General features: G+C 46.3%; 54 protein-coding genes (2 of these 54 running past the window's edge). All 54 read right to left on the bottom strand.

Annotated features, from left to right (window positions below):
* On the bottom strand, nucleotides 1–1559 hold the 5' portion of the coding sequence (gene rny, locus ACKTRM_RS08525) for a ribonuclease Y (RefSeq protein ID WP_003154140.1). Its footprint begins 1 nt before the window's first position; only the first 1559 of its 1560 coding nucleotides appear in the window; its start codon is at nucleotides 1557–1559; only part of the stop codon is in view: it crosses the left edge, with 2 bases visible at nucleotides 1–2.
* A gap of 292 nt (nucleotides 1560–1851) precedes the next feature.
* A complete protein-coding gene (locus ACKTRM_RS08520) occupies nucleotides 1852–3033 on the bottom strand; it encodes a serine hydrolase domain-containing protein (protein WP_012117582.1) in 1182 nt (393 codons plus the stop codon).
* A 167-nt stretch (nucleotides 3034–3200) separates the two neighbouring features.
* Complete coding sequence (gene recA / locus ACKTRM_RS08515; protein WP_003154145.1) at nucleotides 3201–4244, bottom strand: recombinase RecA; 1044 nt, start codon at nucleotides 4242–4244, stop codon at nucleotides 3201–3203.
* Between the two features lie 170 nt (nucleotides 4245–4414).
* Nucleotides 4415–5665 (bottom strand): competence/damage-inducible protein A, encoded by a 1251-nt coding sequence (locus ACKTRM_RS08510; protein WP_007409822.1) that lies wholly within the window; start codon nucleotides 5663–5665, stop codon nucleotides 4415–4417.
* 17 nt (nucleotides 5666–5682) lie between these two features.
* A complete protein-coding gene (gene pgsA, locus ACKTRM_RS08505) occupies nucleotides 5683–6264 on the bottom strand; it encodes a CDP-diacylglycerol--glycerol-3-phosphate 3-phosphatidyltransferase (RefSeq protein ID WP_007409821.1) in 582 nt (193 codons plus the stop codon).
* A 72-nt stretch (nucleotides 6265–6336) separates the two neighbouring features.
* On the bottom strand, nucleotides 6337–7233 hold the full coding sequence (locus tag ACKTRM_RS08500) for a helix-turn-helix domain-containing protein (RefSeq protein ID WP_023356899.1): 897 nt from the start codon (nucleotides 7231–7233) through the stop codon (nucleotides 6337–6339).
* Between the two features lie 18 nt (nucleotides 7234–7251).
* A complete protein-coding gene (locus ACKTRM_RS08495) occupies nucleotides 7252–8043 on the bottom strand; it encodes a DUF3388 domain-containing protein (RefSeq protein WP_007409819.1) in 792 nt (263 codons plus the stop codon).
* Nucleotides 8044–8173: 130 nt separating this feature from the next.
* Nucleotides 8174–8431, bottom strand: coding sequence for a DUF3243 domain-containing protein (locus ACKTRM_RS08490; protein WP_003154150.1), 258 nt, complete (start codon nucleotides 8429–8431; stop codon nucleotides 8174–8176).
* A gap of 75 nt (nucleotides 8432–8506) precedes the next feature.
* Complete coding sequence (gene ymfI / locus ACKTRM_RS08485) at nucleotides 8507–9235, bottom strand: elongation factor P 5-aminopentanone reductase (RefSeq protein WP_012117580.1); 729 nt, start codon at nucleotides 9233–9235, stop codon at nucleotides 8507–8509.
* Nucleotides 9236–9294: 59 nt separating this feature from the next.
* Nucleotides 9295–10581 (bottom strand): EF-P 5-aminopentanol modification-associated protein YfmH, encoded by a 1287-nt coding sequence (yfmH, locus tag ACKTRM_RS08480; protein WP_012117579.1) that lies wholly within the window; start codon nucleotides 10579–10581, stop codon nucleotides 9295–9297.
* The gene (gene yfmF / locus ACKTRM_RS08475) at nucleotides 10578–11858 is read right to left on the bottom strand and encodes an EF-P 5-aminopentanol modification-associated protein YfmF (protein ID WP_012117578.1); all 1281 of its coding nucleotides are present in this window, start codon (nucleotides 11856–11858) and stop codon (nucleotides 10578–10580) included. The genes yfmH and yfmF overlap by 4 nt, the downstream gene beginning before the upstream one ends.
* A 151-nt stretch (nucleotides 11859–12009) precedes the next feature.
* A complete protein-coding gene (locus ACKTRM_RS08470) occupies nucleotides 12010–15129 on the bottom strand; it encodes an MMPL family transporter (RefSeq protein ID WP_012117577.1) in 3120 nt (1039 codons plus the stop codon).
* Nucleotides 15129–15584, bottom strand: coding sequence for a MarR family winged helix-turn-helix transcriptional regulator (locus tag ACKTRM_RS08465; protein WP_012117576.1), 456 nt, complete (start codon nucleotides 15582–15584; stop codon nucleotides 15129–15131). The genes ACKTRM_RS08470 and ACKTRM_RS08465 overlap by 1 nt, the downstream gene beginning before the upstream one ends.
* A gap of 105 nt (nucleotides 15585–15689) precedes the next feature.
* Entirely contained in the window at nucleotides 15690–17018 is a 1329-nt protein-coding gene (locus tag ACKTRM_RS08460) for an MFS transporter (protein WP_012117575.1), read from the bottom strand.
* A gap of 12 nt (nucleotides 17019–17030) precedes the next feature.
* Entirely contained in the window at nucleotides 17031–17756 is a 726-nt protein-coding gene (locus tag ACKTRM_RS08455; protein ID WP_007409813.1) for a GntR family transcriptional regulator, read from the bottom strand.
* A gap of 124 nt (nucleotides 17757–17880) precedes the next feature.
* The gene (locus tag ACKTRM_RS08450; RefSeq protein WP_012117574.1) at nucleotides 17881–20241 is read right to left on the bottom strand and encodes an FtsK/SpoIIIE family DNA translocase; all 2361 of its coding nucleotides are present in this window, start codon (nucleotides 20239–20241) and stop codon (nucleotides 17881–17883) included.
* Between the two features lie 134 nt (nucleotides 20242–20375).
* Nucleotides 20376–20585 carry a YlzJ-like family protein gene (locus tag ACKTRM_RS08445; RefSeq protein ID WP_003154161.1) on the bottom strand — a complete coding sequence of 70 codons (210 nt, stop codon included), beginning with the start codon at nucleotides 20583–20585 and terminating at the stop codon, nucleotides 20376–20378.
* Nucleotides 20582–21319 carry a ClpP family protease gene (locus ACKTRM_RS08440; protein ID WP_003154162.1) on the bottom strand — a complete coding sequence of 246 codons (738 nt, stop codon included), beginning with the start codon at nucleotides 21317–21319 and terminating at the stop codon, nucleotides 20582–20584. Before ACKTRM_RS08440 ends, ACKTRM_RS08445 begins: the two co-directional genes overlap by 4 nt.
* Before the next feature lie 115 nt (nucleotides 21320–21434).
* Nucleotides 21435–23102: a ribonuclease J2 gene (gene rnjB, locus ACKTRM_RS08435; protein ID WP_012117573.1), complete on the bottom strand. Its 1668-nt coding sequence runs from the start codon at nucleotides 23100–23102 to the stop codon at nucleotides 21435–21437.
* A 178-nt stretch (nucleotides 23103–23280) separates the two neighbouring features.
* Nucleotides 23281–24150: a 4-hydroxy-tetrahydrodipicolinate synthase gene (gene dapA, locus ACKTRM_RS08430; protein ID WP_003154166.1), complete on the bottom strand. Its 870-nt coding sequence runs from the start codon at nucleotides 24148–24150 to the stop codon at nucleotides 23281–23283.
* 30 nt (nucleotides 24151–24180) lie between these two features.
* Nucleotides 24181–25395 carry an aspartate kinase gene (gene dapG, locus ACKTRM_RS08425; RefSeq protein WP_003154168.1) on the bottom strand — a complete coding sequence of 405 codons (1215 nt, stop codon included), beginning with the start codon at nucleotides 25393–25395 and terminating at the stop codon, nucleotides 24181–24183.
* Between the two features lie 87 nt (nucleotides 25396–25482).
* A complete protein-coding gene (gene asd, locus ACKTRM_RS08420; RefSeq protein WP_012117572.1) occupies nucleotides 25483–26523 on the bottom strand; it encodes an aspartate-semialdehyde dehydrogenase in 1041 nt (346 codons plus the stop codon).
* 134 nt (nucleotides 26524–26657) lie between these two features.
* A complete protein-coding gene (gene dpaB / locus ACKTRM_RS08415) occupies nucleotides 26658–27248 on the bottom strand; it encodes a dipicolinate synthase subunit B (protein ID WP_007409809.1) in 591 nt (196 codons plus the stop codon).
* A gap of 2 nt (nucleotides 27249–27250) precedes the next feature.
* Nucleotides 27251–28141 (bottom strand): dipicolinic acid synthetase subunit A, encoded by an 891-nt coding sequence (gene dpaA / locus ACKTRM_RS08410; protein WP_012117571.1) that lies wholly within the window; start codon nucleotides 28139–28141, stop codon nucleotides 27251–27253.
* Between the two features lie 157 nt (nucleotides 28142–28298).
* Nucleotides 28299–28556, bottom strand: coding sequence for a YlmC/YmxH family sporulation protein (locus ACKTRM_RS08405; RefSeq protein ID WP_003154176.1), 258 nt, complete (start codon nucleotides 28554–28556; stop codon nucleotides 28299–28301).
* A gap of 78 nt (nucleotides 28557–28634) precedes the next feature.
* Entirely contained in the window at nucleotides 28635–29870 is a 1236-nt protein-coding gene (locus ACKTRM_RS08400) for a M16 family metallopeptidase (RefSeq protein WP_012117570.1), read from the bottom strand.
* Between the two features lie 40 nt (nucleotides 29871–29910).
* Nucleotides 29911–30870 carry a polysaccharide deacetylase family protein gene (locus ACKTRM_RS08395; RefSeq protein WP_012117569.1) on the bottom strand — a complete coding sequence of 320 codons (960 nt, stop codon included), beginning with the start codon at nucleotides 30868–30870 and terminating at the stop codon, nucleotides 29911–29913.
* Nucleotides 30871–30982: 112 nt separating this feature from the next.
* Nucleotides 30983–33106 carry a polyribonucleotide nucleotidyltransferase gene (gene pnp / locus ACKTRM_RS08390; protein ID WP_007611468.1) on the bottom strand — a complete coding sequence of 708 codons (2124 nt, stop codon included), beginning with the start codon at nucleotides 33104–33106 and terminating at the stop codon, nucleotides 30983–30985.
* 174 nt (nucleotides 33107–33280) lie between these two features.
* The gene (gene rpsO / locus ACKTRM_RS08385) at nucleotides 33281–33550 is read right to left on the bottom strand and encodes a 30S ribosomal protein S15 (RefSeq protein WP_003154182.1); all 270 of its coding nucleotides are present in this window, start codon (nucleotides 33548–33550) and stop codon (nucleotides 33281–33283) included.
* Between the two features lie 165 nt (nucleotides 33551–33715).
* On the bottom strand, nucleotides 33716–34657 hold the full coding sequence (ribF, locus tag ACKTRM_RS08380; RefSeq protein WP_012117568.1) for a bifunctional riboflavin kinase/FAD synthetase: 942 nt from the start codon (nucleotides 34655–34657) through the stop codon (nucleotides 33716–33718).
* A 19-nt stretch (nucleotides 34658–34676) separates the two neighbouring features.
* A complete protein-coding gene (gene truB / locus ACKTRM_RS08375) occupies nucleotides 34677–35606 on the bottom strand; it encodes a tRNA pseudouridine(55) synthase TruB (RefSeq protein ID WP_012117567.1) in 930 nt (309 codons plus the stop codon).
* 84 nt (nucleotides 35607–35690) lie between these two features.
* Nucleotides 35691–36044, bottom strand: coding sequence for a 30S ribosome-binding factor RbfA (rbfA, locus tag ACKTRM_RS08370; protein WP_003154185.1), 354 nt, complete (start codon nucleotides 36042–36044; stop codon nucleotides 35691–35693).
* A 16-nt stretch (nucleotides 36045–36060) separates the two neighbouring features.
* Nucleotides 36061–36339, bottom strand: coding sequence for a DUF503 domain-containing protein (locus ACKTRM_RS08365; RefSeq protein ID WP_003154188.1), 279 nt, complete (start codon nucleotides 36337–36339; stop codon nucleotides 36061–36063).
* On the bottom strand, nucleotides 36336–38486 hold the full coding sequence (gene infB, locus ACKTRM_RS08360) for a translation initiation factor IF-2 (RefSeq protein ID WP_007611462.1): 2151 nt from the start codon (nucleotides 38484–38486) through the stop codon (nucleotides 36336–36338). Before infB ends, ACKTRM_RS08365 begins: the two co-directional genes overlap by 4 nt.
* A gap of 19 nt (nucleotides 38487–38505) precedes the next feature.
* Nucleotides 38506–38808 carry a YlxQ family RNA-binding protein gene (locus tag ACKTRM_RS08355; protein WP_003154192.1) on the bottom strand — a complete coding sequence of 101 codons (303 nt, stop codon included), beginning with the start codon at nucleotides 38806–38808 and terminating at the stop codon, nucleotides 38506–38508.
* Nucleotide 38809: 1 nt separating this feature from the next.
* Entirely contained in the window at nucleotides 38810–39085 is a 276-nt protein-coding gene (gene rulR, locus ACKTRM_RS08350; RefSeq protein ID WP_003154193.1) for a glucose-induced regulator RulR, read from the bottom strand.
* 13 nt (nucleotides 39086–39098) lie between these two features.
* Nucleotides 39099–40220, bottom strand: a complete 1122-nt coding sequence (gene nusA / locus ACKTRM_RS08345) for a transcription termination factor NusA (protein WP_003154195.1) — start codon at nucleotides 40218–40220, stop codon at nucleotides 39099–39101.
* Nucleotides 40221–40259: 39 nt separating this feature from the next.
* Entirely contained in the window at nucleotides 40260–40730 is a 471-nt protein-coding gene (gene rimP, locus ACKTRM_RS08340; RefSeq protein ID WP_007409801.1) for a ribosome maturation factor RimP, read from the bottom strand.
* Nucleotides 40731–40969: 239 nt separating this feature from the next.
* Nucleotides 40970–45283, bottom strand: a complete 4314-nt coding sequence (locus ACKTRM_RS08335) for a PolC-type DNA polymerase III (RefSeq protein WP_012117566.1) — start codon at nucleotides 45281–45283, stop codon at nucleotides 40970–40972.
* Between the two features lie 111 nt (nucleotides 45284–45394).
* Nucleotides 45395–47089 carry a proline--tRNA ligase gene (proS, locus tag ACKTRM_RS08330; protein WP_007611460.1) on the bottom strand — a complete coding sequence of 565 codons (1695 nt, stop codon included), beginning with the start codon at nucleotides 47087–47089 and terminating at the stop codon, nucleotides 45395–45397.
* Between the two features lie 31 nt (nucleotides 47090–47120).
* Nucleotides 47121–48389, bottom strand: a complete 1269-nt coding sequence (rseP, locus tag ACKTRM_RS08325) for an RIP metalloprotease RseP (protein ID WP_015417482.1) — start codon at nucleotides 48387–48389, stop codon at nucleotides 47121–47123.
* A 6-nt stretch (nucleotides 48390–48395) separates the two neighbouring features.
* Nucleotides 48396–49547: a 1-deoxy-D-xylulose-5-phosphate reductoisomerase gene (gene dxr / locus ACKTRM_RS08320; protein WP_012117564.1), complete on the bottom strand. Its 1152-nt coding sequence runs from the start codon at nucleotides 49545–49547 to the stop codon at nucleotides 48396–48398.
* Between the two features lie 55 nt (nucleotides 49548–49602).
* Entirely contained in the window at nucleotides 49603–50400 is a 798-nt protein-coding gene (locus tag ACKTRM_RS08315) for a phosphatidate cytidylyltransferase (protein ID WP_007409796.1), read from the bottom strand.
* A gap of 3 nt (nucleotides 50401–50403) precedes the next feature.
* Complete coding sequence (locus ACKTRM_RS08310; protein WP_007409795.1) at nucleotides 50404–51186, bottom strand: isoprenyl transferase; 783 nt, start codon at nucleotides 51184–51186, stop codon at nucleotides 50404–50406.
* A 125-nt stretch (nucleotides 51187–51311) separates the two neighbouring features.
* Entirely contained in the window at nucleotides 51312–51869 is a 558-nt protein-coding gene (gene frr, locus ACKTRM_RS08305; protein WP_003154212.1) for a ribosome recycling factor, read from the bottom strand.
* Between the two features lie 2 nt (nucleotides 51870–51871).
* Entirely contained in the window at nucleotides 51872–52594 is a 723-nt protein-coding gene (pyrH, locus tag ACKTRM_RS08300) for a UMP kinase (protein ID WP_003154213.1), read from the bottom strand.
* Between the two features lie 145 nt (nucleotides 52595–52739).
* A complete protein-coding gene (tsf, locus tag ACKTRM_RS08295; RefSeq protein WP_007611455.1) occupies nucleotides 52740–53621 on the bottom strand; it encodes a translation elongation factor Ts in 882 nt (293 codons plus the stop codon).
* A 99-nt stretch (nucleotides 53622–53720) separates the two neighbouring features.
* Nucleotides 53721–54461 (bottom strand): 30S ribosomal protein S2, encoded by a 741-nt coding sequence (gene rpsB / locus ACKTRM_RS08290; RefSeq protein ID WP_003154215.1) that lies wholly within the window; start codon nucleotides 54459–54461, stop codon nucleotides 53721–53723.
* A gap of 143 nt (nucleotides 54462–54604) precedes the next feature.
* Nucleotides 54605–55072, bottom strand: coding sequence for a DUF6115 domain-containing protein (locus ACKTRM_RS08285; RefSeq protein ID WP_012117563.1), 468 nt, complete (start codon nucleotides 55070–55072; stop codon nucleotides 54605–54607).
* 27 nt (nucleotides 55073–55099) lie between these two features.
* On the bottom strand, nucleotides 55100–55864 hold the full coding sequence (gene sigD, locus ACKTRM_RS08280; protein ID WP_003154217.1) for an RNA polymerase sigma-28 factor SigD: 765 nt from the start codon (nucleotides 55862–55864) through the stop codon (nucleotides 55100–55102).
* Nucleotides 55865–55890: 26 nt separating this feature from the next.
* The gene (cheD, locus tag ACKTRM_RS08275) at nucleotides 55891–56391 is read right to left on the bottom strand and encodes a chemoreceptor glutamine deamidase CheD (protein WP_003154219.1); all 501 of its coding nucleotides are present in this window, start codon (nucleotides 56389–56391) and stop codon (nucleotides 55891–55893) included.
* Nucleotides 56388–57017, bottom strand: a complete 630-nt coding sequence (cheC, locus tag ACKTRM_RS08270) for a CheY-P phosphatase CheC (RefSeq protein WP_012117562.1) — start codon at nucleotides 57015–57017, stop codon at nucleotides 56388–56390. The genes cheD and cheC overlap by 4 nt, the downstream gene beginning before the upstream one ends.
* Before the next feature lie 15 nt (nucleotides 57018–57032).
* Entirely contained in the window at nucleotides 57033–57506 is a 474-nt protein-coding gene (cheW, locus tag ACKTRM_RS08265) for a chemotaxis protein CheW (RefSeq protein WP_003154225.1), read from the bottom strand.
* A gap of 22 nt (nucleotides 57507–57528) precedes the next feature.
* Nucleotides 57529–57671: the end of a chemotaxis protein CheA gene (cheA, locus tag ACKTRM_RS08260; protein ID WP_023356898.1), read on the bottom strand. It continues 1876 nt past the right edge of the window; 143 of the gene's 2019 nt are visible here — the last part of the coding sequence; its start codon lies off the right edge, out of view; the stop codon is at nucleotides 57529–57531.

Below are 57671 nucleotides of genomic sequence, written 5' to 3'. Positions count from 1 at the left end.
TATTTTGCATACTCTACGGCTCGAGTTTCTCTGATCACGGTCACTTTAATGTGTCCCGGATAATCAAGCTCGTCCTCAATTCGTTTACGGATATCACGTGCCAAACGATGGGCTTCTAAATCATTAATGGAGTCCGGCTTCACCATGATGCGAACTTCACGGCCGGCCTGAATCGCAAATGATTTTTCAACACCTTCGTAAGACTCGGAGATTTCTTCAAGCTTTTCAAGTCTGCGGATATAGTTTTCGAGCGTTTCACTTCTCGCGCCCGGTCTTGCGGCTGACAGTGCATCAGCGGCAGCGACCAGAACGGCGATAATGGAAGTCGGCTCTTCGTCTCCGTGGTGTGACGCAATACTGTTAATGACGACTGGATGCTCTTTATATTTGGTCGCAAGCTCCACTCCGATTTCCACGTGGCTTCCTTCCACTTCATGGTCAATTGCTTTTCCGATGTCATGCAGAAGACCGGCCCGCTTGGCAAGCTTTGCATCTTCTCCAAGCTCTGAAGCCATTAAACCGGCTAAAAACGCAACTTCCATAGAATGTTTCAGTACGTTCTGCCCGTAGCTTGTACGGAATTTCAACCGGCCGAGGATCTTGATCAGATCCGGGTGGAGGCCGTGAACGCCGACTTCAAACGTCGTCTGCTCACCCATTTCCCGGATATAGTCATCTACCTCACGGCGGGATTTTTCAACCATTTCTTCAATGCGCGCCGGGTGAATACGGCCATCCTGAACGAGTTTATCAAGAGCGATTCTTGCCGTCTCCCGTCTGATCGGATCAAATCCGGAAAGAATGACTGCTTCAGGTGTGTCATCAATAATCAGGTCAATACCTGTAAGCGTTTCAAGCGTACGAATGTTACGCCCTTCACGGCCGATGATACGTCCTTTCATCTCATCATTCGGAAGATTGACGACCGATACCGTCGTTTCGGCAACATGATCTGCTGCACAGCGCTGCAAAGCAAGCGACAGAATGTTTTTCGCCTTTTTATCTGCCTCTTCTTTCGCACGGTTTTCGGTTTCTTTTGTCATGATGGCGATGTCATGTGAAAGCTCATTTTCAACCCGGTCAAGAATGATTTGTTTCGCTTCATCCCGTGTCAGGCTCGAAATGCGTTCGAGTTCTGACTGCTGCATACGAATCATCTCATCCACTTTGCTTTCCATCTCTTCAATATGTTGTTGTCGTTCATTCAGAGAATGATCTTTCTTCTCCAACATCGCTTCCCGTTTATCAATTCCTTCATGTTTACGGTCAAGATTTTCTTCTTTTTGAAGTAAACGGTTTTCTTGTTTTTGAAGCTCATTTCGTCTTTCACGAACTTCCTGTTCAGCATCTATTCGAAGTGTATGGATTTCGTCCTTTGCTTCAAGCAGAGCTTCTTTTTTCAGTGCTTCAGCATCACGCTTTGCATCTTCAAGGATTTGCTCGGCAGCACCGCGTGCGCCCGCAATCTTTGCTTCGGCAATGGTTTTACGAACATAGTAGCCAACAACTAAACCGAGCAGAGTCAGCAAAATGGAGATGAGAACCGTCATTGGGGTCATACTTTCACCTCCTCTTGCTATGAACTTGGTTTTTGCTTAAATAAGTGCCGGCATGTACATTGTCTGATTTTCTCAACATACAGAACCTTCACAGGGAATGAGTCTCTCATGCCCTTGTCAAGTTTAAATGGTTTAACAATCATGTTAAAAAAACAAATGTTACAACTTCATTGTAATTGTGTCGGAAATACTTGTCAAGCTTGCCAGCTTAACGATTCGCCTTCAGCTCGGAATCTTCGCCATGTATATATCATACCATACCTTCATCCGCTTTTCGTGAATGACGGCTCTGTTAGTCCGCCTGGTTAAGCAATTGGTAAATTCTATTGTTTACCTGTCCTAATTTGGCGTTATTCTGAATATTTGACAGTAAAATGACATATTTGCTTGCCGAATGGCTGAAGCTGTTCAAAATGTTGTAACCGGGCATAACACCGTGATTGGAATAGCTTCCCGGATCAATGTAAAACCCCATGCCGTAAGCGGCACTGCTTCCTGCTGTAAACATTTTTGTGAAGCTTTCTTTTGAAAGGAGCGTGCCGTTTACGATCGCTTTATCAAATTTATAGAGATCTTCAGCGCTCATATACATGTCGCCCGCCCCATACAGCTGTGATAAGTCCAGAAGGTGCGGCGTTACAAGACTGCCGCTCTCATCGACTTTGTAGCCGACGGCAGGATATTTGGCTTTGGCAAATGTTTTGTAAAATCCGGCATGCTTCATTCCGGCCGGTTTGAACACATGTTCTTTTATATATTGTTCATAAGACTCCCCGCTGACTTGAGATACGATATAAGCAAGCACTGAATAGTTGGAATCCCTGTAATCCCAAACCCCGGGCTGCCGTTTAATTCCGCGGTATTCTATATCCTTGATTAAATCAATTGGAGAAATCGGTCCCTGTCCCTCAATATGCCCGTTTATGCCGGACGTATGATTGAGCAGGTTTTTCAATGTAATGCGCGTGCCGTTAGGAAAATTCGGCAAGTATGTACTGACGGGGTCACTCGTCTGCAGCAGCCCTTTTTCTTCAAGCTGCAGGACAGCCGTCGCGATTAACGCTTTTTGTGAAGAACCGATATAATATGATGTCTCCGGATTGTTTTTAATTTTTTGTTTTCGGTCCGCATAGCCAAAGCCTTTTTTCAGCACAACTTTTCCATCTTTTACGATCATTGCTGTGCCGCTGAACCCGATCTGTTGCAAGTAATTGCTGATCTGTTTATTGTGATCGATTGATTTAGGTGTTTTCTCTTTTTGCGTCTTTTCTTTTTTCTGTTGAGTCTGGTCTTTTGAAGTATCAGATTGAGCGGCGGGAGCGTTTTTAACGGATTCCTTCTCCCGATGATGCGCTGTGACGGTCCAGATCATAATAAAAACAGTAACAAGCAGCAGAAAAAGAAACAGCCCTCCCGTTTTCATCAGCTTCTTCTTTCTTTTTTTATTTATTCTTGTGCGGCGGGGGCTCGTCATCTTTTTTCCTCCTCAGATATAATTTCAACTTTCGCCATGATGTTAGACGAGTGAAGGGTGAAAAAAGTTGTAACATTCCAGATAAAATTTTCCGAAACAGCCAGTGTTTTTTGAAACACACAAAAAAAAGAGCGAAAATTGCTTATTCCGCTCTTTTGATCGTGTTTTTATTCTTCTAATTCCATCTCTTCCTGAACTTCTTCCGCTTTGTCCGTTACACCGTTATTGTCTAAACCGTAATATTCACGGATTTGTTCCTGAATCATCAGCATGATATCTTTATTTTCTTTTAAGAACTGCTTGGCGTTTTCACGGCCCTGACCGAGGCGTTCTTCTTCATAAGAATACCACGAACCGCTTTTTTGCACGATATCCAGTTCAGTTCCAAGGTCGATGATTTCCCCTTCTTTGGAGATTCCTTCACCGTACATAATGTCCACTTCAGCCGTACGGAACGGAGGAGCGACTTTGTTTTTTACGACTTTAATTCTCGTTTTATTCCCCATGACGTCGTTGCCCTGCTTTAATTGCTCGGCACGGCGCACTTCAAGGCGCACGGAAGAATAGAATTTCAGCGCGCGGCCGCCCGGTGTCGTCTCCGGATTTCCGAACATAACGCCGACTTTTTCACGAATCTGGTTAATAAAGATTGCGATTGTTTTAGATTTATTGATGGCGCCGGAAAGCTTACGGAGCGCCTGAGACATGAGACGCGCCTGTAAACCGACGTGTGAATCACCCATGTCACCTTCAATTTCAGCTTTTGGAACAAGCGCCGCAACAGAGTCAACGACTACGATATCAACAGCTCCGCTTCGCACCAGCGCTTCAGCAATCTCTAGCGCCTGCTCTCCCGTATCCGGCTGAGAAAGCAGAAGCTCTTCGATATTGACACCGAGCTTTTGCGCGTAAACAGGATCAAGAGCATGCTCAGCATCAATAAATGCTGCCTGTCCGCCTTTTTCCTGAACCTCAGCGATTGCGTGAAGCGCTACAGTCGTTTTACCTGAGCTTTCAGGTCCGTATACTTCAATAATCCGTCCGCGCGGGTATCCGCCTATTCCGAGAGCGGTATCAAGTGCAAGGGAACCGCTTGGCACCGTTGAAATTCTTGTATCCGTTTTTTCTCCGAGCTTCATGATGGAACCTTTGCCGAATTGTTTTTCTATTTGCTTAAGAGCCATATCTAAGGCTGCCTGACGATCACTCATTTATTTTTTCCTCCTTTATCTTACCACTACATATACTATACCTTGTTTACTGGCATTTGCCAAGAAAAAAGCGAACGCATATTCGGATTTTTTCCGCGTTCGCTTTTCTGCAAAAGAGCATAATTTCCCTTGTAAAACTTAAAAATCAGAGAAAACGCCTCTTTAAAACTTTATTTTTGATCCAGCATTTTCAAAATGAGATGGCAGCCGTATTTAGCGGCACGCTTTCTGATTCCGGTTCTTGAGCCGGCAAAGTTAAATTCGTGCACCTCTTCTTTTCCTTCCGCCGAAATGCCGATAAAGACGCGGCCCGGCGCATGCCCTTCCTGCGGGTCGGGACCCGCCACCCCGGTAAAGCTGATGCCGATATCGCTTCCGGTCAGCTTTCTCACACCGGCTGCAAGCTCTTTCGCACACTCTTTGCTGACCGCTCCGCTTTCTGCGAGCGTCTCAGCTTTCACGCCGAGCACATGCTGTTTCACGCTGTCGGAATAACAGACAACGCCCCCTGCAAATAGTTGAGACGCACCGCTTAAATCAGTCACCCACTCTGAAAACAGGCCGCCTGTAAAGCTTTCGGCAGAGGAAATCGTAATTCCGTTTTGTCTGCATGCTTTTGAAAGCTCCTTCACCAGAGACGTATCATCATATCCGTAGAAAAATTCACCGACACGTTCTAAAATGGCGGCTTCCGTTTCTTTTAAAAGCCGTTCTGTTTCTTTTTCGTCGGCATGTTTCGCCGTTAAACGCAGCGTGACCTCTCCGTCAGCGGCAAGCGGCGCAATCGTCGGGTTCGTCTGCGCATCAATGATATCTTCTAAATCAGCTTCAAGCTGGGATTCACCGATTCCGAAAAACCGCAGCACGGTTGAAACGATTTTCTCATTAGAACCGAGCTTTTTAAGAAGCAGCGGCTTCGCTTCATTTTCAAACATCGGACGCAGCTCGCTCGGCGGCCCGGGAAGCAGCATATAAAGCCTTGAGCCGTGCTCTGCAAGCATTCCCGGCGCCATGCCGAAATGATTCGCCAAAACGTCTGAGCCCTCAATGACGAGCGCCTGTTTGCGGTTATTCGGCGACATGGTCCGTTTTGTTTTCGCGAAATATTCTTCGATCGACCGGAATGCTTCGTCATTCAGAACGAGCGGGCGCCCCAGTGTGTTTGCAATGGTTTCTTTCGTCAAATCGTCCTTGGTCGGTCCGAGGCCGCCTGAAAAAATAATTAGGTCTGAGCGCTCTTCGGCAATGCGGATGACTTGCTTAAGCCGCTCCGGATTGTCACCGACAGCGGTATGATAAAACACGTTTACACCAATTTCCGCCAGCTCTTTACTGATAAACTGCGCGTTCGTATTGGCGATCTGGCCTAGCAGAAGCTCCGAGCCGACTGCAATGATTTCTGCTTTTTTTGCTATTTCCATCTTTAAGTCCTTCTTTCTTAGTTAGATGTTTTTAACGCATCCCAGTTCTTCGCAAAATAATCCCAGCCGGAAATGACTGTGAACAGCACGGCCACCCATAAAGCGATATCGCCGAACGGGAAAGAAACGAGCTCAAACGGAAGATTATGCAGCAAAAGCGCGGCAACAGCGATGATCTGAGCCCATGTTTTAATTTTCCCCAGCATATTGGCGGCTACAACTTCCCCCGTTCCCGCCAGCACAAGTCTTAATCCCGTTACGGCAAATTCGCGGCTGATGATGATGATGACCATCCACGCCGGCGCAAGGTCAAACTGCACAAGCGTAATTAATGCCGCGGACACCAGCAGTTTGTCAGCCAGCGGATCTAAAAATTTCCCGAAGTTTGTCACTAGGTTCAGTTTTCTGGCGTAGTAGCCATCCACCCAGTCAGTCGTTGATGCGATAATGAACAAAACAGCTCCCGTAAGATGCGCGACCGGAATCGATTCATCCCCTATATGAACGCTGCCCCACTGAAAAGGAACAAGCATGATAATCATAAATACAGGAATTAAAGCGATTCTTGCCAGTGTGATTTTATTCGGTAAGTTAAACATAAAGCCCCTCCAATATATGTACTCGGACGTGAAGAAAAAGTCATCTTAATCGTTCAGATGACTTTTCCCCTTTTATTTTTTCATCTTGATTGTGATGGTCTGCGCCATCACATCATGCGGATTGAGTTCATAGGACAGAACCTCTCCGTTGATTTTAATTTTAAGGTTAGGGGCATAGCCCGTGCGGATTTCAATCTGCTTTTGATCCGTGACGTCTTTTTTAAAGGTTTCGCCTTTTTGCAGCGTTCCTTCTTTTAAAGAACCGCCGCTGTCATCACGGACGCGAATCCATGCGCTGTCAGAAGCAATCAGTTCAAGCTTATACTTATCTGCCCCGGAGACGTTGTATGAAGAAGCCGAGCCTTCCGTTCCGGCCGCTTTGATCTCTGTCTTTTCACTGCTTTTTTCTTTCTTCTGCTCTGACACTTTTGTGTCCTTTTTGTCTTTCTTGCTGTCAGATTGCGCTTCGTCATTTGTATTGCCGTCGTTTTTCAGCGCAGAATCCTTAGGAATCTCATACTTGCTCTCACTTTGGGTGACGGCCTTATCTCCGTCTGTCTGCCCGGATTTGCTCATTCCGAGCTGAATAATCGCATAAATGATCGCGATGACGATAATGACACCGATGACGACAAGGACGGTCGGAAGCCATTCCGCCGCCTTTGAAGCGGACTTAGGAAGCTCCCTTTGCACGGCGAGACCGGAGATTTTTTCCGACACATCGTCATGGTACGTGTTAGGGATGTCTTTTTTATATTCTTCAAATAACTGATCTGAATCAAGCCCGACAGCTTCAGCGTATTGCTTGATAAACGCCCGTACATAAAAATTGCCGGGAATGACGTCATAATTGCCTTCTTCCAGAGCGGTTAAGTATCTTTTCTGAATTTTCGTCGCCGCCTGGAGTTCATCCAATGACATCCCTTTTTCCTCTCTGGCTTCTTTAAGCCGGATTGCTAATTCTGTCACAACAAACACCTTCCAATATTAAAAATCAAAGCTTGAAAAACCGGTCTGATCAAATATTTGCGGTTCTTCTGCATGTTCATATGTAATAACTTCGTCAGGATCATTTCTGAGTTCGATAATATAATCGAAATCATCGAGCGTATACTCCGAATTTTGAACAAAAATATCGGGGTGCTCCACGACCTTTGTCGCCGGAAGCCGCATAATTTCACTGACGAGCTGAAGATGGCGCTCAGATCCCCGTCTTGTCGAAACGATGCCGTCGAGGATAAACACGTTTTCCGTGCTGTATTCATCGGCAACCAGCTGGCTCCGGATCGTTTGTTTTAGCAGCGTTGATGATACGAAAAGCCATCTTTTGCTGGCACAAACGCTTGACGCAACGATGGACTCCGTTTTTCCGACCCTCGGCATTCCCCGGATTCCGATCAGTTTGTGCCCTTCTTTTTTAAACAGCTCGGCCATAAAGTCAACCAGAAGACCGAGCTCGTCCCTTTCAAAACGGAAGGTTTTTTTGTCATCGGCATCACGCTGAATGTATCTTCCGTGGCGGACTGCGAGACGGTCGCGAAGCCTCGGTTCTCTCAGCTTCGTTACTTTAATGGTCTCCATTGTTTTTAAAATTGATTCCAATCGTTTAATTTGATCTATATGCCGGCATCTGAGCAGCATTCCCCTTCTGGAAAGGTCGACACCGTTAATTGTGACAATATTAATTGACAGCATCCCGAGAAGAGATGAAATATCCCCGAGCAGGCCGGGGCGGTTCACTTGAATTTCATATTCAAAATACCATTCGAGCTTTGCCAAATGATATACCCCCTCCATTGTGGCAAATTTTTACCTTCCTTTATCATAAAACATTTTTCTCTAATTAGAAAGAAGAATGTTGCTCTATAGAGGAAAACATAAAAAAAGAGAGGAGAAATCCCCCCCCCTCTTAATGAGTGCTGTTATTTTCAACAAGCTTCACCATCATATTTGCGATGGCGCGCTGTTCATCTTCAGAAGCAACGCTCCAAAGATCAGCAAGCACTTTTTCCTGATGGTTTTTCGAGTCGACTTCGTTCGCAAGGTAACCGCCGATTTCTGTAGCGAGGTCAGTGATCGTTTCATCACTCATCCCTTTTTCCTGCGCATAGTTCAATCTGTCGCCAAGGAAATTCTTCCAATTATCCCAGTTTTCTAATACTGACATGTTGGGTTCCTCCATTTCATCTGTTGTTACAAAATTATTTTGTCCGTACAGATGCAAACTATACACACATTTTTTTCAGCAGTGCCAGCCGCCGTTTACGGATAATATATGCCCCGTAATATAGGAAGCCTTGTCCGATAATAAAAAGGCCGCCGCTTCGGCGATTTCCTCCGGCTTTGCCAGCCGGCCCGCGGGAATTTCCTCTGCCAACGCTTCTTTTTCATCAGACGTGAACTGATCAAGCATATTTGTATCAACGGCACCCGGCGAGACTGCATTCACGCGGACGCCGCTCGGAGCAAGCTCTTTGGCAAGCGCTTTGACGAACGAATGCTGCGCTCCCTTGACCATGCTGTATAATACCTCGCACGATGCGCCTGTTTCTCCCCAGACGGAACCGATCGCGACGATGCCCCCGCTTTTTTTCCGGATCATGCCGGGCATCAGATTACGCGCCAAAAGAAACGGACTCGTTACATGCAGCTGCACCATCTCCCGCGCCGTGTCATCCGTAACGTCCGTAACCAGGCCGAAATGACTTTTGCCGCTGTTTAATATCAGAGCATCCACAGGCTGCTTAACGGAACGGCTGAGTGTCTCCGCGCCATCCGGTGAGGACAGATCCGCCTGAATAACGGAGGCTTTTACGCCGAATGATGCGCTCAGCCTTTCCGCAAGCCTGTGTGCGGCTTCCTTATTAGAATGATAATGCAAGAGGACGTCATATCCGTTTTTTGCGAGGGCTTCACTTATACTTTGTCCGATTCCGCCGCTTGCTCCGGTTACGAGCGCTGTCTGTTTCATCAATCAATACTCCTTCTTTCCCCAGAAAAACATCCCTCAGCGCGTGAGGGATGTTTTTGTTATGATTTTGGCACGACTTTGCAGACTGTCAGCCTGTCTTCTGATATTTCTTCTTTAATGACCCGCTTTACGTCATCCAGCGTAATCTGCTCCAGTACGGTTACGACATCAAACAGACTCATATCTAAAAAGGCGTAGCGTGTGAATTGGTTGGCGATATATTCAGGCGAATTGAGCGCTTTTAAGAATGACCCGATCTTCTTTTTTCTCGCAAGATCAAGTTTTTCCGCAGTCACGGCTGATTCTGCATCAAGCAGCATGTGTTTTAATTCGTCAGCGAGCTTATCCGGCTCCGGTGTATCTCCTCCGACAGAGGCAAAACCGAATCCGTATTCAGCCGTGTAATCAAAGCTGAAAGTTTCATCAATGTAGCCTTTGTCGTACAAGTCACCGTAATGCGGTGAGCTTTTTCCGAAGAGACATTCAAGCATGAGGTTCATGGTGAGCTCGTGCTTCAACAGCTCCTGCCCCGTTTTATAAGGGTCTTTCGCCTTTAAGCCGACAAGACATTTTGAGCCTTGCACGTTCATTTTTAATTCCTGCTCCCGGCGGAAAACCGCTTCCTGCTCCTGAACTTCTTCACGTTTGATTTCGGGCTGGTCTGTAAACGGCTTTTTCTCCTGGTTTTTCCGCACCTGGCTGATGACCGCTTCAGGATCTACGGGACCGACGATAAAGAGCAGCATATTGCTCGGGTGATAAAACGTTTCATAGCACTCATACAGCAGATCTTTCGTAATATGAGAGATGCTCTCCACCGTTCCGGCAATGTCAATTTTCACGGGGTGGTCTTTATACATATTTTCGATAAGGCCGAAAAACAGCCGCCAATCCGGATTATCATCATACATATTGATTTCCTGGCCGATGATGCCTTTTTCTTTTTCAACTGATTTTTCCGTGAAATACGGGTCCTGAACAAAATCTACGAGTGTTTCCAGGTTTTTCTCCACATTAGAAGTGCTGGAGAACAGATAAGCGGTTCGTGTAAATGATGTAAAGGCATTTGCCGACGCCCCCTGCTTACTGAAGTCCTGAAACACGTCGCCGTCCGCTTTTTCAAACAGTTTATGCTCCAGAAAATGCGCGATTCCGTCAGGGACGTGTACCATTTCTTCCTTATTTAAAGGAACGAATTGATTGTCAATGGAACCGTACTTTGTCGTAAACACGGCGTATGTTTTATTAAAGCCCTGTTTCGGCAGCACATAGACATCAAGGCCGTTTGCCATTTTTTCATGATACAGCGTTTCCTGAAGCTGTTCGAAGTTTATCGGTTTAGTCAAGATGCTCCCCCCGTCCCTTTTAAGAAATAAGTCGTATCCAGCTTAATGTTCTTTCCGACATTGATAATGTCCTCTTTTGTCACTTTCTCGATATTGTCAAGGAATCTTTCGATCGGTATCTCTACTTGGGCTGAGGCCTGCTGATACAGAAATTCCGCTAAACCGTATGCCGTATCAATGGTTTCTAATACTTGATTTTTAATAACGGCTTTCGTTTGGGCGATATCATCTTCTGAAAAGTCACCGTTTTGCATAGCCTGAAACTGTTCTTCAATGATGGTGACGGCCTGCTTATAATTTTTCACCTCAATGCCCGACATGACCATCAAAAGCCCTTTGAAGCTTTCCACCCTTGAGGCTGCATAATAGGCGAGGCTCGCTTTTTCACGGACATTTATAAACAGCTTTGAATGAGAGAAACCTCCGAACAGCCCGTTAAACACCTGCAATGCAGGATAATCCGGATCTGTATATGTCGTATTGGTCCGGAATCCAATATTCAGCTTGCCCTGCTTGACGTCCTCTTCATCAATGACTTCCTTCGGATCGGGCTGTTCATTCGCCGCGCTTCTTTCAAAAGGCTGCAGCTCCCGTTCTTCCGTTTTAAAATACGTATCAACGGCCGTTTTCACCTGATCTGTATCAACATCGCCGATGACGTACAGGTCCAGCTGATCTTCGCGTATGGCTTTTTGATAGGCTTCATACAAATCTTGCGGTGTAATGTGTTCAACATCATCGAACTCGCCGTTGACGTGAAGGGCATACGGTTCGCTTTTGCACATTTCCTGAACGAGACGCAGATTAGAATATCTCATCTTATCATCATATACGGCTTGAATCCGCTGTTTCAGCGTCCGTTTTTCCTGCGTGACATAAAGGGGCAGGAAGGCGCCGTTTTCCAAAGCGGGCGAAAAGACAAGCTCTGATAAAAGCTGAAGGCCTTTTTCCAATAACGGTGTTCGGTCCTTCAGATACTTTTCATTAGGAATCTCAAGCCTGAACGTAATGACATGACGTTCTCCCTTTTTTGTCAGATCAGCTGAAACGGATGTGCCGTACAGTTCATCAAAATAAGACCGCAGATCAGCGGTTTTCGGGCGGCTTTCTGTTCCGCGCAGAAGCACATGCGGAAACAGCGCCCTTTTTGTTACGAGCTCTTTCGTTAAAGGAGCCAGCATTTTAAACGTCAGCGAAACGGTTTTAAATTTCTCGGTCTTTACGATGTGGGCGGTGATCCCGCCGTGCTTTGACTTCATTTCATTTACGTAAGTCATGTGAAACCTCCTTCGTTCATTCTTTCATAGTATGTATTATGACCAAATTTCAGCATTCGCAAAAAAGAGTGCGCAGATGTAATTATATCAACTGGAGGATTTATAAGGAAACAAAAAACCTCTGCCCGAAAACAGGCAGAGGCATTGAACGTTATTTTTTCAAATTGAAAGGCCACCAGTTGGCTCTTCCGAATATTTTCACCATGACCGGTACAAAAAACGGAAGGACGACAATTGCGTACATGAGAAGGCCTGTTAATACCACGGTTGCAATCTGTAATAAGGAAAGAACGCCTGACGGCAGCATGGCCGCAAAGGTTCCCGCTAAAATAATCGCCGCAGAAATGATGACGGAACCCATATTTTTCATACTGCTGATCATTGCGGGTTCCGTTCCTTCTTTTTTCAGCTCATTAAAGCGGTCCATTAAAAAGATGGAATAATCTACGCCAAGAGCCATCAAAATGACAAAGCCGAAGAACGGCACGGCCCAGTTTACGCCCGGATACCCGAAGAAGTGTGTAAAGATGTATTCCGTCACGCCGATGGATGCGAAATACGTCAGTACGAGTGACGCCACTAAATAAACAGGCATAATGAGGGAGCGCAGCATCACGATGAGAATCAGAAAAATTCCCGCCAGCATAAACATTGCCGTCCGTTTGAAGTCTGAATCCGATACTTCCTTCAGATCGGCATTCATGCTGGAGACTCCCGAAACGCCGAAGGAAGCATTCTTCAGATCCGTGTTCGGAATGGCCCTTTTTACGCTCGCTTTGATCGCTTGAATATCTTGAATGGCCGTATTTGAGTAAGGATTGTTATCAAGAACGACGGTCAATTCTGTCGTTTTTCTGTCATCTGACATGTACGTATTAAACACGCTTGTGAAATCACTGTTTGTCAACGCGTCTTTCGGCACAAACCAGCCTGTCATTTCTTTGTCTGACGCCTTGTGAAGCTCACCCAGGTAATCATTCGCTCCCATCATGCCGCTTGATACTTTCTTAAGCCCTTTTACACTGTCGTTAAGGCCGGAAGAAAGATCGCTGAGCCGGGAAGAAAAATCACCGAGACCGCTCTTCATTTTTTTCTGGCCCTCCGCGAGCTGTCCTGCCGCCGATTCAAGGCGCGGCATTTGTCCCGCGAGAGCCCCCTGTCCGTCTGACACTTGCTGCAGACCGTTTTCAATACTGGTCAGACCATTGATCATTGCGTTAATTTGAGTGTCAATCTTCTTCTGAGCGGCTGCCAGTCGGGCAAATTGTTTTTCCGCTTGCTGCAGATGAGCCTTTTGACTGTCGACCTGTTTAGAAAACGCTTTTGCATCCGCGTTTGCCTTGGAAACGGCTGACTGTACACCCGTAAAGGCTGATTTGATTTCTTGGTAAGAGGGATCGGTTTTGACTGACGGTATTGACGCTTCCAATTTTGCAAACGGCAGCCGGGCAAGCTGCTTGTTCAAATCGGCAAGCTGTCTGCTGGCTTCATCTTTCATCGGCAGGACGGTTTTTACCAATTTTAAAGCGTTTTGCGTTTCTGAAGCGAGACCGCTGTTTTGTTTGAGCTGTGAAGTCAGCATTTGTTTTTGCTCTTCAATCTGCTTTCTCATCTGGGCGACGCCGGCTTTATTCTCGTTCACGCCAGCCTGCAGTTTATTCAGGTTTTCTCCTATATCAGAAAGCCCGGATTTCAGAGACAATGTTCCATCAATAAGCTGATTGACGCTTTTCCCCGACTCTTCGATCTGCGGCTGTGAATCAGCTAACGACTTTGCGGCATGCCCTAATCCGTCCGTGATTTTTTCAAGTCCTGTATTGCCTTTATCAAGCCCTTCTTGAAGCTGCTTTGCCTGATTTGTGACAAATAATTGATTCAATCCGTTTCCAGCAGGGCGCGTGGCGCTTCTGACCGTTTTTACACCCTCTGTTTTTTCAAGTTCTCTGCTGATTTTTTCGATATCAATCAGGTGTTTTTCGGTATTTAAAGTCTCATCATTTTTGACGACGACTGTGGCCGGAAGAAGTTCTCCCGGGCCGAAGGCGTCTGAAATCGTATGAAACGCGCGGACGGATTCATATTTATCCCCGATTTCGTCAAGACTGTTGTAAGATAGCGCCCCTTTGTAAAGAAGGATAGGCGGGACAGTGAATACCGCAACGATTGCAAGACTGATGAGCGGCCTTTTAAATGAAAACCGCCCTGACGTTTCCCATGCTTTGCTTTGAGGATGCGAAATATCGCCCTTAACAGGCCAAAACAGGCTTTTTCCTAAAACAGCCATAAAAAACGGCACGATCGTCATGAGCGCAAGCAGCAGCACCGCGACACCGACCGCAACGGCCGCTGCCGACTGATACAGCTTAAATGTCGCAAATCCGATGCAGGCAAATCCGATCAGCACCGCACCGCCGCTGTACAAAACCGTCTTTCCGGCCGTTTTGTAGGTGACGACGATCGCTTCTCTTATATCAGCGCCATGCGACAGTTCTTCTTTAAATCTGCTGAGAAGCAGAATGCAGTAGTCTGTGCCGATCCCGAACATAATCGCAACCATAAAAATCTGAGTAAAAGTTGAGAGCGGAAAATTCAGCTGATCGACTAAAAATGCGACAATCGACTGGCTGACTAAATAAGATATCAATACTGATAAAAGCGGCACGAACGGAGCGACCACTGACCGAAATACAAGGATCAGCACGATCAGGATAAAAGCGACCGTTATATATTCAGTCTTTTTCAAGCCGTCCTGTGAGCTTTTTAACACATCTTCGTCGATCAGCGATTGGCCTGTAATGCCGTATGATACGCCGTACGGTTTCAGCTCTTTATCAATTTTATTTTTTATTTCGATGATATCGTTTTTGGATGTATCAAGCTGCAGCTGAACGAGCATCGTTTGTCTGTCTTTTGACAGCAGCTGTTTTTTAATGTCGTCATTTTTCTCCCCGAAGTATGAAGTCACCGTTTTAATCTGAAGCGCTTTTTTATATTCAGACAAAGTGCTGACGGCTTCTTCCAAACGATCTTTTTTGTCTGTCATTAAGCCTTTTTCGTGAAATACGATGACGGCAGAAGAAGACGGTGCATCGGAATCAGACATTTCATCAAGCAATTCATGGGCGTAAGAAGAGGAATATCCGTCCGGTACGGAAATCTGCCCTTTCTCCCGTGTCAATTCAGCCATATCAGGCGCTGTAAGCATAAATATCACCGTTGCGGCGACCCACACCGCGGCGATGATCCAGCGGGCTCGGATAATGTTTTTCATTATGTCTGCTGATCCTCCTCAGTCATCATCAATCGATATAATTTTTCATATGTATTCACGAACATCTCCGCCTCGTCTTCATCAAAATACATAATATATGATCGGACGAGTTCCTCAATCCGCCGCTCCACACGGTGAAATACTTCCGTCCCCTTTTCCGTGACATTTAAAAGTATGCTCCGGCGGTCGCTTTGGCTGCGTGCTCTATTGATGTAGCCTTTTTCATACAGGCGGTTCGTCATAGATGTAATGGCGCTTTTATTGACGTGGCACACCGCGGCCAGTTCAATTGATTTGCAATCCGGATTGAGCATAATATAGCGGAGGATGTAATATTGATCCAATGTCAGCTCTTTGTTCACTTTTTCAGCGATAATGCTGTCAATTTTTTTTAAGACGTGCAGGTATACATCGGAATAACGCTGAATCAGCTGCTTTACTTTTTCTTCATGCACCTTTCCCCCTCCTTCCAATAGTTAATATGTTTAACTATTAAAAAGGATAACGACTTGACGGTATCATGTCAATCTTCAAAATAAAATAAAAAAAGACAGTGCAGATTACACCGTCTTTAATGATTCCTTTTTTTCTTTTGCTTGTGATGAGATATTTAACAGCGCTAAAAATACAGACACAATGCCGCAAAAAGCGGATAAAATAAAAATCAGCCAGCCTGCATTTGACATCAGGGCAGCAAAGATCGGCGGTCCCGCCGCTACTCCGATAAACCGCATGCTGTTATAAAATGAGGTGATGGTTCCCGATTCCTCGTTGTCTACGCCTTCTGTGATGACAGCGTCTAAAGCCGGCAATGCCATTCCGATACCGATACCGCTGACACACAAAAAGATAAATAATAAATAAAAACTGTGATTCCACCATAGGCCGATAAACGACAGTGTCACGGCACTCATTCCGAAAACGATGCAAAACTTCATTTTGCCTTGGTCTTTTCCGATTTTCCTGCCTGATATATATGAACTGACGGATAGAAATAAAAGCGGGATTGCCAAAAGCGCTCCTTTAGCCACACCGTCAATGCCGTATTTCTTCTCCAGTGAGTCTGATAAATAAAAAAGAACCCCGAACAGTAAAAACATAATCACGCAGCCGATGATAAAAACCGTAAAGAGCCAGCGTCCGTCACGCTTAAATATGCGGCCGACATTTTTCACAAATTCGGAAATAGAAGGCGCTTCTTTTTGTTCCTCCGGCTTTGCCACCAAAAACAATACGAGAAAAAAACTGATGAGCGAAAAAAACGGAATGAACCAAAATGGCATAAACCAAAACCATGCGGCCAAGAGCGAACCGAGAATCGGGCTTATTACTTTCCCGGCAGTGTTAGACGTCTCAATATCGCCGAGCCCCGCGGTAATCCGCTCATCATCCCCTTTGAATAAATCACCGATAAACGGCATCACTACAGGAGCCGCCCCTGCCGAACCGATTCCCTGCAGCACCCGCCCCGCCAAGATAATGGGATAAGGATGCTTGAACGCGGTGGAAGCTATCGCGGCAAGCGCTCCGCCCGCACCGGCTATGAGAAGACAAGGCAGAAGAACCTTTTTTCTTCCGAATTTATCGGACAGATATCCGGCAATCGGAATACAAATAATCGCCACAATCGAATAGACCGTTATAATTAACGATACTTGAAAAGACGATATGGACAGCTTCTTTTCAATCATCGGAAGCACAGGAATCAGCATGGAATTCCCGAGTGTCATCACGAGCGGTACAGAAGCCAGAGCAATGATATTTTTCGTTCCATTTTTCTTCTTACTCAACTTATTCACCCATTCACTATACTTGGTTGTTTCCTGTTTTATTGTGCCTTGCAGAAAATAAAGTATGTACTGAAACGGCAAATAAAAAAACAGACACATGACGCGTCTGTCTTAAAAACGTTTTCTTACAACATGAAAACTGAACTTATCAGCCCGGAAATAATTTAATGAATACAGCACAGGTTCATCATTCTGATTATAGTGGGTTTGCTTCAGCAATAAAAGCGCCGTCTCCGGCTCGCATTCCAAAACCGGTGAAATCGTATCGTGATATCCGATCGGTTCGATATCAGCAACGGCATAGCTGATCACAGACCCGGAGTTTTTTTCCAAAAGATCAAAAATAGATTCCTGTTCATGACAGAAAGAATTCGGCAGAATGTGCATCGGAATCGTATCTAAACAGTAAACGACCGGAGTGCCGCTTGCCGTTCTCACGCGTTCCAAATAAAAAAGCTCCTGCTCAGGCTCAAGCCGGAATCTAGCGATATCTTCATCAGACGGCGTGATGACCTGAGACGACAAAAAAATCGTACCCGGCACCATGTTCGCCTGCTGAATCGTTTTCGTCACGCTGTTGAGCTGTTCAATACCTGAAAGAAACAGCGGTTTTGTATGGACGAAAGTGCCCACACCGTGCCTTCTGATAATCACATGCTCCTCTTCAAGGATACGCAAAGCTTCACGCAGAGTTGCCCGGCTGACACCCATTGATTTTGAAAGCTCAAATTCAGAAGGAAGCTTTTCCTTTTCGGTGTAAATTCCGTTTTGTATATCCTCTTTGATTCGCTCAATCACTTTTAGATACAAGTGACGATTGTCAGCTTTTGTAGACATGTTTCCCCTCCGTAAACCACTTTCATAAATTATTGAACAATTGGGACAACTATATCATGTTTTGATAAAAAAATAAATAGGAATGATTTTGGTGATATCATTTTCAGTGAAAACTCTCTCCTTTTTAAGAAGAGAGCTCATCATATTGTTCCTTAGATAATAGTACTTCCCTCGGTTTGCTTCCTTCATACGGCCCGACGACGCCCCGTTCCTCCATTGCGTCAATCAGACGGGCAGCTCTCGTATATCCGATTCTGAACCGCCTTTGGAGCATGGAGACTGATGCCGTCTGCATGCCGATAATCAAATCGACCGCTTCGTCATAGAGATCATCCGTTACTTCACTGTGTGTTTCCGAAACTTCTTCCGGAATCATCTCTTCTTGGTACTGCGCTTTTTGCTGCGTAATGACATGATCGACGACATGCTCAACCTCTTCATCGGATAAGAATGCCCCTTGCACACGCACCGGCTTATTTGCGCCTACAGGCAGAAACAGCATGTCTCCGCGCCCCAGAAGCTTTTCAGCGCCGCCCATGTCTAAAATCGTCCGTGAATCGGTCTGAGATGAGACACTGAAGGCGATTCTTGACGGGATATTGGCTTTAATAACACCGGTAATAACATCAACTGAAGGCCGCTGTGTCGCGATAATCAAATGAATTCCCGCCGCCCGCGCCATCTGTGAAAGTCTCGTAATTGAATCTTCCACGTCGGAAGAAGCGACCATCATCAGATCGGCAAGCTCATCAACGATGACGACGATGTACGGCAGCTCAGGCTGCTTGACTTCTTCTTCGGCATTTGACCGCTTAATATGGTCGTTATAGCCTTCTATATTTCTCGTACCCGTATGGGAGAACAGCTCATAGCGGCGCTCCATCTCATTGACGACCTTTTTCAAAGCCTGCGAGGCCTTTTTCGGATCTGTCACGACCGGCGCAAGCAGATGAGGAATGCCGTTATACACATTCAGTTCAACCATTTTCGGGTCAATCATCATCATCTTCACTTCATGCGGTTTGGCCCTCATCAGAATGCTCGTAATAATACCGTTGACACAGACGCTTTTTCCGCTTCCCGTTGCCCCCGCTACGAGCAGGTGGGGCATTTTGTTCAGTTCGGCAAGCACGGCTTCCCCGGAAATATTTCGTCCCAAGCCGATCAGAAGCTTCGCGTCCGGCTTGTCATTGAGCTTGGATTCAAGCACTTCTTTTAACGAAACCATCGCAACTTCAGCATTGGGCACCTCGATGCCGATTGCCGATTTACCCGGAATCGGCGCTTCTATCCGGATATCCTTCGCGGCAAGCGCGAGCGCGAGGTCATCGCTCAGATTCACGATTTTACTGACTTTGACCCCGACGTCCGGATACACCTCATATTTTGTGACCGCCGGACCGAGATGAACCTGCGTCACTTTCGCCTTTACGCCGAAGCTTTGAAAAGTCCGTTCGAGTTTTCTTGCATTCTCGTAAATGTTTTTCTTATCGGTCTGCTGGCCGGTATGTTTCGGGTCAGCCAGTATGTCCAATGAAGGCATTTGATAATCTTTATTTTCAAGCTCTGTAAACGTCATCGGCGGAGCCGCAGCCGTTTCGCCACTGTCTTGAGCGCCGCCGGAAGGCTCATCTTTTGGCGCTTGTGCCGTCTCCTGCGTTTTTTCCGGAATCAGCGGTTCGGCGGGCTCTTCCTGACGGTCTGAAAAGCTTGAAATAATCGGCTCTGAATGGATGATCGGCGAAATAATTTCCTCATCCTCTTCCTCCGGTTCAGGCTCTTCTTTTTTCTTTTGAACCCGTTTTTGTTTTTTGCCCGATTTTGTTTTTGTTTTCGGCGAAGACATATTCGTTCTGACCGTCTTCATATCCTCAAGAAATGCCTGCCACTGGCCGCGGATAAACCGGCCGACGGGGCTCGTCCACTTTTTGAGCGTTTCCTGCAGTGAACGCCCTGTTACAAGAATCAGCCCCATTAAGATCAGCACGATCGCCATGATCTGTGAACCCGTTGATGCAAATAAAAAGTGGGAAGCTGCAAACAGTACCGCGCCGATCATGCCGCCGCCCAAATCAGGGGAAGCAGCCTGCTGTTTCATGTCAATCATAAACAGCTCCCACGTGTTGCCGATGACACTTGCCGACCGAATCGACCCGTGATGAGACAGATTTTTAAAGAGCTGCACGTGAGACAGCAGCAATATACTGGCGATAATACAGTACAGCCCTGCCTTTCTTCTCGTTAAAAGGCTTGGACTCTTCTTTTTCCAAAACAGCGAAATTCCGAGAAGGAAGAGCGCAATTAAGCATAAAATAAACCACTCTCCGGCAAAAAAACGGAACAAGTACACAAATGTCTGTCCCACAACGCCGAGCTGCAAAACAGCAATAATCGAGATTGCAACACAGAGCAGTCCGCTTAGTTCGTATTTTAGATTGAGCTTACTCTCTTGTTTCTTTTTAGATTTCCGTTTTTTCTTTGCCACACTCATCACCTTACTGCGTTAAAAAATGTAAAATCATACATCATGAAGAAAAGCAGCCTTTTGCCGGCTGCATTTTTCTGTAGGATTCCCCTATTATAGCATATTTTGCCCCCGAGAAACGGACTGAATGCCGGTTAGATTTTCAGCTTGATTTTTTGTCCCGGAGCGATGTCCGGATTCAAGAAATCCATCGGGTTCGTACTTAAAATCTGTACGACTTCAGCTTCATTTCCCTTCATCTCAACTAGCAGCGGCACGCCGGCGTAATCTACCTGTTCATGCACGCTTTGCTCTATATCCTGACCGTAAACGACTTCTTGGGGCATGACGGTATAAAGGATCATTGAATCATCCTTCCTTCCTCGCCCTTTCGTTCCTCAATCAGCTGATTCAGCTTTTTTATCGCCTGTCCGACGCCGCCCACGGCATCAATTAATCCGTAATCAGCCGCATCTTTCCCGACTACGTTCGTCCCGATGTCCCTGGTTAAGTTTCCTTTTGAAAACATCAGCTCTTTGAATTTTTCTTCGGAAATATTTGAATGATGGGTCACAAAGTTGACGACCCGCTCCTGCATTTTGTCCAAGTATTCAAATGTTTGCGGAACCCCGATAACCAGACCTGTAAGCCGAACGGGGTGAATGGTCATAGTCGCTGTTTCCGCGATAAAACTATGATCACATGACACGGCGATCGGCACACCTATCGAGTGTCCCCCGCCGAGTACGATTGAGACGGTCGGTTTTGATAAGGATGCGAGCATTTCCGCAATCGCAAGCCCCGCTTCCACATCGCCTCCGACGGTGTTTAAGATGATCAGAAGTCCTTCGATTTTCGGATTTTGCTCAATGGCGACGATTTGCGGAATGACGTGTTCATATTTGGTTGTTTTATTTTGCGGCGGGAGCTGGACGTGCCCCTCAATTTGGCCGATGATCGTCAGGCAGTGAATATTGGTATCTTGGGACATTTGCGGCAGAGATGTCTCTCCCAGCTGCTGAATTTTGCTCATAATGCTGTCTTTCGCATCTGATTTTTCGGGCTGCTGTTCTTCGGTGTTTTCCATACGATGATCCATTTTATCTTTCACCCTTTCCGAATGTCTCTTTGTATTATGAACAAAGATGATGATTTCCATCCGGGACATGAACAAAAACAAAGCCGGAGCATCATGCGCTCCGGCTTTGTATACATTATACTTCCATAATGATCGGAATGATCATCGGCTTGCGTTTTGTTTTTTCATAAAGGAATTGATTCAGCGCATCACGCATGGCTTGTTTCAGCGTGGACCATTCTACGGCAGATGTTTCCGTCGCTTCAGTTACGATAGAGCGGACGAGCTCAGTAGCTTGTACAATTAAACCTTCTGATTCTCTGACATATACGAAACCGCGCGTAATGATCTCAGGACCTGATACGAGGTTCTTTTTCTGCTTATCGAGTGAAATTACGACGATGAGAATGCCGTCTTGTGACAATAAGCGGCGGTCTCTCAGCACGATGTTGCCGATGTCGCCGACTCCGAGGCCGTCAATCAACACGTTTCCGTACGTGACTTTATCCCCGATTTTCACATTCTGGCCGCGGAATTCAACGACGTCACCTTTTTCAATCAAGAAAATGTCGCTGCGTTTCATGCCGATCTCTTCTGCGATTTTGGAATGCGCTTTTTGCATTCTGAATTCACCGTTAACCGGAATTAAATATTTCGGTTTCAGCAAATTAAGCATGAGTTTCAATTCTTCCTGCGAACCGTGCCCGGACACATGCACGCGTTTTTGGGCGAAAATGACTTGAGCGCCGGCGCGGGCAAGCAGGTTGACGGTTTTGGAATATATCAATTCATGCCCCGGAATCGGTGTTGATGCAATGACAACGGTGTCTCCTTCTTCAATGTTAAGCTGCTTGTGCGCCTGCTTGGCCATCCGCGTAAGAGCGGCCAGCGGCTCACCATGGCTTCCGGCTGTAACAATTGCCACTTCCCGCTTCGGATATTTTTTCACATCCTGCACAGGAATAAACATTTCATCTTCGGCTTCAATATAGCCGAGCTTGCGCCCCAGCTGAAGCACGTTTTGCAGATTTTTTCCGGCGATTGCAAGTTTGCGGCCGTTCTGGACGGCAGCCTGTATCACTTGCTGGATCCGGTTGATATTAGACGCGAATACAGCAATGATGACACGGTTTTCTGAATTGTTCATCGCATCGGCAATTTCACCGCTTACATATGCTTCTGACGGAGTATACCCCGGGCGCTCCGCATTGGCGCTGTCAGAAAGCAGGGCGAGCACGCCGCTGTTTCCGATTTTGGCAATTTCGCCAATATCACATGATTGGTGATAAGCAGGCGTCTGGTCAAATTTGAAGTCTCCCGTGCATACAATAGAGCCAAGTGATGTTTTGAAGCTGACTCCCACTGAATCCGGAATACTGTGAATCGTTTTAAAGAACGATACTTTCGTTGATTCAAATGTAATGACTGATTTAGAGTGAACTTCACGCAAATCAGCTTTTCGATTATGCCCGTACTGCTTGAGTTTTTCTCTCAGTAATGCAAGCGTAAGCTTCGTTCCGTATACCGGCACCGACAGCTTATTCAATAAATAAAAGACGCCCCCGATGTTTTCATCGTGCCCGTGTGTCAGAAAGATGGCCTTCACGCGGTCAGCCCGTTCTACTAAGTAGGAAATATCCGGAATGACGACATCAATACCGAGCATTTCATTTTCAGGGTGCATCAGCCCTGCATCCACTACAAATATGTCTGAGTCAATTTCAATGACATATAGGTTCTTCCCAATTTCTCCGACGCCGCCAAGGGCGATAATTCTGACGTTTTCTGTATTTTTCTTTTTCAAAATCTGTATCCTCCTAGTCTCATACCCGTCCATCATCACTTGTTCCTATTATAACTGATATCAATTTTAGAAAACAAGAAGAAGCGGAAGGTTTAGGGAAAACCAATATGTATACAAAACGGTCAAACTCACGATAAAAATGAGAATGACCGCGTATTTTAACTGTATAAATTTTTTCTTACAGTTCGCTGATGACGCTGCTCAGGCTCAGACGTTCATCTTCATTCAGCGGGATAAGAGGAAGACGCACAGATCCGACATCAAGGCCTTTCAGCTGTAGCGCCGTTTTGACCGGAGCCGGATTAGGCGCTTTAAAGAGCTCCTTCATGATCGGCAGAAGCTTCTGATGAATCAGTGCCGCGGTTGCCGTCTGCCCGTTCGTATAGTTTTTAATCATCTGCTGCATGTCAGAACCTACGATATGGCTGGCCACTGACACGACTCCTCTTCCGCCGACTGCGAGAATAGGAAGCGTTAACCCGTCATCACCTGAATAGACGTAAAAATCTTCCGGTGTTTCGGCAATGATTTTCGTAATGGCATCAAGATCGCCGCTCGCTTCTTTAATCGCAGAGATATTCGGTATCTCCGCAAGTCTGATGGCCGTTTCCGGCGCAAGCGAAGCGACCGTTCTGCCCGGCACGTTGTAAAGCATCACAGGAAGAGACGTTTCTTCCGCAATGGCTTTAAAATGACGGTACATCCCCTCTTGGGAAGGCTTATTATAATACGGCGTGACAAGCATAACGCAATCGACGCCGGCTTCTTCAGCTTTTTTTGTCAGTTTAATGGAGTCTTTCGTATTGTTGCTTCCCGTACCCGCAATAACAGGCACGCGTCCGTTCACTTCTTTGACTGTAAATTCAAAGAGTGCAATTTTTTCTTCCGTTGAAAGTGTCGGAGATTCGCCGGTCGTGCCTGCGACGACTAAAGAATCCGTGCCGTTTTTCAACAAATAGTCGATTAATGTAGACAGTTTTTGAAAGTCTACATTCCCTTTACTGTCAAAGGGGGTAATCATCGCTGTAGATATATTTCCGACATTCATTTTTTTCACCTCATCATGATTCAATCACATTTACTTTGAAAGTTCAAACACTTCATGCAGCGCATTTACGGCCGTTACCATATCTTTTTCATGAACGAGCACCCAGATCGTCGTATGGCTGTCGGCAGATTGCAGAATCGGAATGCCTTTATCAGAAAGTGCGGAGACGATTTTTGACGTGACACCCGGAACACCCATTATTCCGGCGCCGACCGCTGACACTTTCGCACAGCTTTCCGTCACTGTCGGCTCATATCCTAATTCAGCCAAAATGCTGCGCGCGGCTTCCGTTTTACTGCCGGCTACGGTATATACGATTTCACTCGGCGTAATGTTAAAGAAATCTACGCTGATTCCGGCATTTGCCATTGCTTTAAAGACTTCAGTCTGAACGTTGTATTGCCCCATTTTGGCGGGAACCTTAAATTGCGTCACATCTTTCACATGGGCGATCCCCGTGATCAGCCGTTCGAATACATCGCTGCCGATGTTAGACGAATGATGGGACGTCACCAAAGTGCCTTTGTCTTTTGAATAAGTGGAGCGCACGCGGATCGGCACCTTTGCCTGCATGGCGATTTCCACCGCGCGCGGATGAATGACTTTCGCGCCTTGATAGGCAAGGTTGCAGATTTCCGTATATGTGACATTCGGAAGCGGCTTAGCATTTTCCACGATTCTCGGATCGGCTGTCATAACGCCTTCCACGTCCGTAAAAATGTCGATAAACTCAGCATCTACCGCCGCGCCGAGCGCCGCTGCTGAAGTATCGCTTCCTCCTCTGCCGATCGTCGTCGTGTCGCCTTTTTCAGTCGCTCCCTGAAATCCCGCGACAACGACAGCGTCATGGCTGGCAAGTGCAGCGAAAAGCCGCTCTGTTTTCATTTCTATAATTTTGGCGTCAGTATGCTGGGCATTGGTTAAAAAGCCGGCCTGGGCTCCTGTTAAAGCTGCGGCTTTTATGCCGTTTTCCTTCAGCATGCTGGAAAAAACAACGGACGAAATCGTTTCTCCGCAAGACAGAAGCATATCCTGCTCTCTCGGAGAAATGTCGGACTGGCTGCCGTAAAGGAGCCCGATTAAAGAATCTGTCGCGTACGGGTCTCCTTTTCTTCCCATCGCCGATACGACAACAACAACTTTATAACCTTCACTGATGGCATCTTTAATGTGTGCTAGCGCAAGCTTGCGGCCTTTGTCATCTTTTACGGATGTTCCGCCGAATTTTTGAACAATGATCTTCACTATTTTCACTCCAAATTAGTCTGACGTAACAGAAGAGAGCAGGCAGAGCCTTACTCTCTTCTGTTCGCCTATAGAAAATACGTTTGTTTATACGAGGTTCAGTTTTTGCAGGCTTTCCGCGATTTGGACTGAGTTCCAAGCGGCGCCTTTTAACAGGTTATCAGAAACAACCCACAAATGAAAACCGTTTGCTCTGTCCAAATCTTTCCGGATTCTTCCTACAAATACATCGCGTTTGCCGACGCAATCAGCAGGCATCGGGTAAAGCTGCTCCGCCGGATCATCCTGAAGCGTAACACCCGGAGCTTCTTTTAAAAGCTGTTTCATATCTTCAACGGTTGCGTCATCACGGTCAAGCTCAATGTAAACAGATTCTGAGTGCCCTGTTTCAATCGGCAGTCTGACACATGTCGCAGCCACTTCCAGATTCGGCATATGCATGATTTTTTTCGTTTCATTAATCATTTTCATTTCCTCAAACGTATAGCCGTTATCTTGGAATTTATCAATTTGCGGAATGGCGTTAAATGCGATTTGATAATGCTTTTTGTCGCCTTTAACCGGCATAATGGACGGTTCTGCGGGTTCATTGTTTAAAATCGCCTTTGTCTGGCTGTACAATTCCTTCGCCGCTTCATTGCCGGCCCCGGACACAGCTTGGTAAGTAGATACAATGACTTTTTTCAATCCGTACGCTTTGCGGATCGGTTCAAGCGCAGCCACCATCTGAATCGTTGAACAGTTAGGGTTGGCGATAATGCCGTTATGTTTGTGCAGATCACCTTCGTTCACCTCAGGCACCACGAGCGGTGTATTTTCGTCCATACGGAATGCGCTGGTATTGTCAATCACGATGGCTCCCCGTTTTACAGCCTCAGGCGCCAAGCTTTGTGATACGCTTCCGCCGGCGCTGAATAACGCGATATGAACGCCTTCGAAGCTTTCAGGAACAGCTTCCTGCACTGTATATTCTTCGCCTTTAAACGTTACTTTCGTACCAGCAGAACGCTTTGAGGATAGTAGTGTGAGTGTTTCGATTTCAAAGTTTCTGTCTTCCAGTGTTTTCAGCATTTGCTGTCCTACGGCTCCCGTCGCTCCGACAACTGCTACGTGTAATCCTCTTCCCATCTGTAAAACTCCTTCCGCCAATTAAGCATCATTTGTTGAATTGACTTTGCATTTTACGTTTTATTTTACCATAGAATAGTCACGGATTGATCGAATTTTTTTATTCCGGAATGATTTTCTGTCATCATGATTTTTTATTCATGGTGGTGTACGAGCACCGGCTGAACCTGCTGGTGCAAAAGAGCTTTTTCTACCGTAATCGGAAGGAGATCCATTCTGGCGACGAGCGATGTCGGTTTTTTCACGTGGTCGTCCTGGCCGAACGGGATGAAATATATGTTTTTTGCGGACATCAGCCTCATTAAGTTCGTTCCGTTTAAACCGAGTCCGTCGTTTGTCGAAATTCCGAGCACGACCGGGCGGCCGTTGCGGATCGTGGCTTTCGCAGCCATAAGGACGGGGCTGTCAGTCATCGCATTTGCGAGTTTGCTCATTGAATTTCCGGTTAAAGGGGCGATGACCATGCAGTCGAGCGGAAGTTTTGGCCCGAGAGGCTCCGCTTTTACGATGGAATCAATCGCCTCAAAGCCTGTTGCTTCTTCAATTTTTCTGACCCAATCTCCCCCCTCCCCAAAGCGGGTATCGGTCGATTGAACGGTTGATGTCACGACCGGCCGGACTTCAGCTCCTTGACTGATAAGCGCCTCTATTTGCGGAAAAACTTCCTCATATGTGCAATGCGAGCCGGTTAATCCGAATCCGATTCTTTTCCCTTTCAGAGACATGGTTATTTCCCCTCTTTCTTTAAGTCTGCCAAAAGCTTGCTCAATACGTTCGCAATAATCTGTCCGGCTGTTTTCGGGGCCACAATTCCCGGAAGACCCGGAGCAAGCAGCGCTTTAATGCCTTGTTTTTCAGCATATTTGAAATCCGTTCCGCCCGGACGGGATGCTAAATCCAAAATCAAGGTCTTCGGCGTCATGCGCGATAAAACGCTTTGATTCAGAATCAAGCTCGGTACGGTGTTAATGCAGATATCAATATCATTTACATGTTCAGTAAGCTCTTCAAGTTGAAAAGGAAAAAGCCCCATTTCCGTTATACGGGCCAAATGAGCCGAACTCCGCGCGCCCACTTTTACCTTCGCTCCTAACGCCGCAAACGTCCGGGCGATCGTCATACCGGTGCGCCCCATGCCGAGAACGGCGACATTTGATCCGTGAATGGTATAATCCGTATGCTGAATCGCCATCATGATTGTTCCTTCAACAGTGGGAATCGAGTTGAATATCGCGATATCGTCCCGTTCAAATAATTTCACAAGTTTGCGGCCGGCTTCGCTGGCGATCCCCTCAAGATACGCGTTGGAGATGCCTGAATAAATGACGCAATGCTCCGGTGTCCGCTCAAGATAGCTCTGCTTTAATACCACTTCTTCATTTGAAAAAACCGTGGAAACAACGCCTTCTCCGGTCGTTGCCGATACGGGCAGGATGATACTGTCTATTTTTTGAAAGGGAATCTCATCAATTTTGCATTTGACGGTTCCTGTAAAACCGTCATCCAATTGGTCAAACCCTGCAAGATAAATATCGGCATGCTGTTCTGTCAGCTTTCTTATAATCTCAAGCTGTCTTGCGTCACCGCCAATGATCGCAATTGTCAATCCGGTTAACATCTGAAACGTTCACCTTCTTTACAGTTACTGGATCTTTTAAGTGTCATCCTCCTCTTCATCGTATGTGCAAAGAGAAAGGGCGGTGAATGTACAGCGTTCTTTTTCATGAAAAAAGCACCGGCTGTATGAGCCGGTGCTTGCAAAAAATGAATAAGATCTACTCTTCGGGAGGCGTGATCTCCCCCGGAACGTCTAAAATGATCATGTCTGACCCGATTTTTTGGATATGGTTCCAGGGGACGCGGATGTCGTGGCCTTGTTTTCGCAATCCGAACCATTTTACCGTCGGTATCAACAGCGCTGTAATTTGTCCGTCCTGTTCATTAATTTCCAAATCGGTCTGGCCGAGCACGCCGAGCCGCTCTGCCCGTTTAATGTCCACAATTTCTTTACCTGAAAGTTCACTGAGCCTCATGATAGCCACCCCCTTGTACTATATGACCCGGAGCAAAAAAAAATGCCTGCCCCGTATAGAGGCAGACTGCTTTTCCGATTAAGACGAGGCCGGCATATTGCCGGTCGGGCTGATGAGCGATAGTGCGTAATCATCCGTAAATAAGCGGCGGCTGAGGCCGTTGACGCTTTCCAGGCTGACCGCATTTAATTCAGTGATAATTTCATCCATGGTCTTATGCTTTCCGAGCAGGAGTTCGTTTTTCCCGTTCCGGCTCATTTTGCTGTTTGTGCTCTCTAAGCTGAGCATTAAGCTCCCCTTCATTTGCTCTTTGCTGTTTTCCAGCTCTTTCGGGGTGATACCGTCACGTTTTAGAACCGATAACGTTTCCTGAATGGTTTCAGACAGAAGTCCGAGCTGATTCGCGCCGGTGCCTCCGTAAATCGTCAGCATACCGCTGTCTTCATAGGAACTGTGATAGCTGTATACAGAATAGGCCAGTCCTTTATCTTCGCGCACATCCTGGAAAAGACGGCTGCTCATGCTTCCGCCCAGCACGTTGTTTAAGACGATCAAATCGTAAATGTCCGGATCTCCGACTTTCAGGCCTTTGAAACCGAGACAGAGATGCGCCTGTTCGGTGTCTTTTTTTCTGGTCAGCTTTTCATAATGAAACTCAGGCTCGCTGATGCCGCTTGCTTTGCCCTTCGCTTCGTATGTACCGAACCATTTCTCCACGTCTTTAATGAATTGTTCCGTTACATTTCCGGCGACAGAAATGACGACGCGGTCCGGCGTGTAAAAGTCATCCATATGCTGTCTGAGAGAATCGCCGTTAAATGACGAAAGCGTTTCCTCCGTCCCGAGAATCGGGTAGCCGAGCGAATGATTGCCGTATGTCGCTTTGCTCAGCAGATCGTGGACAATGTCATCCGGCGCGTCTTCATACATTTTGATTTCTTCATATACGACGTTCTTTTCTTTTTTGAGCTCATCTTCGTCAAAAGCAGAATGAAAGAACATATCAGCCAGCACATCAAGTGCGTAGTTTGCATGCTCATCCAGCACTTTGGCGTAATAGCACGTATATTCTTTTGAAGTGAAGGCATTCACTTGGCCGCCTATCCGATCGAAGGACTCTGCGATTTCACGTGCGGACCTGGTATTTGTTCCTTTAAAAAACATATGCTCAAGAAAGTGCGAAATACCGTTTGTATCCGGCGTTTCATGACGTGATCCCGTCCCGATCCAGACGCCGATTGCCACAGACCGCACCGTTGGATTATTTTCAAGCACAACTCTTACACCGTTTTGGCATGTATAGCGTTTTATCAAGTCTGTTCCTCCTATTCAAAAGACAGGCAACTGCCGCCTGCTACTTCATCAGCCTGTTTTCATCCATTAAGTCAGACACTGAGCCGAGCGCGTAGCCTTTTTCTTTGATTTTTGCAATCAGTGTATCCAGGCTTTTCGCAGTCGGATCAGTCGGATGCATTAAAATCATGGCTCCGTTATGTATTTTGCTCAACACCCTTGTTTGTAAAACAGCCGGAGACGGTTTTTGCCAGTCAATGGTGTCAACGGTCCACATGATGGTGCCCATTCCTTTTTCCGCCGCTAGATCGACCACGGCTTTTCTGAAGCTGCCGCTTGGCGGCGCAAACCATTTCGGCTTTATGCCGAGCGTCTCGCTGATTTGTGCATTGGTTTTGTCAAGCTGTTCGGAAATGCTTCCTGAAGTCAGTTTGCTCATATCAGGGTGATTGTATGAATGATTTCCGATTTCATGTCCGTCTGCCGCTATTTTTTTCCCCAGTTCCTGATTGTTTTTCAGCCATTTCCCTTCAAGAAAGAAAGTTGCTTTGACCTGGTGCTGCTTCAGAATAGGCAGCATTTGCTCCACGTATTCATTTCCCCAGGCGACATTTATCAGGAAAGCGACCATCGGTTTGTCGGGATTTCCTTTATAAATGGGTTCGGGCGCGAGAGAATCAAGATGGACTTTCGGTTTTACCTGCTCATAGACAAGGCCGTCTTCGTGAAATTCTCCGTCCTTTTTCATTTGTTTATAGGATTTTTCCACATTGACTTTTAAACCGTTATATCCCGGTATACTCTTCCATATTTTATCAATCCGCGCGTCTTGCGGCTTCACTTCATACTCTGACGCTTTTTGCAGTAATTCTTCATAGAGCGGATCTTTTGATGCTGACACAGTTACAGCGTCTTTTTTCATTGCGTCTATGTAATCAACTGTATACGGATTTTTTAACATTTCAAACGAAACAAAAAAAAGAAATAAAAAAACGGCAAACGGCACGAATTTTTTCAACATGTCCTTCCCCCCTCACCACACATTATGTATGAGGAGGACAAGGTAGAACCCGTCTGTTGTCTTTCTCAAAATAAAGAAGCCGGGTCTCCCAGGCTCCTTGTTAGGTTTTCATTTAAGATTGTTGTTGTTCCTGTTCTTTTTCTTTCTCTTCGCGCAGCACTGCTTTACGCGACAGATTCACTCGTCCCTGTTTGTCAATTTCAGTTACCTTCACAAGGATTTCGTCACCGATTTTCACAACATCCTCAACCTTGCCGACCCGTTCGAGCGCTAGTTCAGAGATGTGAACGAGACCGTCTTTTCCGCTGAAGATTTCAACGAAAGCGCCGAATTTCTCAATCCGTTTGACTTTACCGAGGTAAAGCTGTCCGACTTCGACTTCTCTGACAAGATCTTCGATGATTTTTTTCGCTTTTTGGTTGCTGCTTTCATCAGTAGAAGAAATAAAGATGGTGCCGTCTTGTTCAATGTCAATTTTAACACCGGTATCTTCAATGATTTTGTTGATTTGTTTACCGCTCGGTCCGATAACGTCACGGATTTTATCCGGATTAATGTTCATCGTTAAAATTTTCGGCGCATATTGAGAAAGTTCTTTTCTTGATTCACCAAGCGTGCTGAGCATGCTGTTCAAGATTTCCATTCTTCCTTTTTTCGCCTGCTGAAGCGCTTCTTCAAGAATTTCTCTTGAAAGACCTTCAATTTTAATGTCCATTTGCAGCGCTGTCACGCCTTTTTCCGTGCCGGCTACTTTAAAGTCCATGTCACCGAGGGCGTCTTCCATCCCTTGAATATCCGTTAATACCGTATAGTACTCGCCTGATTTCACAAGTCCCATCGCGATACCCGCAACAGGGGCTTTAATCGGAACACCTGCGTCCATCATGGCAAGCGTGCTCGCGCAAATGCTGGCCTGTGAAGTGGAACCGTTTGATTCAAGCACTTCGGATACGAGGCGGACCGTATACGGGAAGTCTTTTTCATTCGGAATGACCGGCTCAAGCGCACGCTCTCCAAGAGCACCGTGACCGATCTCACGGCGTCCCGGTCCGCGCATCGGGCCTGTCTCCCCTACGCTGAACTGCGGGAAGTTATAATGATGCATAAAGCGTTTTGATTCTTCCACGCCTAAACCGTCAAGAATCTGAACGTCCCCAAGGGCGCCTAATGTACATACGCTGAGCGCCTGCGTCTGTCCTCTCGTAAACAGCCCGGAGCCGTGCGTTCTCGGCAGAAGGCCGACTTCTGAAGAAAGCGGGCGGATCTGATCAACACCGCGTCCGTCCGGACGGACTTTTTCTTCTGTGATCAAACGGCGCACTTCGTTTTTCACGAGTTTAGACAGTGTCTGTTTCACTTTTTTAATCGTATCTTCATCATGCTCTTCTTCTTCGAATTTCGCGACAACTGCATTTTTCACTTCATTGATCGCGTCTTCGCGAGCATGTTTTTCGTGAACCTGAATGGCGCTGAGAAGATCCGGCTCCGCAAGGCTTTTTACTTTTTCGCTGAGCTCTTCGTCAATTTCATACAGTTCGATTTCTGTTTTCTCTTTGCCGACTGCTGCGACGATTTCTTCTTGGAATGCGATCAGGCGCTTAATTTCTTCGTGACCGAACATAATCGCCTCAAGCATGATTTCTTCAGGAACTTCATCCGCTCCGGCTTCCACCATGTTGATGGCGTCTTTTGTGCCTGCAACGATGAGGTTGATATCACTTTTTTCAAGCTGGTCAACCGTCGGATTGATGACGAATTTCCCGTCAATGCGGCCTACCGTCACACCCGCGATCGGGCCTTCAAACGGGATATCGGAAACGCAAAGAGCGAGTGATGAACCGAACATTGCAGCCATTTCAGATGAGCAGTCCTGATCAACACTCATGACAATGCTGATGACCTGTACTTCGTTACGGAATCCGTCTGCGAAAAGCGGGCGGATCGGACGGTCGATCAGACGGCTGGCTAAAACTGCCTTTTCACTTGGACGGCCTTCTCTTTTAATAAAACCGCCCGGAATTTTACCTACTGCGTATAATCTTTCTTCATAGTTAACGGTAAGCGGGAAAAAATCTAGCGGTTTCGGTTCTTTTGATGCGGTTGCTGTGCTGAGCACTGCAGTATCGCCGTAGCGGACCATGACAGCGCCGTTTGCCTGTTTGGCAAGCTGGCCGGCTTCTACTGTAAGCTGTCTGCCGGCCCAATCTATGGTAAAGACATGTTTCTCTTGTCCCATTCGATTACGAGCTCCTCTCTTAATGTGTGAAATAATCAATTACTCCTATTATGAACGAAATGAATTGAACATATCAATGTCAAAGTAGTATGTAAAAGGATTTCATTGTTTTTTTATCATTATTTTTTTCGCTTTAATACGATAAAAAAGCGGGAATCCTCCCGCTTTTTACGATTATCGACGTAAGCCTAGTTTGTTAATTAACTCACGGTAACGAGTTACGTCTTTATTACGCAGATACGTAAGAAGATTACGACGTTTACCTACCATTTTAAGAAGACCGCGACGTGAGTGGTGATCTTTCTTGTGAGTACGCAAATGCTCGTTCAAGTTGTTAATTGAGTCTGTTAGGATAGCGATCTGAACTTCTGGAGATCCAGTATCAGATTCGTGTGTTTTGAACTCACTGATGAGTTGATTTTTACGCTCTTGAGTAATTGCCATCCTGTTTCACCTCCATATCATAATTAGCCCCAGTTACCTAGCAACCGTCGGTGACTTCGGATTGCCAAGCAATGGTTTTAAGACTACGAAACATATGATACTAAAAATCGCGCCCATATGCAAATCTTTTAGAAGAAAATTTGTGTACTTTTGATGTTTTTTCCGTTATTTGCTGAAAAAGCGGATCGTTTCTTGTTTGTCTTTCCCGATCTGAGCCGTCAGTTCATCGATGCCGTTAAACTTCCGTTCGCTTCGGATTCGTTTGTACCACTCGATTTTAACGTCTTCTCCGTATACATCCTGCTGAAAATTAAACAAATGTACTTCAATTGACGGCTGATCGGGACGCTTTTCATAAAAGGTCGGTTTGTAGCCGATGTTGCAGACGCCTTCATACACCTCGCCTTTTATTTCGGCTTTCACTGCATACACGCCTGTCGGCGGCACGATATAGCTGTTGTGCAGGCCGACATTCGCGGTCGGAAAACCGATGGTGCGGCCTCTTTTGTCTCCGTGAATCACAGTGCCCCGGATAAAATACGGCTGGCCGAGAAGAGTGTGCGCAAGTTCAACGTCACCATCCTGCAGCGCTGACCGGATATAAGTGGAGCTGATCTTTCTGTCCTGCTCGGTCTGTTTCTCGACAGTCGTGCATCCGGCCTTGCCGTTTAAATCGTCCGGCAGCGTCTCCATCGTGCCTTTTCCGTATTTTCCGTACGTAAAATCGAAGCCTCCCACAGCGTGCCGCGCGTTTAACCCTAAAATATACTCCTCGGCAAACTGTTTTGGAGACAGAGACGCAAACGCTTCATCAAACTTCACGACATACAGCACATCAGCGCCTAAACGCCCGATCTGGCTGATTTTATCTTCAAGCGGCGTAATCAGATCCTTTGGCTCTTTGTCCCTGCCCAACACATGGGAAGGGTGGGGATGAAACGTCATAACGGCCAGCGACAGGCCTTTTTCTTCGGCAATTTGTCTGGCTGTTCCGATTACTTTCCGGTGTCCCAAATGAACGCCGTCAAAGTAGCCGAGCGCCATGACAGACGCCGGCTGCTCTTCTTTTTGTAAATGATGCGGATGAGAAATATGTATCGTCTTCACAGAACGGTCACCTTTTTTCTTATTGTTCGCTTTTTTGCATGAGCACTTTAGCCGGTTTCAGCAGTCCTTTTTTTGAAGGATGCGGCATATAAATGGCCACACATTCTCCGTCTTCAGTACAGACCGCTATACGGGCGTCAGCTGTCATTGCAGAAAATTCCGCCGGGATGTCAAACACTGACCCGTTTTCAGCTTTCTTAGCTAATGTATCACTTATGACCCATTTCGGCAAATGATTGAGCGCTCTATCGATCGGCACGGCATGCTCTGCAACCGTTCCGTCTGAAACCTGCTGTTCAAGTTCCTCAAACGTGAAACACTCATCAAGGCTGAAATCGCCGGAAGCGGTGCGGATGAGATGCGACATATGCGCGGGATAGCCGAGTTTTTCACCGATTGTCACCGCCAATGTTCTCACGTAAGTGCCCTTTGAGCACGTAACTGTAAAGCGGAATGATGCTGTGTCTTCGTTATAAGTGACTGGGGAAGTGAGCGCGATATCTTCAATCGTGATATTCCGCTTCGGCCGCTCTACTTCAATACCCGCCCTGGCGTATTCATAGAGCTTTTTCCCGTTGACCTTTACAGCGGAATACATCGGCGGCACTTGCTCCTGCGGTCCCTTCAGTTCGTCTAAAACGGCTTTGATATCCGCTTCTTTCAGCGGCTCCTTGACAGGTTTTACGCTGACCGTTTCTCCAGTCTGGTCTTCGGTCGATGTGGAGAAGCCGAGAGTGATCTCAGCATCGTACGTTTTTGACTTGTCGGTGACGTACTCAACAATCTTTGTGGCCCGTCCGACACAGATCGGCAGTACGCCTGACACTTCCGGATCAAGCGTTCCCGTATGTCCGACTTTCTTTGTTTTTAACAGTTTTCTTATTTTCATTACACAGTCGTGAGAAGTCATGCCGACCGGTTTATGTAAAAGGAGAACTCCGTTAACCATCTGTCTTTCGCTCCTTTGTTATCAATTGTATCCCGTAAAACGCAGAAAAGAGGACAGACGACACTCGCCCATCCTCTTTCCTTGTTATTCAGACGGTTTATCTGAATGCAGTTCGTGAATCAATGTTTCAATACGGTTGCCGTACTCAATTGATTCATCAAATTCAAATTCAAGCTCAGGCGTTTTGCGGAGTCTGATTCGGCTGCCGATTTCGGAACGGATAAATCCTTTCGCTTTCTCAAGCCCTTTCAGCGCCTCCTCTTTCTTTTTCTCTCCGCCGAGAACGGAGATATACACCTTCGCTATTTGTAAATCACCTGAAACACGTACGTCTGTTACAGTGAGAAATCCGATTCTCGGGTCTTTCAGCTTTCGGCTGATAATATCCCCGAGCTCTTTTTTCATCTGCTCGCCGACACGGTTTGCTCTCATACTCAATTCAATCACCTCTAAGTTAAAACCACTCTGTTCTAGTGATCGTCCGTTCTATTTCGGGAAAGGAGTCAATAAACGCGAGTACGCGCTGGATCTCCTTTTCCGCCTGAACGTGAGAGGAGGAGACGACGGCGATTCCGAAGCTGGTCCGCTGCCAAGTGTCCTGATAGCCGATTTCTGCGGCCGACACGTTGAACTTATTCTGAACCCTCGTTATAATCCGCTTCAGAACGGCTCGTTTCTCCTTTAATGATCCCGCATCATAAATGATGCATTCACATTCCGCAAATCCGATCACTTTCTTTCGATTTCCTGCATGACATACGCTTCAATGATGTCGCCTTCGCGAATGTCATTGTATTTCTTAATTGTAATACCACATTCATATCCTTGTGAAACTTCTTTCACATCATCTTTGAAGCGTTTCAGAACGTCTACTTCCCCTTCGAAGATGACCACGCCGTCACGGATCAGGCGGAGTCCGCTGTCACGTGTAATGTGGCCGTCTGTTACATATCCGCCGGCAATCGTGCCGATTTTCGACACTTTGAATGTTTGGCGCACTTCAACCTGACCGATGACTTTTTCTTCGTATTCAGGATCAAGCATTCCTTTCATCGCCGCTTCAATTTCTTCGATGACTTTGTAAATGATACGGTGAAGACGGATATCTACATTTTCAGCTTCAGCCGTGCTCTTAGCATTTCCGTCTGGGCGCACATTAAACCCGATAACGATTGCATTTGAAGCAGATGCGAGAATGATGTCTGATTCCGTAATCGCACCGACGCCTGTGTGAATGATTTTCACTTTTACGCCTTCTACTTCAATTTTTTGAAGAGCGGCTGTTAACGCTTCGGCTGAACCTTGAACGTCAGCTTTTACGATTAAATTGATGTCTTTGACATCGCCTTGTTTAATTTGTTCAAACAGATCATCGAGGCTCAGCTTCGCTTTGTCGCTGCGCTGTTCTTCCAGTTGCTTGGAAGCGCGTGCTTCACCGACAGAACGGGCTGTTTTTTCGTCTTTAAAGACGAGGAATTGATCGCCAGCCTGCGGTACGTCGTTTAAGCCCGTAATTTCTACAGGTGTGGACGGTCCGGCTGTTTTCACGCGGCGGCCGAGATCATTGACCATGGCCCGCACGCGGCCGAATGTATTTCCGACAACGATCGGATCTCCGACATTCAATGTTCCCGTTTGAACGAGAAGTGTCGCGACAGATCCTCTTCCTTTATCGAGCTCAGCTTCAATAACCGTTCCTTTTGCCTGACGGTTCGGATTGGCTTTCAGCTCTTCCACTTCACTGACAAGCAGAATCATTTCGACAAGCTCGTCAATTCCCTTGCCTGTAAGAGCGGACAGAGGAACGAAAATCGTTTCTCCTCCCCATGCTTCAGGAACGAGTCCGTATTCAGTCAGCTCCTGCATGACACGGTCAGGGTTCGCGCTTTCTTTATCCACTTTATTCACGGCAACGATAATCGGAACCTCAGCCGCTTTCGCATGGTTGATGGCTTCGACTGTCTGCGGCATAACGCCGTCATCAGCCGCTACGACTAAAATGGTAATATCAGTTACTTCCGCACCGCGCGCACGCATTGTTGTGAACGCCGCGTGTCCCGGAGTATCTAAGAACGTGATTTTTTTGCCGTTTTCTTCGATCTGGTAAGCCCCGATATGCTGGGTGATTCCGCCGGCTTCACCTTCAACAACTTTTGTTTTTCTGATGCTGTCAAGGAGGGTCGTTTTCCCGTGGTCAACGTGGCCCATGATCGTCACGACAGGCGGACGGATTTGAAGATCTTCTTCTTTGTCAGCCTCTTCATATTTTTCAAGCTCAGTTTCTTCAAGCACAATCACTTCTTCTGTTTCTACACCGTATTCAGATGCGATCAGTTCGATTGTGTCTTTGTCAAGCTCCTGGTTAATGGTAGCCATTACGCCCAGAAGCATCAGTTTTTTAATGAGTTCAGACGGCTCTTTGCCCAGTTCCTCGGCTAAAGCTCCGACTGTTAAAGAGCCGGAAAACGTAATTTTCTCAGGAAGCTCTTTTTTCGGCTTCAGCGGTTTTTGCTGATACTGATTTTTGTTGTTATGATTGCGTTTGTTTTTGTTTTTGTTGTTGTTGTTATTCTTCTTGTTTTTGTTAAATTGATTATTCTGCACGTCATTCTTCTTTCCGTCTCGAATTTTGTTTGGTTGATTCCCAGCAGGCTGCTGATTAATCCCTTGCGGCTTGTTTTTGTTCGTTTCCGCAGGCTTCTGAGATGTAACGCCGGCGCCGCCTTTTTTAAATTTCGCATCAAGCTGCTTAATGGTCTTTTCTTCAAGCATTGCCATATGGTTATTTACTACTATATCCATGTTTTTCAGCGCAGTCAAAATTTCCTTGCTTGAAACATTGATGGCTTTTGCATATTCGTAAACTCTCATTTTAGCCATTCGTTCACCCCCAAAAATATTAATCGAGCAAGCTGATCAGCTTATTCGCAAAACCTTGGTCAGTGACGGCGACAACGACACGTGATTCCTTGCCGATAGAGCGGCCGAGATCAGCGCGGCTTTCGACTTTTTTATAAGGCACTTTATAATAATTGCATTTATCGGATACTTTTTTTGCAGTATTCGCAGATGCATCTTCTGTCAGCAGAACAAGTTTTGCACGCGCATTTCTAATTTCTTTTATAACCAAGTCCTCGCCCGACACGACCTTACGAGCTCGATTGGCCAGACCCAGCAAGGGAAACCATTCCATTCCAGACATGTTATTTTTTCACCTTTTCCGCCAGTTCCAGCAATTCTTCGAAAATCTGGTCATCGATTTGTGATTGAAATTGATTTTGCAATGTGTTTTTCTTTTTCGCAGCTAAGATGCATTCTTTCTCAAGGGTGATATAGGCACCCCGCCCGTTCTTCTTTCCGGTCGGATCGACTGAAATCTCTCCTTCTTTAGAACGGACAATTCGGATCAGTTCCTTTTTAGGCTTCATTTCCCCCGTTACCACGCATTTGCGCAGAGGAATTTTTTTTCGCTTATTCACCTAAAGTCACCTCTTATTCATCCGATTCGGCTGTTTCAGGCTCCATAAAGAGCGGCTCTAAATCGTCATCTTCTTCATGCTCTCTCGGATAGATGCCAAGGTCTCTTGCATCCGTTTCACTTTTGATATCGATTTTCCAGCCTGTCAGTTTCGCAGCTAAGCGGGCGTTTTGCCCTCTTTTTCCGATTGCCAGAGAAAGCTGGTAATCAGGAACGATGACAGTCGTGGCTTTTTCTTCTTCGCTGACGATGACATCCAGCACTTTAGACGGGCTGAGCGCATTGGCAACAAATTCAACCGGATCATCAGACCAGTTGACGATATCAATTTTTTCGCCTTTCAGTTCATTGACGATCGCCTGCACGCGCTGGCCTTTAGGACCGACGCATGAACCGACCGGATCAACGTCAGGATCATCAGTGCGGACGGAGATTTTAGAGCGGTCGCCCGCTTCTCTGGCAACGGATTTCAGTTCGACCGTTCCGTCATAAATTTCCGGCACTTCGATTTCAAAAAGACGCTTCAACAGACCAGGATGCGTTCTTGATACATAGATCTGAGGCCCTTTTGTCGTTTTTTCGACTTTTGTGATAAATACTTTAATCCGATCGTGCGGTTTATAGCTCTCATTCGGCATCTGTTCATTGACGGGCAGCAGCGCTTCAATCTTGCCGAGAGACACGTAAATAAACTTGCTGTCTAAGCGCTGTACAATTCCCGTCATGATGTCTTCTTCACGATCGATAAATTCTGAGTAAATCACGCCGCGCTCAGCTTCACGGACACGCTGCGTCACCACTTGTTTCGCCGTCTGCGCAGCAATGCGGCCGAAGTCTTTCGGCGTTACTTCTATTTCAACGACATCTCCGACAAGGTAGTTCGGATGGATGTGCTGAGCGTCGTCAAGCGAGATTTCAAGTCTTGAATCGTATACCTCGTCTACGACATCCTTTCTTGCGAACACGCGGATCGTGCCCGTCTCACGGTTCAGATCGACCCGTACGTTTTGCGCCTGGTTAAAATTTCGCTTATACGCGGAAATTAAGGCAGCTTCAATTGCTTCGATGATAATGTCTTTACTGATGCCTTTTTCTTTTTCAAGAATAGTGAGAGCATCTAATAGTTCACTGCTCATGTTAGCGGTCTCCCCCCTTAAACACTAATACTTCATTCATTAAAATGTTACAGCTAATCTTGCGTTAGCTATTTTTTCGTACGGAATATTGACCCGTTTCTTTCTTGTTTTGACCGTCATCTCTATTGTAACAGTTTGTCCATCGAATTCAGCCAATTTGCCTTCAAACACTTTTAAACCGTCAATCGGTTCGTACGTTTTCATGTACACATTTTTGCCCAGTGATTTTTCGAAGTCGGCTTTTTTCTTTAATGGACGCTCGGCTCCAGGAGAAGATACTTCAAGAAAGTAGTTCTGGGTGATCGGATCGGCCTCATCCAGCTTTTCGCTTAACGCTTCGCTGACTTTGGCGCACTCCTCAATATCAACACCGTTCTCGGAATCAATAAACACGCGAAGGAACCAGTTTTGACCCTCTTTGACAAATTCAATGTCTACGAGTTCAAGCTGAAGGTCATCCAGTATGGGCTGAGCCATTTCTTGAACGGTATCAGTCACTTTTTTGCTCATGTTTTTCCTCCTTGTGCTGTCGATATCATATCAGCCGTTCCTCTGCATAAAAACCCTGCTTCAAAAGAGCAGGGGCATTGAGAAAACGATGGACATGTCGAGGCAAAATTGCCTGTTCAATACAAAAGAGCGGGTTTCCCCACTCTTTGCCTCGGTAATCGTTAGCATTTCCAATAAAACTATACCATAACCATATATTTAATGCAAATCAAACTCCGCTCGGAGGCTGTGCACAAAGCTTAAAACAGAGACAGCTGATTTTGGTCCGGAAGCGACTCAAGACAGCCGTGACGGTCTAAATACTCTAAAATGGTTTTTGACACTTTTCCGCGTTTTTGAAGATCCTCTTTTGAAAGGAACTCCCCTTCCTTCCGCGCTTTCACAATATTGAGAGCGGCGTTGGTTCCGAGTCCCGGAATTGAGTTGAACGGCGGGATGAGACTGTTGCCGTCAATGATAAATTCCGAAGCGCTCGAACGGTATAGATCGACCTTCTGGAAGGAATAGCCGCGCTCACACATTTCAAGCGCAAGCTCTAACACGGTAAGGAGGTTTTTCTCCTTCGGCGAAGCATCAAGCCCTTTAGAGCTGATATCATCCATCACCGCTCTGATGGCGGTCGAGCCTTTAATCATTGTATCAATGTCAAAGTCATCTGCGCGGACGGTAAAATACGCAGCATAATATAAAAGCGCGTGATGCACTTTAAAGTATGCAATCCGCACCGCCATCAGCACGTATGCGGCGGCGTGGGCTTTCGGGAACATGTATTTGATTTTTTTGCATGAATCAATATACCAGTTCGGCACATTGTTCTTTTTCATTTCTTCTTCCCATTCCGGCGTCAGGCCTTTGCCTTTACGGACGAATTCCATGATTTTAAAGGCCAGTGAAGGCTCAAGGCCCTGATAGATCAAGTAAACCATAATGTCATCACGGCAGCCGATCACTTCGCTCAGTTCACACGTATTGTTGTGTATCAGTTCCTGCGCATTGCCGAGCCATACGTCCGTTCCGTGAGAAAGCCCGGAAATCTGGACAAGCTCGGAGAACGTCGTCGGCTTCGTATCCTCAAGCATCTGCCGCACAAATCGCGTCCCGAATTCAGGAATGCCGAGCGTCCCCGTTTTACAGCCGATCTGCTCTTCAGTGACGCCGAGCGATTCTGTGCCTTGGAAAATCTTCATAACTTCCGGATCATCTGTCGGAATCGTCTTCGGATCAATTCCGCTTAAATCCTGGAGCATCCGGATGACGGTCGGATCATCGTGCCCCAATATATCAAGCTTCAGCAGGTTGTCATGAATGGAGTGGAAGTCAAAATGAGTCGTTTTCCATTCAGACCCCGTCGCATCTGCCGGGAATTGTATCGGTGAAAAATCGTAAATATCCATGTAATCCGGGACAACGATAATCCCCCCCGGGTGCTGCCCGGTCGTTCTCTTAACGCCGGTACAGCCTTGCACCAGACGGTCGATCTCCGCGCCGCGCATGTGTAGGTTGTGATCGCCCGCATAGCCTTTCACATATCCGTAAGCCGTCTTTTCCGCGACGGTGCCGATCGTTCCCGCGCGATACACGTTATCTTCACCGAACAATACTTTCGTGTAGTTATGGGCATGCGGCTGGTACTCACCTGAGAAGTTCAAGTCGATATCGGGTACTTTGTCACCTTTAAAGCCTAAGAACGTTTCAAACGGGATATCATGCCCGTCCTTTTTCAAAGGTGTGCCGCAAGACGGGCAGCTTTTATCCGGCAGGTCAAAACCGGAACCGACTGATCCGTCATTAAAGAATTCGGAATATCGGCAGCTCGGACACACGTAGTGCGGAGCGAGCGGGTTCACTTCAGTGATTTCAGTTAAGGTCGCCACAAGCGATGAACCGACGGACCCCCGGGAGCCGACGAGATAACCGTCATCCAGAGACCGTTTTACAAGCTTATGAGAGATGAGATAAATAACGGCGAACCCATGACCGATGATACTTTTTAATTCTTTTTCTATTCTCGCTTCCACAATTTCGGGAAGCTCTTCACCGTAAATGCTTCTGGCGCGCTGATAGCTCATTTCACGGATTTCTTCATCAGCCCCGTCAATTTTCGGCGTGTACAGATCGTCTTTGATCGGTTTGATCTCATCGATCATCGAAGCGACTTTCTGCGTATTGTCAACCACGATTTCTTTCGCTTTTTCCGCACCGAGGAAGGAGAAAGCCTCCAGCATTTCATCTGTCGTTCTGAAGTGCACTTTAGGCAGTTCGTGTCTGTTTAACGGGTTGGCGCCGCCTTGGGAAGATATTAAGATCTTCCGGTAAATTTTATCCTCATCGTTTAAATAGTGGACATTTCCCGTAGCCACGACCGGCTTATTCAATTTTTCTCCGAGCTTCGTAATGTTGGCGATGATTTCTTTCAGCGCTTTTTCATCCCGGACGAGCTCAAGCTGCAGAAGGTGTCTGTATACTTCCGGCGGCTGCACTTCAAGATAATCATAGAAAGATGCGATATCTTCAACCTCTTCAGGAGATTTTTGCATCATGCCTTCAAAGACCTCACCCCTGTCACAGGCAGAGCCGATTAACAGACCTTCTCTGTATTTATTAAGCTGCGACCTCGGAATGCGCGGCACTCTGTAGAAATATTGAATATGAGAAATGGACACGAGCTTAAACAGATTTTTAAGGCCGGTCTCATTTACGGCAAGCAATGTAGCGTGATAAGGTCTTGATCTCTGATAAGCATTGGATTGTCCCATATTCTCATTCAGCTGATCATGATAAAAAATGTCTTTTTCAGCGGCATCTTTGAGCATTTTCAACAGCAGGTAGCCCGTTGCTTCAGCGTCAAAAACCGCTCGGTGATGCTGGGTTAATTCGATATCAAACTTCTTACATAACGTATTTAAGCGGTGATTTTTAAACTCAGGATACAGGAAACGCGCGAGTTCCAGCGTATCAATGACCGGATTTTTCGCTTTTTCCGTTTTCAAAAGACGCTTGTACGCCACATTTAAAAATCCCATATCAAAGCTGGCGTTATGAGCCACAAGCACGTCATCGCCGATCCATTCTTTAAAATCCCGGACGACGTCAACGACATCGGGAGCGTCGCGGACCATGTCGTCCGTAATCCCGGTAAGCTCTATCGTCGTTGCTGACAGCGGATGGTGCGGATTGGCGAACGCTTCGAATTTATCGATAATTTCTCCGCCTCTTATTTTGACTGCGGCAAGCTCAATGATGGTGTCATACACTGCGGACAGACCTGTCGTTTCAACGTCAAAGACAACGTATGTGTCTTCTTCCAGGAGACGGTGAGCTGGATTGTATGCGATCGGAACGCCGTCATCTACGATATTGGCTTCCATTCCGTAAATCATTTTAATGCCGTGTTTTTTCGCGGCGGAATAGGCATCCGGGAAAGACTGCACAACGGCATGATCAGTTAACGCAATCGCTTCATGTCCCCATTTTTTCGCCTGTTCGACAAGCTTTCCGATGCCCGTTACAGCATCCATTTGGCTCATCGGAGAATGCAGATGAAGCTCAACCCGTTTTTCGCCTTCAGGAGCGGTGTCTTCACGGGTTTTGGCTTTTATTTCATTCACGTCATTTGCAATCATGACGAGGTCTCTGACGAATGTATCGTTTTGAATGCTTCCCCGCGCCTTCACCCACATGCCTTTTTTCAGCGTTTTCATCAAAGCGGCGTCTTCTTTTTCTCTGGCGAACATTTTTACTAAAATGCTGTTTGTATAGTCCGTGATTTTGAAAATGCAGAGCGTGCGTCCGCTTTTCAGCTCGCGTGTTTCAGCATCAAACACAAACCCCTGCACCGTAATTCTTCTTTCTTCATCCATGATGCTGTCAAGCGTCCGGATTTCTTCGTTCTCTTTAATTTGATAGCCGATGACAAGCGGTCCGGACGGTGCCTGATCCTCATCGCCCTCTTTTTCCTTCTTCTCCATCTCGATAAGCGCCTGCATCGCCCGCTCCTGATCTTCAGCAAGCTTTTGCTCGCGGAATTTCTGGACTTCTTGGTCAGATACGAAAATTTCGGTATCCAGCTGAAGTTCCGGAAAGCCGAATTGGCGGTAGCTGTGCTGAATCAGTGCGCTGTATTTATTTTTGAGCGCAGATGCTTCTGTATCTGTTTTTGTTTTCACGATCAGTTTGTTTCCCTTGAGCTTCGGCTTCTGCTGATTCAAAAGAGCCACCATCGGCGGCGAGGTTCCTTCAAGCTCTTCAATACAGCGTGTCCAATAATCCTGTACAAGCTCCTCTGTCACTGTAGGGTCGATGACCTGAACAGACGATGTGACACGGGCGATGTGAGCAAACGATTGTGTTAACCTCATCATGAATGAATCATATATTTGATACGGCAAAAGAGCCTTAAAGCGAAATTGGAAATGCCAGGCCTTTTCTGCTTTATGGATTGTCAGTTTATCAATCTCTCCGTCTTCAAAGTATGTCATGAAGGTATCATCTGTCATATTAAGCTGCTGCAGAAGAATCTGAAACTGTCTTCTGTTTACTGATAACTGTTCCATTCAGACAGTATCCCTCCCTTAAAACATCATAAGTGAAGGTACCTCCGCAGGTGATGAGGTACCTTCTTTTTTCTCTATTTTAACATGATTTTGTATGATTCGTTATGGTGATTACTTCGTCTTGATAAATTCAGAAAGCTCATCCACTGAAACTTCGGCAGATTCACCGGTTTTGCGGATTTTCACTTCTACGATGCCTTCATCGGCACGTTTTCCGACAGTGATGCGGATCGGAAGGCCGATCAGATCAGAATCAGCAAACTTCACGCCTGCGCGTTCAGCGCGGTCATCGTATAATACCTCATAACCTTCCGCCTGGAATTTGCCGTAAAGCTGTTCAGCAAGCTCTTTTTGCGCTTCGTTTTTCATATTCAGCGCCAAAATATGAAGGTCATACGGAGCAACGCTTTTCGGCCAGATTAAGCCTTTTTCGTCGTGATGCTGTTCAGCGATGGCTGAAAGCGTTCTGGACACGCCGATTCCGTAACATCCCATCAGCATCGGCTGCGCACGCCCGTTTTCATCAAGGTATGTCGCATTCATCGCTTCAGAGTAACGCGTGCCGAGTTTAAAGACTTGTCCGACCTCAATCCCTTCAGCGAAACGGATCGTGCCTTTTCCGTCAGGTGACGGATCGCCTTCCTGAATGATTCGAAGATCGGCATACGCTTTTACAGACGCGTCACGCTCGATGTTTACGTTTCGGTAATGACGGTCTTTTTCATTCGCGCCGCTAACGGCGTTTACCATTACTTTCACGGCTTGGTCGGCATAAATCTCAATGTCGCCGGCAGCGCCGATCGGCCCCGCAAATCCCGGCTCCGTGCCAAGTTTCTCGGCTACTTCTTCATGAGACGCAAGCTCAACCACTTCCGCGTTCAGAAGGTTTTTCACTTTCACGTCATTGACCTCATGATCGCCTCTTACTAACACGAGAACAAATCGGTCATCAGCTTTAAACAGCATGGACTTGATGCAGGCGCTCGGCTCGATCTGCAAGAACGAAGCGAGCTCTTCAATGCTTTTGACATTCGGCGTATCAATTTTCTCCAATGCCTCGGGTGTTTCATCTGACGGCTCGCTGTTCATGACAACTTCCGCCATTTCCGTATTGGCTGCGTAAGAGGATCCATCGGAATAAGCGATGGTATCTTCCCCTATTTCAGAAAGAGCCATAAATTCATGCGTGTCTTTTCCGCCCATCGCGCCCGAGTCGGCAATAACGGGACGGACGTTTAATTCACAGCGTGCGAAAATGCTGCTGTATGCGCCGTACATATTTTGGTATGTTTCCTCCAGACTTTCTTCAGAAGCATGGAAAGAATACGCATCTTTCATGATGAATTCGCGTCCGCGCAATAACCCGAAACGCGGGCGTTTTTCATCTCTGAATTTAGACTGGATCTGGTAAAGAGTGAGCGGCAGACGCTTATAAGATTTCACCTCATCGCGCACGAGAGAAGTAATGACTTCTTCATGTGTCGCGCCTAAAGCAAATTCACGGCCGTGGCGGTCTTTCAGACGCATTAATTCAGGCCCGTACGTATACCACCTGCCTGATTCCTGCCATGTTTCAGCCTGCTGAAGGGCCGGCATCAGCATTTCCACCGCGTTGATTTTTTCCATTTCTTCACGCACGATCTTCTGAATGTTTTGAATGACCCTGTAAGCCAGGGGCATGTAGCTGTAAACCCCGCTCGTATTTTGTCTGATAAATCCCGCTCTCAGCAGAAGCTTATGGCTTTTTGCTTCAGCATCAGCCGGCACTTCTCTCAGGGTCGGAATAAGCGTCAAACTTTGTCTCATGTCTTCGCACCTCTGATTTTTTACTAGTCAATTATAAGAATAAACGCTGGATATCGTTCCATGTGACAACCAGCATAAGAAGCATTAAGAAAGCTACGCCGATAAATACGACAAATGCTTCCTTGTCACGGTTTATCGGCTTGCCGCGGATTGCTTCAATGAATAAAAACAGCAGCCGCCCGCCGTCAAGCGCCGGTATCGGCAGCAGGTTGACAATTCCCAGGTTGATGCTTAAAAACGCCGCAAACTGGAATAGGTTGATAATACCGGTTTTTGCAACTTGATCCGTCATATCATAAATGCCGACAGGACCCGAAAGCATATCAAGCTTAAACTGGCCTGTCACAAGTTTGCTCAGATTGGTCAGAATCGCTTTTGTGACATCAACGGTAGATGTCGCGCCATAGGCAATCGCTGCAAGCGCGCCTTTTTCAGTCGGCGCATAAGAGCCGAAGCGGCCGATTGTTTTTTTATTTTCATCTTTTACAGCTTCAGGTGTAACCGAGATATGAAACGATTTGCCGTCCCGTTTGACGGCGACATCGATTTTTTTTCCGGGATTTTCTTTTACCGCTGTCACGATGTCGGTCCATGACATCATTTTTTCACCGTTAATGCTCTGGATATAGTCGCCTTCTTTTAAACCGGCAGCCGCTGCGCGTCCATTGTCTGTCAGCTTCCCGAGCTCAGGCTGATTCGAAGGCACGCCTTGAATGAATCCGAGCATGACGAGAATGACATACGCTAAGATGAAGTTCATTATCGGACCGGCAGCAATCGCCTTAATCCGCTTCCATACGGGTTTAGACCCGAATTGTCGATTGTAAGGCGCAATCTGCACTTCTTCTCCGTCTACGATAAAAAAGGAGGTCTGACTGACAGTAAAGCCCGCCAGTTCATCTTCTTTCCCCTGCTCGTACCCGGTAATCTTCATTTCGTGCTCAAGATCAGCCGTCTCCACCTCAATAATTAAAGCGTCGGGATATTTTTCCTTTTGATTAATGATGACTTTTTCCACTTCGTCATCTTTATTAAAAAGAAGCCCGACGGTATAACCGGGTTTGACTTCGATCATCTCCGGGTCTTCACCGGCCATGCGGACGAACCCGCCGACCGGAAGGAGTCTGATCGTATACACGGTTTCATTCTTTTTAAATGAAAAGATTTTAGGGCCGAAGCCGATCGCAAATTCACGGCAAAGGATTCCCGCTCTTTGGGCGAGCAATAAATGCCCGAGCTCATGGAAAAAAACGAGCGTTCCGAAAATAATAATAAACGCGATAACTGTATTCACGAACATACCACCTTATGTGAGTATTGAATTAACGTATCCCCGGGTGTCTTTGTCCACTTCTTGGATATCCGCAAGACTCGGATCCTGAATTACGCTGTGGCGGTCCAATGCTTGTTCAATCAGGTCCTCAATCGATAAGAATGAAATCCGTCCGGCAAGAAAAGCGGCAACGGCTTCTTCGTTGGCCGCATTTAAAACCGTCGGCATCGTTCCCCCTATTTTACCTGATTCAAAGGCAAATTGTAAGCAGCGGAACCTTTCAAAGTCAGCTTTCGCAAAATGGAGGCTTCCGATCTCCCATAATTCAAGCCTTTTTGTTTCAGGCAGAGGCAGCCGGTCCGGATATGTCAGCGCATATTGAATCGGCACCCTCATGTCCGGATTTCCGAGCTGGGCGATGACGCTTCTGTCGTGAAATTCAACCATCGAATGAATGATGCTCTCCTTATGTAATACAACGTCAATCTGTTCATACGGAATGTCAAACAGCCAATGCGCCTCAATGACTTCAAGTCCTTTATTCATCATTGTAGCCGAGTCAATCGTAATTTTTGCGCCCATCGACCAGTTCGGGTGGTTAAGGGCGTCGGCAATCGTTACAGACTCAAGCTCCTGCCGCGTTTTATCTCTGAAACTGCCGCCGGATGCCGTAATGACCAGGCGCTCGATATTTTTGCACTGTTCGCCTTGCAGCGCCTGGAAAATAGCGGAATGTTCGCTGTCGACCGGAAGAAGAGGAACACCGTATCGTTTTGCGTGTCCTTTCACTATATGCCCGGCAGTGACGAGAGTTTCCTTATTTGCAAGCGCAATTGTTTTTTTCTGTTCAATCGCTTTCAAAGTCGGGATTAAACCGACGCTTCCAAGCAGCGCATTGACCACGATATCCACTTCGTCCATGACTGCTGCTTCAATCAGGCCTTCTTCTCCGATGCCGATTTGACATTCATGCGAAAAAGACGCTTCTTTCACTTTTTGATATGTATCCATGTCGCCGACTGCTATATATTTCGGCTGAAACGTTCTGATCAACGGGATCGCTTTCTCGGCGTTTTTACCGAAAGTCATCGAGACGAGACGGAACTGATCTTGATGCATGCGCAATACGTCTAACGTCTGCTCCCCTATTGATCCTGTTGCTCCTAAAAGACAAATATTCTTCAAAATGCCACTCCCATTCTATGCGTCCAGATCGGTCTTATTTTCATATTAGCCTTTCTCATGAAAAAAGCGCAAGCAGAAAGTATAAGAACGGCATGACAAACAAAAAGCTGTCAAATCGATCTAAAATGCCGCCGTGCCCGGGAAGGATTTTTCCCGAATCCTTCACATCATAGTGCCGCTTAAGCGCTGATTCAACCAAATCCCCGATCTGTCCGAACACAGACAGAACAAGCGTGATGACCAAAAGAACCGGATATGAAATCGGAAGGTGCGCAAACAGCTGAAAAACAGCCGTAAAAATAAGGGCGATGACAATACCGCCGAGAAACCCTTCCACCGTTTTGTTGGGACTGATTTCGGGCCACAGCTTCCGCTTCCCGAGCGACTTTCCGACGAAATATGCGCCTGAGTCCGTTGACCATATGACAACGCAGGCATAAAAGATATACAAAAGCCCGTTTGTTTCAATGTTTCTGATTTCAATAAAATAATGAAAACACAGTCCGATATATACCGTCGCGAGAACGATAAACCCGACTTCGTCAAACGTAAAGGTGTTTTTCACGAGCACCGTATAGCTGAGCAGAATCAATACGGCGAAAATCGTTACTTCCATTTTCGCATCGAAAAAATGATACTTGTCCGGCATCATATACAGCCATAACAACAAGAGGCTGATCAGACCCGGAAAAGAAAAAAATCTGAGCTTTTTCATCCGCAAAAGCTCAAAAAGCGCTATACTTCCCATCACGTAAACAAATACGGTGAACGGCAATCCTCCGAAAATAACCAAAAATAAAAATAGTGCCGCTGCCAGAACACCTGTTAACAATCTTTGTTTCATTTCCACCATCCTCTAAATTCCGCCAAACCTCCGGCCCCGCTGCTGAAATTCTCCCACTGCCTGCAGAAAGTGATCTTCTTTAAAATCGGGCCACAGGACATCTGTAAAAACAAATTCACTGTAAGCCACCTGCCAAAGCATAAAGTTGCTCAATCTGATTTCTCCGCTCGTTCTGATGAGCAGCTCCGGGTCCTGGAGTGATTCTGTCATTAAATGCCCGGAAAAGAGCGCTTCATCAATGTCTTCGATATTCAGCGTGCCGCTTTTCACCTGTTCAGCCAGTGCTTTTGCCGCATTGACGATTTCCGTGCGTCCGCCGTAGTTCAAAGCGAAATTGAGAATCAGCCCGTCATTTTGTTCTGTATCTTTTACGGCCTTCTCAATCGCCCTGTACGTATGAGAAGGGAGCGCGGATTCATCTCCGATAATTTTCACCTGTACATTTTCCTCTATTAATTCAGGAAGATACGTATTCAGGAACTCTTCCGGAAGCTTCATCAAAAAGTCGACTTCCATCTTCGGGCGCTTCCAGTTCTCCGTTGAAAACGCATAAAGAGTCAGAACTTTAACGCCGAGCTGACTTGCGAGCTTTGTCACCCTTTTTACCACTTTCATTCCTTCATGATGTCCTGCAATCCGAGGGAGTGAGCGCTTCTTCGCCCAGCGTCCGTTTCCGTCCATAATAATGGCAATGTGTGCGGGAATTTCACCCTTCAGTATGTCTTCTTTTGTATACCGTTCTAAGTTGGAAGCCGCATTCTGCTGATTCTTCCAATTTTTGAGTATGTTGAGCATGAGATTCCTCCGTCACCCAAAAAGGTTGCGTTGCTGATGATCAATGTAATCAACAGTATTAACAAAAAAACCCCCTGTAAACATGAGAGGGTCTTTTCACATTATCTATTGTACATAGTTTTTCATTAAACTTCCATGATTTCTTTTTCTTTGTCCTTCGTGACGCTGTCAATTTTTGACACATATTCATCTGTCAGCTTTTGAACGTCTTCACTGGAAGCACGAAGCTCGTCTTCTGTAATGTCTCCGTTTTTCTCAAGTTTTTTGAGGTCATCGTTGCTGTCACGGCGGACATTACGGACTGCTACTTTCGCTTCTTCCGCGTATTTTTTGACAACTTTGACAAGTTCTTTACGTCTTTCTTCCGTCAGAGCCGGGATCGCGATGCGGATAATTGTGCCGTCACTTGTCGGCGTTACGCCAAGATCAGCTTTCAAAATCGCTTTTTCAATATCGCCGATTGCCGTTTTGTCATACGGTGTGACAACAAGCATACGCGCTTCAGGCACATTGATGGAAGACAGCTGGTTTAAAGGTGTTTGGGCACCGTAGTATTCTACTGTCACTTTATCCAATAGAGATGGGTTGGCACGTCCTGCGCGGACTGACGCCAATTCACGTGAATAAGCGGCAACCGCTTTTTCCATGCGTTCTTTTGTTTGTGTTAATACTTCGTTTGACAACGTTATTTCCCCCTTACGATCGTTCCGATTGATTCGCCGATTACGGCACGCTTAATATTTCCTTCTTCCATAATAGAAAAGACGATCAGCGGAATATCATTATCCATACATAGTGAAGAAGCCGTAGAATCCATGACTTCCAGCCCGTCTTTTAACACATCGAGATAAGATAATTTTTCGTATTTAACGGCTGACTCATCTTTTCTCGGATCAGCATTATACACACCGTCGACATTATTTTTCGCCATTAAGATCACGTCCGCTTCGATTTCAGCGGCACGCAGCGCTGCGGTTGTGTCCGTAGAGAAATAAGGGTTTCCTGTTCCCGCGGCAAAAATAACAACGCGTTTTTTCTCCAGGTGGCGGATGGCTTTTCTTCTGATGTAAGGCTCAGCGACCTGACGCATTTCAATTGATGTCTGCACTCTGGACTGAATTCCGAGCGTTTCCAGGCTGTCCTGCAGGGCAAGTGAGTTCATGACAGTAGCAAGCATGCCCATATAATCGGCAGTCGCACGGTCCATTCCTAAGTCACTGCCCGTTTTTCCGCGCCATAAGTTGCCGCCGCCTACGACTACGGCCACTTCGACGTCAAGCTCAGCGATTTCTTTTACTTGTTTAGCGATGGATTGGATGACAGTCGGATTAATGCCGTTTCCCTGCTCTCCTGCCAATGCTTCTCCGCTAAGCTTTAAAACGATACGATTGTATTTTGGTTTTTCCATAATAACCTCCAAGTGTAAACATTGCCGTTTCCTATTATGCAAGAGAAAAAAAGGTTTGTAAATATAGTTTTAAAAATAGGGAACACAAGTAGTGTCCCCTATACTGCCTGAAAAGCCGCGAAAGATTCGCCAAGGCTTTCCGCCATTATTTTTTCACTTGGTTCATAACTTCTTCAGCAAAGTTTTCTTGGCGTTTTTCAATACCTTCTCCAACTTCGTAGCGGACGTAAGTTTTAACAGATGCGTTTTTCGCAGCCACAACTTGTTTCACTTTTTCGTCTGGGTTTTTAACGAAAGCTTGGTCTAATAAGCAAATTTCTTCGAAGAATTTGTTCAGACGGCCTTCAACCATTTTAGCTACGATGTTTTCCGGTTTGCCTTCTTGAAGAGCTTGCTGAGTCAGAATCTGACGCTCATGGTTTGCTTCTTCTTCAGACACTTGGTCGCGGGAAATGTAACGAGGATTTACCGCTGCAACATGCATCGCGATGTCTTTTGCAAGATCTTCGTCAGTTGTTCCGCTAAGAACGGATAATACGCCGATGCGGCCTCCCATGTGAAGGTAAGCACCGAACGCTTCGCTGTCTTCTTTTGAAATAACAGCAAAACGGCGAAGAGTGATTTTCTCTCCGATTTTAGCAACGTTGCTTGTGATGTATTCTTCAACAGTAGAACCGTTTTCCATTTTTTGACCCATTGCTTCTTCAAGATCAGCAGGAGCGTTTGCAAGAAGGTGGTCAGCAAGCGTGTTCAGAAGCTCTTTGAAGCCTTCGTTTTTCGCAACGAAATCAGTTTCAGAGTTTACTTCTAAGATAACGCCTTTGTTGCCGTCAGTTTTAATAAGAGTAGAACCTTCAGCAGCGATACGGTCAGCTTTTTTAGCCGCTTTCGCAATTCCTTTTTCTCTCAGAAGGTCGATTGCTTTGTCCATATCTCCGTCAGTTTCAGTCAATGCTTTTTTACAGTCCATCATACCAGCGCCTGTTTTTTGACGCAGTTCTTTTACCTGCTGTGCAGTAATAGCCATTTGAATTCCTCCTTATATGTGTAAACAAGATATGTATAGATACATTTTTCTTGAAAAAAGGTGATAAAAGGCAGTCCCTCTTATCACCTTTTGATTAGGTTACGCAGTTGTCGTTTCTGTTTCAGGTGCAGTCTCTTCAGCAGCTTCCGCTTCTTCTTCGCCTTGCTTCGCTTCAAGAATAGCATCTGCCATTTTAGAAGTAAGAAGTTTGACAGCGCGGATTGCGTCATCGTTTGCAGGGATTACGACATCAATTTCATCAGGATCACAGTTTGTATCTACGATTCCGATGATAGGAATGTTCAATTTGCGAGCTTCCGCAACAGCGATGCGCTCTTTGCGAGGATCGATGATGAATAATGCATCAGGAAGATCCTTCATGTCTTTAATTCCGCCGAGGAATTTTTCAAGACGCTCTAATTCTTTTTTCAATTGAACAACTTCTTTTTTCGGAAGTACTTCAAATGTACCGTTTTCTTGCATTTTCTCGATGTCTTTCAGACGCTTAATGCGTTTTTGGATTGTTTCGAAGTTTGTCAGTGTACCGCCCAACCAGCGTTGGTTGACATAGTACATGCCAGAGCGTACAGCTTCTTCTTTAACAGAATCCTGAGCTTGTTTTTTTGTGCCGACGAAAAGAATTTTTCCGCCTTCAGCAGCAAGGTTTTTCGTGAAGTTGTAAGCTTCCTCTACTTTTTTCACTGTTTTTTGAAGGTCAATGATGTAGATTCCGTTACGCTCCGTGAAAATGTAACGCTTCATTTTTGGGTTCCAGCGGCGTGTTTGGTGGCCGAAGTGAACACCAGCTTCAAGCAATTGTTTCATAGAAATAACTGACATGTGATTTCCTCCTAATAAAATGGTTTTTTTCCTCCGCTTAGGTCATTTTTGTGCAGAACTGCCGTTTGCAGCACCCTCTGCATAAATCGTTAAGCGTGTGTATTTAACACCAAGACATAATATAACACAGCTTTATGCGACAATCAAGAATCCTTTACAGCTTTGCCGCGAAATTTTAAAAACAGCTCGATTTCTGTCTTTCCGCTCTGCATCCGTTTGGCGATTTCCGCGGGGGTGAGCCCTTGTTCATATAATTCTGAAACACGTTCTTCAAACGAATGCGCACCGTTGTTTTCATCACTTTCAGCCCGTTCCGTTGCACTGATGAGCTTTTCCATGTGGTCCGGAATATCAGGCTCTTCTTTCGGTTCCGCCAGGGGTTCGGCGTCTTCTGCGTCCGGCGCTTGACGGCTTTTTGCGTCTTCGAGTCTTTCATTTTCTTCTTTCAGCTCAAGCAGAAACGCTGCAAGGGTGTTTTCCGTCTCTTCAAGAATCTTCTTCTGCTGGCGCTCCGTCTCCTTGAGGGCTGAAAACCTCGTGTACAGAATAATGACGGCATAAAGCAGTACGCCGTGAAGCACAAAGCTTAAAAGCCATAATAGTGTTGACATGTTTTTCACTCGCTAACCATGAGTTCATTATTGAATTACTTTTTCAAGCAGATGCTTTAATTTAAACAGCGCCTTTGAATGAATCTGTGAAATCCGCGACGTCGAAAGGTTCAGGACTTGTCCGATCTCGGTCAAAGTCAGTTCTTCTTTATAGAATAAACTGACGACAAGCTGCTCTTTTTCAGAGAGCTCGTGAATTTTGCCCGCAAGCTGAGCGATCAGCTCGTCCTTCATGATTTTTTCTTCCGGCGGCACATTTTTGTCATCTCTGATCATCACTTGAATATTCTCACCGTCATCCTGGTCGTGAAGCTTTTCATCAATTGATAAGAGATTGGCAAAAAAACCTTCATTCATCGTTGATACTACGTCCTGCTCCGTCATCCCCAGCTCTTCTGCGATCTCTGAAGGCGTCACATTCCGAAGGTAGCGCTGTTCAAGTTTTTCGATCGCCGCTTCGACTTTTTTTGTCTTCTCCCGTGAAGTTCTGGGCAGCCAATCTTCTTTACGCAGCCCGTCGATGATTGCACCGCGAATTCTAAACGAGGCATAGGTATCAAATTTTAAATCCCGGCCGGGGTCAAATTTTTCCAGGGCATCATATAAACCAAGCATACCAAGGCTCATTAGATCGTCTTTATGCACCGATTTCGGCAGTCCGACGGAAATTCTGCCGACATGATATGTGACCAGCGGCATGTAACGGCGCATTAAATCATCACCGGCTTTAGGATCTTTCCACTCTTTCCAGCGCGACCAAAGCACCTGATCTTCATAATTCAAGGATTGCATTGTTATCCCCCTACCTCATACCTTTATTAAATCGTTGTTTCACCTTGTTTAACAGTTCGAATGTGCAGCATGCAGGACTTTGGCTCAAATTCAATCGTCCGGCCGCTTGAGCCGCCCGTATCTTCACTGATGACCGGAATGTTATACAATGAAAGCTGCTCTTTGATGGCCGCTACATTCCTCGGACCGATTTTCATCAGGTCGTTTGTCATTTTAAACTTAAACATCTCCGCTCCCCCGGCGAGTTTTGCCTTCAAGGCAAACTTGCGGCAGCCGGCTTTCAAAAGCATATCAATCGTCATCTTAACGGCGGTGTCCGCGTATTTTGCACGGTTGAGCTCCGCCGTTTTTGATAAACCGGAGTCCGGCAGCATGACGTGAACGAGTCCTGCCGTTTGTTTGTCTTTATCGTATAAAACCAGCCCCACGCATGAACCGAGTCCCGAGGTCCGGATTTTATCCGGGTAACGCGCGACTTGAACATCCGCAATCCCCACTTTAACGACTGCGGCTTCCGCACGGCTCATAAAGCCGCACCCAATGAGACGAAGAGCTTTTCAAAAGAATCATAGTCCGGGAGCATAAACATGTGGGCTTTGAGCTCCTGCCGGCTGCCCTGGTCAAAAATAGAAGTATCCACGACAATGGCATGCTCTCCGACTTGGCTGAGCTCCATCAGCCCTTCACTGATAACCGCGCCGAACATATCAAGTGAGATTTCCGGCACGCTCGGGTAAATCTCAAGCTTTGTCAAATCAGCCAATGCCGTTAAATAGGAACCTGCTAAAATATTGCCGAACTCATGTAAAGCAGAAGAACTCAAATGATCTTCGCCCAACTGGTCAATATCAAAATCCGGATTTCCGATCAGCTCTCTGATAAACTGTTCCGCTTGATCAAAAGGCATGATGAGAAAGATAGAGCCGGTCATGTCGCCTTCCATTCTTAAAAAGATACTGGCGACCGGCGTTTCAGCCCCGCCGAAAAAATCAGCGAGCTCATCAAATGTCAATAAAGTCGCAAACGGCACTTCCATGTCTATCTTTCTGTTCAGCAGCTGAGCCATTGCAGAAGCCGAGTGACCCGCCCCGATATTTCCGACTTCCCGCAAAATATCCATCTGCTCTTCTTTGATCGCTTTAAACTTACTCATGTTGTCTTTTCCCCTTTAAGCATTAGGCTCTCCGGACGCAGATGCCGAAGCACCTTTATCCAGCACCGCATGCGCATCGATAATATTGAGGAGCCTGTTATCTTGCTTGACGATCTGTTTAATCCACACATCCGTTTCCTTTGTCTGGCTTTCAGGCGCGGATTCGATTTCATTTTCATGCACGGTGATGACGTCATTGGCCTCATCCACGACCCATCCGACATCAGCGTCACGGTAAGAAATAATGATAATCCGAGTCTCTTCTGTGATGTCCTGTTCAGGCTGATTCAGACGTTTTCTTAAATCAAGAACCGGGGTAATCACTCCGCGCAGATTGATAACGCCGCGGATATAAGATTCCACACCCGGCACCCTCGTCGGTTTTTGCCACTTTTCAATTGATTTCACCTGGGAAACTGAGATAGCGTATTCTTTCCCATTTATCATAAACACAATCATTTTTTCACCTGTTTTGATTTCAGCAGTCATTCGGGCACCTCCTCGTGTCGTTTTAGTAGATCAGCGCATTGCAATCAATAATCAGCGCCACTTCTCCATTTCCGAGAATCGTAGCGCCGGAAATCGCAAAGACGTTCGTCAAATAGTCGCCGAGTGATTTCAGTACGACTTCCTGCTGTCCGATAAAAGAGTCCA

Source organism: Bacillus sp. D7-8 (assembly GCF_052055895.1).
GTDB classification, from domain to species: domain Bacteria; phylum Bacillota; class Bacilli; order Bacillales; family Bacillaceae; genus Bacillus; species Bacillus velezensis.
This window is presented reverse-complemented; position numbering and strand designations above follow the sequence as displayed.

Coding starts and splice junctions, on each gene's coding strand:
- ACKTRM_RS08510 (WP_007409822.1), bottom strand. CDS start 5,665: ATGGAAATAGCAAAAAAAGCAGAAATCATTGCAGTCGGCTCGGAGCTT.
- rimP (WP_007409801.1), bottom strand. CDS start 40,730: ATGAGCAAAAAAGTGACTGATACCGTTCAAGAAATGGCTCAGCCCATA.
- recA (WP_003154145.1), bottom strand. CDS start 4,244: ATGAGTGATCGTCAGGCAGCCTTAGATATGGCTCTTAAGCAAATAGAA.
- ACKTRM_RS08455 (WP_007409813.1), bottom strand. CDS start 17,756: ATGTCTACAAAAGCTGACAATCGTCACTTGTATCTAAAAGTGATTGAG.
- sigD (WP_003154217.1), bottom strand. CDS start 55,864: ATGCAATCCTTGAATTATGAAGATCAGGTGCTTTGGTCGCGCTGGAAA.
- ACKTRM_RS08315 (WP_007409796.1), bottom strand. CDS start 50,400: ATGGTGGAAATGAAACAAAGATTGTTAACAGGTGTTCTGGCAGCGGCA.
- ACKTRM_RS08285 (WP_012117563.1), bottom strand. CDS start 55,072: ATGTCAACACTATTATGGCTTTTAAGCTTTGTGCTTCACGGCGTACTG.
- infB (WP_007611462.1), bottom strand. CDS start 38,486: ATGGCTAAAATGAGAGTTTACGAATATGCAAAAGCCATCAATGTTTCA.
- rpsB (WP_003154215.1), bottom strand. CDS start 54,461: ATGTCAGTTATTTCTATGAAACAATTGCTTGAAGCTGGTGTTCACTTC.
- rseP (WP_015417482.1), bottom strand. CDS start 48,389: ATGTTCGTGAATACAGTTATCGCGTTTATTATTATTTTCGGAACGCTC.
- dapA (WP_003154166.1), bottom strand. CDS start 24,150: ATGAATGTCGGAAATATATCTACAGCGATGATTACCCCCTTTGACAGT.
- ACKTRM_RS08355 (WP_003154192.1), bottom strand. CDS start 38,808: ATGTCTGGAATGGAATGGTTTCCCTTGCTGGGTCTGGCCAATCGAGCT.
- ymfI (WP_012117580.1), bottom strand. CDS start 9,235: ATGAAACAGACAGCGCTCGTAACCGGAGCAAGCGGCGGAATCGGACAA.
- cheD (WP_003154219.1), bottom strand. CDS start 56,391: ATGAGCCGTGCGGAAGCCGCAGTCGTTAAAGTGGGGATTGCGGATGTT.
- pnp (WP_007611468.1), bottom strand. CDS start 33,106: ATGGGACAAGAGAAACATGTCTTTACCATAGATTGGGCCGGCAGACAG.
- proS (WP_007611460.1), bottom strand. CDS start 47,089: ATGAGACAAAGTTTGACGCTTATTCCGACCCTGAGAGAAGTGCCGGCT.
- ACKTRM_RS08440 (WP_003154162.1), bottom strand. CDS start 21,319: ATGGATCATCGTATGGAAAACACCGAAGAACAGCAGCCCGAAAAATCA.
- ACKTRM_RS08445 (WP_003154161.1), bottom strand. CDS start 20,585: ATGATCCTTTATACCGTCATGCCCCAAGAAGTCGTTTACGGTCAGGAT.
- rpsO (WP_003154182.1), bottom strand. CDS start 33,550: ATGGCAATTACTCAAGAGCGTAAAAATCAACTCATCAGTGAGTTCAAA.
- ACKTRM_RS08310 (WP_007409795.1), bottom strand. CDS start 51,186: ATGCTCAACATACTCAAAAATTGGAAGAATCAGCAGAATGCGGCTTCC.
- pyrH (WP_003154213.1), bottom strand. CDS start 52,594: ATGGAAAAACCAAAATACAATCGTATCGTTTTAAAGCTTAGCGGAGAA.
- cheW (WP_003154225.1), bottom strand. CDS start 57,506: ATGACTGCTGAAATCAAAACAGGTGAAAAAATGATTGTGTTTATGATA.
- cheC (WP_012117562.1), bottom strand. CDS start 57,017: ATGAGTAAGTTTAAAGCGATCAAAGAAGAGCAGATGGATATTTTGCGG.
- truB (WP_012117567.1), bottom strand. CDS start 35,606: ATGGTTAACGGAGTTCTCCTTTTACATAAACCGGTCGGCATGACTTCT.
- tsf (WP_007611455.1), bottom strand. CDS start 53,621: ATGGCTATTACTGCACAGCAGGTAAAAGAACTGCGTCAAAAAACAGGC.
- dpaA (WP_012117571.1), bottom strand. CDS start 28,141: ATGTTAACCGGATTGACAATTGCGATCATTGGCGGTGACGCAAGACAG.
- ACKTRM_RS08405 (WP_003154176.1), bottom strand. CDS start 28,556: ATGAGGCTCAGTGAACTTTCAGGTAAAGAAATTGTGGACATTAAACGG.
- ACKTRM_RS08460 (WP_012117575.1), bottom strand. CDS start 17,018: ATGTGTCTGTTTTTTTATTTGCCGTTTCAGTACATACTTTATTTTCTG.
- asd (WP_012117572.1), bottom strand. CDS start 26,523: ATGGGAAGAGGATTACACGTAGCAGTTGTCGGAGCGACGGGAGCCGTA.
- ACKTRM_RS08490 (WP_003154150.1), bottom strand. CDS start 8,431: ATGTCAGTATTAGAAAACTGGGATAATTGGAAGAATTTCCTTGGCGAC.
- pgsA (WP_007409821.1), bottom strand. CDS start 6,264: ATGTTTAACTTACCGAATAAAATCACACTGGCAAGAATCGCTTTAATT.
- yfmF (WP_012117578.1), bottom strand. CDS start 11,858: ATGACTTACGTAAATGAAATGAAGTCAAAGCACGGCGGGATCACCGCC.
- ACKTRM_RS08335 (WP_012117566.1), bottom strand. CDS start 45,283: ATGGAACAGTTATCAGTAAACAGAAGACAGTTTCAGATTCTTCTGCAG.
- nusA (WP_003154195.1), bottom strand. CDS start 40,220: ATGAGCAGTGAACTATTAGATGCTCTCACTATTCTTGAAAAAGAAAAA.
- ACKTRM_RS08520 (WP_012117582.1), bottom strand. CDS start 3,033: ATGACGAGCCCCCGCCGCACAAGAATAAATAAAAAAAGAAAGAAGAAG.
- dpaB (WP_007409809.1), bottom strand. CDS start 27,248: ATGTCTCTGAAAGGGAAAAGAATCGGATTCGGATTAACCGGCTCGCAT.
- ACKTRM_RS08470 (WP_012117577.1), bottom strand. CDS start 15,129: ATGAAAAACATTATCCGAGCCCGCTGGATCATCGCCGCGGTGTGGGTC.
- ACKTRM_RS08395 (WP_012117569.1), bottom strand. CDS start 30,870: ATGTTGAAAAAATTCGTGCCGTTTGCCGTTTTTTTATTTCTTTTTTTT.